General features: G+C 48.7%; 53 protein-coding genes and 4 pseudogenes (1 of these 57 only partly in view). 28 read left to right on the top strand and 29 right to left on the bottom strand.

All coding sequences use genetic code 11. The features are described from left to right. Positions 1-103: 103 nt before the first annotated feature. The 22 genes and pseudogenes from FMM72_RS00700 to FMM72_RS00805 all read right to left on the bottom strand — a co-directional run. Positions 104-433 (bottom strand): leucine-rich repeat protein, encoded by a 330-nt coding sequence (locus FMM72_RS00700; protein WP_162220260.1) that lies wholly within the window; start codon positions 431-433, stop codon positions 104-106. Continuing rightward, the gene (locus FMM72_RS00705) at positions 430-1,062 is read right to left on the bottom strand and encodes a hypothetical protein (protein ID WP_162220261.1); all 633 of its coding nucleotides are present in this window, start codon (positions 1,060-1,062) and stop codon (positions 430-432) included. Before FMM72_RS00705 ends, FMM72_RS00700 begins: the two co-directional genes overlap by 4 nt. A gap of 50 nt (positions 1,063-1,112) precedes the next feature. Beyond that, positions 1,113-2,471: a S1 RNA-binding domain-containing protein gene (locus FMM72_RS00710; RefSeq protein WP_162220262.1), complete on the bottom strand. Its 1,359-nt coding sequence runs from the start codon at positions 2,469-2,471 to the stop codon at positions 1,113-1,115. Between the two features lie 18 nt (positions 2,472-2,489). Continuing rightward, entirely contained in the window at positions 2,490-4,700 is a 2,211-nt protein-coding gene (locus tag FMM72_RS00715) for a VirD4-like conjugal transfer protein, CD1115 family (RefSeq protein WP_162220263.1), read from the bottom strand. A gap of 26 nt (positions 4,701-4,726) precedes the next feature. Further along, positions 4,727-5,572 carry a hypothetical protein gene (locus tag FMM72_RS00720; protein ID WP_162220264.1) on the bottom strand — a complete coding sequence of 282 codons (846 nt, stop codon included), beginning with the start codon at positions 5,570-5,572 and terminating at the stop codon, positions 4,727-4,729. 51 nt (positions 5,573-5,623) lie between these two features. Continuing rightward, entirely contained in the window at positions 5,624-7,063 is a 1,440-nt protein-coding gene (locus tag FMM72_RS00725; protein ID WP_162220265.1) for a hypothetical protein, read from the bottom strand. Positions 7,064-7,407: 344 nt separating this feature from the next. Beyond that, entirely contained in the window at positions 7,408-8,187 is a 780-nt protein-coding gene (locus tag FMM72_RS00730; RefSeq protein ID WP_162220266.1) for a hypothetical protein, read from the bottom strand. 29 nt (positions 8,188-8,216) lie between these two features. Next, the gene (locus tag FMM72_RS00735; protein WP_162220267.1) at positions 8,217-8,858 is read right to left on the bottom strand and encodes a DUF5697 family protein; all 642 of its coding nucleotides are present in this window, start codon (positions 8,856-8,858) and stop codon (positions 8,217-8,219) included. A 163-nt stretch (positions 8,859-9,021) separates the two neighbouring features. Further along, entirely contained in the window at positions 9,022-12,270 is a 3,249-nt protein-coding gene (locus tag FMM72_RS00740; RefSeq protein ID WP_162220268.1) for a hypothetical protein, read from the bottom strand. Between the two features lie 14 nt (positions 12,271-12,284). Beyond that, entirely contained in the window at positions 12,285-14,255 is a 1,971-nt protein-coding gene (locus FMM72_RS00745; RefSeq protein ID WP_162220269.1) for a M23 family metallopeptidase, read from the bottom strand. Between the two features lie 63 nt (positions 14,256-14,318). Then, complete coding sequence (locus FMM72_RS00750) at positions 14,319-16,427, bottom strand: hypothetical protein (RefSeq protein WP_162220270.1); 2,109 nt, start codon at positions 16,425-16,427, stop codon at positions 14,319-14,321. 81 nt (positions 16,428-16,508) lie between these two features. Then, positions 16,509-16,799 (bottom strand): hypothetical protein, encoded by a 291-nt coding sequence (locus FMM72_RS00755; RefSeq protein ID WP_162220271.1) that lies wholly within the window; start codon positions 16,797-16,799, stop codon positions 16,509-16,511. 73 nt (positions 16,800-16,872) lie between these two features. Then, on the bottom strand, positions 16,873-17,313 hold the full coding sequence (locus FMM72_RS00760) for a hypothetical protein (protein ID WP_162220272.1): 441 nt from the start codon (positions 17,311-17,313) through the stop codon (positions 16,873-16,875). Positions 17,314-17,500: 187 nt separating this feature from the next. After that, complete coding sequence (locus FMM72_RS00765) at positions 17,501-22,975, bottom strand: SpaA isopeptide-forming pilin-related protein (protein ID WP_162220273.1); 5,475 nt, start codon at positions 22,973-22,975, stop codon at positions 17,501-17,503. A 175-nt stretch (positions 22,976-23,150) separates the two neighbouring features. Further along, positions 23,151-24,284: a CAP domain-containing protein gene (locus FMM72_RS00770; protein ID WP_162220274.1), complete on the bottom strand. Its 1,134-nt coding sequence runs from the start codon at positions 24,282-24,284 to the stop codon at positions 23,151-23,153. Positions 24,285-24,387: 103 nt separating this feature from the next. After that, entirely contained in the window at positions 24,388-25,299 is a 912-nt protein-coding gene (locus tag FMM72_RS00775; protein ID WP_162220275.1) for a ParB/RepB/Spo0J family partition protein, read from the bottom strand. Then, a complete protein-coding gene (locus FMM72_RS00780) occupies positions 25,289-26,098 on the bottom strand; it encodes a ParA family protein (protein ID WP_162220276.1) in 810 nt (269 codons plus the stop codon). The genes FMM72_RS00775 and FMM72_RS00780 overlap by 11 nt, the downstream gene beginning before the upstream one ends. A gap of 12 nt (positions 26,099-26,110) precedes the next feature. Continuing rightward, positions 26,111-26,572 carry a helix-turn-helix domain-containing protein gene (locus FMM72_RS00785; protein ID WP_162220277.1) on the bottom strand — a complete coding sequence of 154 codons (462 nt, stop codon included), beginning with the start codon at positions 26,570-26,572 and terminating at the stop codon, positions 26,111-26,113. A 23-nt stretch (positions 26,573-26,595) separates the two neighbouring features. Then, positions 26,596-27,912 (bottom strand): helix-turn-helix domain-containing protein, encoded by a 1,317-nt coding sequence (locus FMM72_RS00790; protein ID WP_162220278.1) that lies wholly within the window; start codon positions 27,910-27,912, stop codon positions 26,596-26,598. 207 nt (positions 27,913-28,119) lie between these two features. Then, positions 28,120-28,854 carry a class D sortase gene (locus FMM72_RS00795; RefSeq protein ID WP_347561211.1) on the bottom strand — a complete coding sequence of 245 codons (735 nt, stop codon included), beginning with the start codon at positions 28,852-28,854 and terminating at the stop codon, positions 28,120-28,122. A 233-nt stretch (positions 28,855-29,087) separates the two neighbouring features. Then, the gene (locus tag FMM72_RS00800) at positions 29,088-30,155 is read right to left on the bottom strand and encodes a hypothetical protein (RefSeq protein WP_162220279.1); all 1,068 of its coding nucleotides are present in this window, start codon (positions 30,153-30,155) and stop codon (positions 29,088-29,090) included. Between the two features lie 561 nt (positions 30,156-30,716). Further along, positions 30,717-30,896: pseudogene (locus tag FMM72_RS00805) on the bottom strand (tyrosine-type recombinase/integrase); the annotation flags it as partial. A 432-nt stretch (positions 30,897-31,328) separates the two neighbouring features. On the opposite strand from FMM72_RS00805, the gene FMM72_RS00810 reads away from it, so the two are divergent. The 22 genes and pseudogenes from FMM72_RS00810 (at position 31,329) to FMM72_RS00910 (ending at position 47,330) form a co-directional block, all read left to right on the top strand. After that, positions 31,329-32,315, top strand: coding sequence for a DUF6017 domain-containing protein (locus FMM72_RS00810; protein WP_162220281.1), 987 nt, complete (start codon positions 31,329-31,331; stop codon positions 32,313-32,315). A 50-nt stretch (positions 32,316-32,365) separates the two neighbouring features. Further along, complete coding sequence (locus FMM72_RS00815; protein WP_162220282.1) at positions 32,366-32,824, top strand: DUF3846 domain-containing protein; 459 nt, start codon at positions 32,366-32,368, stop codon at positions 32,822-32,824. Between the two features lie 80 nt (positions 32,825-32,904). Further along, positions 32,905-33,384, top strand: coding sequence for a PcfB family protein (locus FMM72_RS00820; RefSeq protein ID WP_162220283.1), 480 nt, complete (start codon positions 32,905-32,907; stop codon positions 33,382-33,384). Beyond that, positions 33,381-35,603, top strand: a complete 2,223-nt coding sequence (locus FMM72_RS00825; RefSeq protein WP_257431966.1) for a recombinase family protein — start codon at positions 33,381-33,383, stop codon at positions 35,601-35,603. Before FMM72_RS00820 ends, FMM72_RS00825 begins: the two co-directional genes overlap by 4 nt. Positions 35,604-35,780: 177 nt before the next feature. Then, positions 35,781-36,593, top strand: coding sequence for a MerR family transcriptional regulator (locus FMM72_RS00830; RefSeq protein WP_162220284.1), 813 nt, complete (start codon positions 35,781-35,783; stop codon positions 36,591-36,593). Positions 36,594-36,693: 100 nt separating this feature from the next. Beyond that, positions 36,694-37,170, top strand: coding sequence for an SAM-dependent methyltransferase (locus FMM72_RS00835; RefSeq protein ID WP_162220285.1), 477 nt, complete (start codon positions 36,694-36,696; stop codon positions 37,168-37,170). 9 nt (positions 37,171-37,179) lie between these two features. Continuing rightward, positions 37,180-37,761, top strand: coding sequence for a GNAT family N-acetyltransferase (locus FMM72_RS00840; RefSeq protein ID WP_162220286.1), 582 nt, complete (start codon positions 37,180-37,182; stop codon positions 37,759-37,761). Positions 37,762-38,306: 545 nt separating this feature from the next. Beyond that, positions 38,307-38,735, top strand: a complete 429-nt coding sequence (locus FMM72_RS00845; protein WP_162220287.1) for an RNA polymerase sigma factor — start codon at positions 38,307-38,309, stop codon at positions 38,733-38,735. 80 nt (positions 38,736-38,815) lie between these two features. Next, positions 38,816-39,283 (top strand): RNA polymerase sigma factor, encoded by a 468-nt coding sequence (locus FMM72_RS00850; protein ID WP_162220288.1) that lies wholly within the window; start codon positions 38,816-38,818, stop codon positions 39,281-39,283. Further along, positions 39,280-39,549: a DUF3847 domain-containing protein gene (locus tag FMM72_RS00855; RefSeq protein WP_180322861.1), complete on the top strand. Its 270-nt coding sequence runs from the start codon at positions 39,280-39,282 to the stop codon at positions 39,547-39,549. Before FMM72_RS00850 ends, FMM72_RS00855 begins: the two co-directional genes overlap by 4 nt. 153 nt (positions 39,550-39,702) lie before the next feature. Continuing rightward, positions 39,703-41,178, top strand: coding sequence for a MobQ family relaxase (gene mobQ / locus FMM72_RS00860; RefSeq protein WP_162220290.1), 1,476 nt, complete (start codon positions 39,703-39,705; stop codon positions 41,176-41,178). Then, positions 41,175-41,309 (top strand): hypothetical protein, encoded by a 135-nt coding sequence (locus FMM72_RS17300; RefSeq protein ID WP_257431972.1) that lies wholly within the window; start codon positions 41,175-41,177, stop codon positions 41,307-41,309. The genes mobQ and FMM72_RS17300 overlap by 4 nt, the downstream gene beginning before the upstream one ends. Continuing rightward, positions 41,293-41,688, top strand: a complete 396-nt coding sequence (locus tag FMM72_RS00865; RefSeq protein ID WP_162220291.1) for a cysteine-rich VLP domain-containing protein — start codon at positions 41,293-41,295, stop codon at positions 41,686-41,688. Before FMM72_RS17300 ends, FMM72_RS00865 begins: the two co-directional genes overlap by 17 nt. A 114-nt stretch (positions 41,689-41,802) precedes the next feature. Next, a complete protein-coding gene (locus tag FMM72_RS00870) occupies positions 41,803-42,546 on the top strand; it encodes a phage replisome organizer N-terminal domain-containing protein (RefSeq protein WP_009901632.1) in 744 nt (247 codons plus the stop codon). After that, positions 42,543-43,382, top strand: coding sequence for an ATP-binding protein (locus FMM72_RS00875; RefSeq protein WP_162220292.1), 840 nt, complete (start codon positions 42,543-42,545; stop codon positions 43,380-43,382). The genes FMM72_RS00870 and FMM72_RS00875 overlap by 4 nt, the downstream gene beginning before the upstream one ends. A 53-nt stretch (positions 43,383-43,435) precedes the next feature. Then, positions 43,436-43,624 (top strand): transposon-encoded TnpW family protein, encoded by a 189-nt coding sequence (locus FMM72_RS00880; protein ID WP_162220293.1) that lies wholly within the window; start codon positions 43,436-43,438, stop codon positions 43,622-43,624. Positions 43,625-43,729: 105 nt separating this feature from the next. Next, positions 43,730-44,557 (top strand): annotated as a pseudogene (locus FMM72_RS00885) (VirD4-like conjugal transfer protein, CD1115 family); the annotation flags it as partial. Positions 44,558-44,623: 66 nt separating this feature from the next. Continuing rightward, positions 44,624-44,745, top strand: a pseudogene (locus FMM72_RS17465) (Maff2 family mobile element protein); the annotation flags it as partial. Positions 44,746-45,001: 256 nt separating this feature from the next. Next, complete coding sequence (locus tag FMM72_RS00895) at positions 45,002-45,907, top strand: helix-turn-helix transcriptional regulator (RefSeq protein WP_257431975.1); 906 nt, start codon at positions 45,002-45,004, stop codon at positions 45,905-45,907. Positions 45,908-45,959: 52 nt separating this feature from the next. After that, positions 45,960-46,589, top strand: a complete 630-nt coding sequence (locus FMM72_RS00900) for a GyrI-like domain-containing protein (RefSeq protein WP_162220294.1) — start codon at positions 45,960-45,962, stop codon at positions 46,587-46,589. Positions 46,590-46,754: 165 nt separating this feature from the next. Next, a complete protein-coding gene (locus FMM72_RS17560) occupies positions 46,755-46,943 on the top strand; it encodes a hypothetical protein (protein ID WP_431603332.1) in 189 nt (62 codons plus the stop codon). Positions 46,944-47,105: 162 nt separating this feature from the next. After that, positions 47,106-47,330, top strand: a complete 225-nt coding sequence (locus FMM72_RS00910) for a helix-turn-helix domain-containing protein (protein WP_162220295.1) — start codon at positions 47,106-47,108, stop codon at positions 47,328-47,330. A 10-nt stretch (positions 47,331-47,340) separates the two neighbouring features. Here the strand turns inward: FMM72_RS00910 and FMM72_RS00915 are convergent, their stop codons facing one another. Next, positions 47,341-47,700, bottom strand: coding sequence for a hypothetical protein (locus FMM72_RS00915; protein WP_162220296.1), 360 nt, complete (start codon positions 47,698-47,700; stop codon positions 47,341-47,343). A 223-nt stretch (positions 47,701-47,923) separates the two neighbouring features. Between FMM72_RS00915 and FMM72_RS00920 the strand changes: the two genes are divergently transcribed. Both FMM72_RS00920 and FMM72_RS00925 read left to right on the top strand, forming a co-directional pair. Further along, complete coding sequence (locus tag FMM72_RS00920) at positions 47,924-48,319, top strand: plasmid mobilization protein (RefSeq protein ID WP_162220297.1); 396 nt, start codon at positions 47,924-47,926, stop codon at positions 48,317-48,319. Beyond that, positions 48,291-48,894, top strand: a pseudogene (locus tag FMM72_RS00925) (relaxase/mobilization nuclease domain-containing protein); the annotation flags it as partial. The gene FMM72_RS00920 and the pseudogene FMM72_RS00925, both read left to right, overlap by 29 nt. Positions 48,895-49,740: 846 nt before the next feature. On the opposite strand, the gene FMM72_RS00930 reads toward FMM72_RS00925, so the two are convergent. Continuing rightward, positions 49,741-49,962 (bottom strand): helix-turn-helix domain-containing protein, encoded by a 222-nt coding sequence (locus FMM72_RS00930; protein WP_162220298.1) that lies wholly within the window; start codon positions 49,960-49,962, stop codon positions 49,741-49,743. A gap of 107 nt (positions 49,963-50,069) precedes the next feature. On the opposite strand from FMM72_RS00930, the gene FMM72_RS00935 reads away from it, so the two are divergent. Then, positions 50,070-50,591 carry an SLOG family protein gene (locus FMM72_RS00935; protein ID WP_162220299.1) on the top strand — a complete coding sequence of 174 codons (522 nt, stop codon included), beginning with the start codon at positions 50,070-50,072 and terminating at the stop codon, positions 50,589-50,591. A gap of 40 nt (positions 50,592-50,631) precedes the next feature. On the opposite strand, the gene FMM72_RS00940 is transcribed toward FMM72_RS00935, so the two are convergent. Further along, a complete protein-coding gene (locus FMM72_RS00940; protein ID WP_162220300.1) occupies positions 50,632-51,009 on the bottom strand; it encodes a DUF6744 family protein in 378 nt (125 codons plus the stop codon). Between the two features lie 14 nt (positions 51,010-51,023). Here FMM72_RS00940 and FMM72_RS00945 point away from each other — a divergent pair, with 14 nt between their 5' ends. Beyond that, positions 51,024-51,362 (top strand): helix-turn-helix domain-containing protein, encoded by a 339-nt coding sequence (locus tag FMM72_RS00945; protein WP_162220301.1) that lies wholly within the window; start codon positions 51,024-51,026, stop codon positions 51,360-51,362. A 367-nt stretch (positions 51,363-51,729) separates the two neighbouring features. Here the strand turns inward: FMM72_RS00945 and FMM72_RS00950 are convergent, their stop codons facing one another. Together FMM72_RS00950 and FMM72_RS00955 are read right to left on the bottom strand one after the other, a co-directional pair. Then, a complete protein-coding gene (locus FMM72_RS00950; protein WP_162220302.1) occupies positions 51,730-52,014 on the bottom strand; it encodes a hypothetical protein in 285 nt (94 codons plus the stop codon). Positions 52,015-52,321: 307 nt separating this feature from the next. After that, positions 52,322-52,600, bottom strand: a complete 279-nt coding sequence (locus FMM72_RS00955) for a hypothetical protein (protein WP_162220303.1) — start codon at positions 52,598-52,600, stop codon at positions 52,322-52,324. Between the two features lie 415 nt (positions 52,601-53,015). Here FMM72_RS00955 and FMM72_RS17565 point away from each other — a divergent pair, with 415 nt between their 5' ends. After that, a complete protein-coding gene (locus tag FMM72_RS17565; protein ID WP_303840923.1) occupies positions 53,016-53,282 on the top strand; it encodes a PIN domain-containing protein in 267 nt (88 codons plus the stop codon). Between the two features lie 619 nt (positions 53,283-53,901). Here the strand turns inward: FMM72_RS17565 and FMM72_RS00965 are convergent. Beyond that, entirely contained in the window at positions 53,902-54,606 is a 705-nt protein-coding gene (locus FMM72_RS00965; protein ID WP_162220305.1) for a hypothetical protein, read from the bottom strand. Positions 54,607-54,719: 113 nt separating this feature from the next. On the opposite strand from FMM72_RS00965, the gene FMM72_RS00970 reads away from it, so the two are divergent. Continuing rightward, positions 54,720-56,726 carry a thioredoxin domain-containing protein gene (locus FMM72_RS00970; RefSeq protein ID WP_162220306.1) on the top strand — a complete coding sequence of 669 codons (2,007 nt, stop codon included), beginning with the start codon at positions 54,720-54,722 and terminating at the stop codon, positions 56,724-56,726. 73 nt (positions 56,727-56,799) lie between these two features. Here FMM72_RS00970 and FMM72_RS00975 read toward each other — a convergent pair whose 3' ends face one another. Further along, positions 56,800-57,671, bottom strand: partial view of a glycerate kinase family protein gene (locus tag FMM72_RS00975; RefSeq protein WP_160209329.1) — the 3' portion only. It continues 262 nt past the right edge of the window; only the last 872 of its 1,134 coding nucleotides appear in the window; the start codon falls outside the window, past its right edge — the gene reads right to left on this strand; it ends in the stop codon at positions 56,800-56,802.

A 57,671-nucleotide genomic window follows, 5' to 3' on the forward strand; every position in this document is an offset into this window, starting at 1 on the left:
ATTTATTGTTATATGGTGCTAATTTCGTTAAGCTCAGAGCTTAACTTGTCTTCCTATATGGGTTCAGTTTTTACTTCACATCCTCCTTTCAAATTATCTCTATTTAGTCCTCAATGGTCTTTGTTCCGTTTGTGCATACAAGAACAATATCGGTGTCACTCGATACCCATGGAGAGCATTTTTCTATTGCCTCCCATTCTTCAAGAGTTCCCCAGAATATGATCTTTTCAAGCCGAGGATTGTCACAAAAAGCCTGCAAGCCAATTTGAGTAATACCCTTATGTAAAACAACCGCTTCCAGGGCAAAGTCTCCCGCAAATGCAAGTTCTGGGATTTCTGTAATGGAATCAGGAATAACAACTTCACGCATTGCCATTGTTGTAATAAGTGACAGCATGAACGCTAGCAAACGGATTCTGTTTTCCTTGTTCATTCATTTTGTCCCCCATTTATGGTTACATTGACACCAATTCTGTTAAGCTCGGCGCCTAATTCGTCCAAAACACAAAAGTATGCGTTGCAATCATGTACGCCTGGGCCAATATCAGCCATTAGCTTATCGCGTTCGATTTTATATCCTGGCTGAATAATCTCAGATTGGTAAATTACCTTACCATCATGTTCGATCAGGACATAGCAAGGGTAATGGTTTGCTTCACTGTTTTGGATTAGCAGCGAAGCATACCCATCCTTATCCAGCGAAACCTCTGTGTTCATAAACACCTGGAACATTCCACGCTCCACCGCATCGTTGACCATCTGCATAGCAGTGGTCTTATCCGGCAGGTCGATAACGCCATATTCTACCACTTCCTTGGATATGCCGCAGGAACGCAGCAAAAGAAGAATAATAATCACGATAGCAAATATTACGACTATCGCTTTTTCATCCTTTGATAATATGCGCTCCTTTTCCTTTTGCCCCTCTCTCTCGTTCGAAAAATCTTGTTTCTCCATCAAAACATCTCCTTTCTCTACACAGCTGCTATTGCTTTTCTCCTCCATCAATAGCGGGGGAGAGCGAATGGAGAACACCCCCATTATCTTTTTTGCTTTTATCATCGTTTCAAACTCCTTTCTGGCTTTTGAAGTTTAGGATAGGATGCTCAGGCTTATCTGGCGCTGTAATTGATATTCCGAATGATTTTGCCCTGTACAATGGGATTGCCGTTACGCCGGTTCGGTACAACCTTCACTACCCGCAGCGAAACATGATCTCCAATGTTAGGGATTCTGCGACCCATTAGGCCATTGGTGATGTAGACAAAGGCTTGCAGACCATTACTCAGGTTGAGGAAAATAACATCCCTGGAACGGGAAGTGACGCGGCCGCGGCAAATATCTCCTTCCTTCATGGTTGCTGCTGCATTCTGGAGCCGTTCTTTTTCCTGTTTGTCGTTGCGCATGGAAATGAACATCTTTGTTACATCGCCGTTTTCGTCCCTTTCCAGATCTGTAATGTAGAGCGACAGGCACATACCATTCGTCAGCACATCATTAGCGTCTGCAATATACTCAGAGCGGATATCCGCCACCCGCAGGCGGCATCTCATACCATAGACATCCACAAAGGCGAACGAAGGGTGAACCGACAATACATAGCCCCGCACCTTCCGACCGGCGTAAATGGTGAAATTGCCCTCTCTATCCTTGGCATTGAGAATATCTCTGCGGCGGATCTCATTCGCCATCTGCCGGCTGCCGCCGGCAATCCGGTTATCCTTGTCAATATCGGTGATGATATACTCGATGTGGGCGCCAACCATATTACTGATTGTGGTTGCAAGCCTGGCGGCGTGTTCAGCAGCAGTTTCATCCGCTCTGTCTTCAACAGTAATGTCCATCCGGGAGAAGGGAATCAGCACTCGCACATCTTCATACATAACCTCCACCCAGCCTTCTCTGCCGTTCCGACTGGCTTTGACTTCTTCGATATAGCCACCGACAATCTCTCGTGTGCTTCTCTTTCGAGCCATATCAGCCAGTGTTTCATCAAAGCTCCCATTTCCATCCATGATGGGGCGCCCAAATTCATCCAGCGGAGCTTCCAGGCGCTTTTTCCGCACCCGTTCCCGGCGTCTGGCCGCGTTCCTCCTCTGGCGCTCGGTTTCACTGATTGTAGCCACTCTCACATCTTGCCCATCAGCCTCCAGTTCCAACTCTGCGCAGACTTCATCATCATTGGATTCGGGAAGGGAAATTTCAAAAGTATTGTCAGGTGCCAGGGGGATTTCGGCCGCAAGGTCTGTGGCCGCTTCATCAGAAACACTGTCCTGTTCCACTTCGGTAATTTCCATTACTTCATCATCTACAGCGAAAACACTGTCCATTTCACCGGCAACTGTCCCCAGTTCATCCATGCTGTCCACTCTGTTCTCATTGTCCATCTCTGTGTCCTCCTTTGTTTCTTCAAACGGCACTGTGTTGATAACTTTCTCTGTCTGTTCAATGTCAGTCTTTCGTTTTGCCATGATAAATTCCTCCTGTTGTTATATTGACGGGGGGATTTTGCTCCCCTTTGTCATTTGAACTTTAGCTTCCATCGTGTCCTCATTCGGATTTGGCGGGGGCATAGGCGGCCTTTTGAGTGCGGGGATAGCCGACTGCACCCTTGTGTGTAGGCGCTCTGTTTCGCCCTGTTTAGGGGGTTGTGGGGGGCATGATGTTTCTTGTTCTTGAGCAGAGCGCATTTCCTGAACTCGCTGTCGCATAAAATCGGACATGCTTTCCTGCTCCACATTGTCCTTTTGTTGAAAACCTTGAGGTTCTTTTGCCGGAAGTGAAAAAGGAGCCTGTTCCAAAGGCTCCTCTTTCTGCAGCGGCTGTTTCGCTGTAATGTCTTCCTCCGTTTTCTGGCTGTTCTGGATGGGCACAGGGGTGTTCTCTGGTTCTGTTTTCGGATAGTCGAACCAAAATGGAGCATGGGGATCAAAGTCTGCCATTGCGAAGACTTCCCACTCCTTCGAGTCAGGGTCCCGTGTATAGTCAAATTTCTCGCACTCCAATATTGGCTGGTCCCGCATGACAATCAACTCCGCATAGGGATTGTCCTTAGCCATCGTCTGAATTTCGTTCAGCGTCATAACCATGCGCCGCCCAGCGCCGGAGGATTCCCGTTGATCAAGAGTAAAGTGCAAAGGGTCAAGTTTATTGTGGTTTTCCATTTTGGTATCCACCAAGACAGTGGTTTCACCAGAGCGTTCACTAAAAAACTCTGCTGTCAACGGATCTCCTCCGCCCAAAAACACAAAGTAATCGCAGTTATTGAGAATCCGGTAATGCCCTGGTTCCGGATACCGCTCGGTTAAATCGGGAATGCTCTGGAAAGCAATGCAGATATTCACATCCCTGGAACGAACCGTTGCAATCTTTTTGGGGAAGTCTGGAATCTCTCCGATGTTCGGAAATTCGTCAAGAATGATATTAACCGGAATATCGCATTTGCCGGCTACTGTCTTGGTGTCTGCGTACTTTACTAAACGGATAAAGAGCAGCGTAAAAAACAGACAGGCGATAAAGTCATAGGTCGAATGTTGATCCGGCGTAATGACAAAATAAGCACATTTCTTTTTGGCTGGGAGCTCCAAATCAATTTCGTCACTGCCAGCTATCCGCTGCATGGGCGTATCTTTGAAGATATCCAGCCGAGACAGCAATCCATACTGAATGTTGGGGCCGTTTTTTTCACCGGCTTTCAGAAAGATAGAAAAAGCGCTGGTAGCACCGTTCATTGGCATTCTCTTATCCAAATCAGAAAAGGCAGCTTTTAGTTGGTCAATGGTGTTATCCATTAGAAATTTGTAAGCCCAGGGGAAGGACAGGGGACCCGTTCCCAATTTCCAGATATAGTATTGATAGAGCATAATTGCTTTGAGTAGCCCCTTCTCGCCCTTGTCCCAAAAGTCATCCTTGGAATGTCCAGCAGCTGTACCGCCGGTATTTTCAATCATTACATGAGCCATCTGGCTAACAATCTCTGATTCCTCCCCATCTTCACAGTATCGCAGGGCGTCCATCATAAAGTTCCAGCCATGAGATTTGCTCAGGGAAGCCAGATTCAAAGCACGCACAGTATAGCCATTCTTACGCAGCCATATGGCACTTTCTCTAAACAGTTCACCCTTCGGATCTGTCACAACCATGCTCTCTCCGCGGCGTTTACTGCCAATGATCTTATTGCGAATGATGGCTCTGGATTTCATAGAACCAGATGCCCCGATGACAGCCATGTGCTTATTGTGGCGTGAATCCTTTGGCCGGCTCAGAACCACTTTATCCTTTATCCCGATTATGTCGCCCTCTGCCTCCCTACATCGTTTCTCAGGGACGCAGTTAAAATATTGGTGCATTCTCGCGCTGTCCATCAGCTCAGCGGTGCCATAGGTATCCTTGTCTGAAAACCAAAAATTTCGCTTTTCGTCATGGGACATTCCGAAGTATTGCAGACCTCGCATTTTGAAAAGCGCCCAAACCAACAGGGGAATCAAAATCAACAAAGACATCATTGCTCTTCCTGAGCGTGAAAAAAGGGTGGGTATCGCCACAAAGGGATTTAGTTTAAATCCCTTGTAGCTCTTATCCACCCCTGTAGCCAAAACGCCCAGTAAATATACCAACAATGGAAGGCCGACAGTGAACCAGCGTCTGTGATTTTGGTAGGCTGTTTTAATAGCCCTTATCCACTCCTGGATTTTATCCAAATTGTTCTCTCCTTTCTTTGACATTTTCAAAGCAGTGACAGATACCGTTCTGGTATCAGCGTTGTACCGTAATATAGCTTTTCTATACGGAACCGCTCTGTAATGGCGTCATCCCTGTTTTTAAAGAATTTGTTTACAACAAATTCTCCTCTGCCTTTGTGCCAGAATCGTACATTCCAACGATGTACCGATTTATCCCAGTACACCCCTTCGATTTTGGGAGGGTGGCTTGCTATGTAGGAACGCCGCATTTGTTCCAATTCCAAATACATCAACTCGCTATATTGGTCAATTACACTTTGCCCATAATATTTCCGTTCTGCATCGCGCCGGAGTTTCAATGCCTCCTTGGTATCTGCTGTGTATTTTCGCAGCACACAGACATTACGATCAAAGAATGTCACAAACCATCTATAGCGGGGTCCCAACCATTGGATACCATCAACGGTAGTAGTCCAGCATGTGGGAGTTTCGGACGGATAGACAGTAATAGCAGCCGCATCTTTTGCGGGAAGTGGTGTCCTGCAGCCGCAATCAGTCAAACGGCCACTCACCAAAAGGTTTAATGGCGATACCAATGTATTACCGCAGCTACACTTGCTTTTTGCCAATAAAAAAATCCCCTTTGCGGGGGACTTCTCCAAAAATATTTCCTGTGTAATCAGTAATCCAAATTGTCGTTGTAAAAAGTCATTCCCTTTCCGCAGAATTTCTCCAATACTCTCTTTACCTATTAAATCGTTGTATTTTTGAATATCTGCTTCAATGTTACGAAAACAAACTCCGTTCTGGTCGGAAGAAAGCCCCCAAGAAGTAATGGGTTTTAACCGCCCGACCACTTCCTCCTCGCGAAGTGCATTTTTACCTCTCATGTAATCACCTCTTATTTTCCATTTTGCGCGTCAGGAAAGAAAAGTGGCATGTTATAGCCGATATGGCACCTCCTCTGTGTAATGTAAAATTTCAACATATCTCTCCAACTCTTCTTGTGGGATAAAGATAATGTTCAGTTTTTCGGCATCTTCTGGATGTATCTCTTTTAAGAGACTTTTCCAAAACGGCTCCTGCCATTCCATCGTCAAAATGGTAAATGGCTTTTCAGAAAGGGGAAGTTCCCCCATAATCCAGCGCACTGTGTCCAGATGCAGCGCTGCCAGTGTTACCAGCGTACTCCCGTCCTCCAACTCTCCGTCCACTGTCATTTCTCCTATGTATTCCCTTATAATGGCCGAGGCGTTCTTAGTCTTGCAAAGGCTTCGCCAATATTCCTTCCCAAATTCTTTTAGATACATGGGCCAGTGTGGAAATACCATTAGAGCATATAGCGGGATGGCTTCTTGAATAACAGGCAGGTAATAAGTGTCAGGGATGATGCGCAAGTTGTAATTTTTACTCAATTCTTTTTCATCCCGACCCCTTCCATACCCGATTTCGCTTTGAATGGTTTGGAGAATGACACTTACCGCCGCCTGGTGGGTTTCATCGCCAAACAGAATAGCGCCTCGTATTTTCGGCTCGATAGATTCTTCAACAGGGTTCCCATGTCCATCATCGCGAACAAGGGTAAGACTTCGCTTATAAACCATTCCGGCCCAGGAATTGATATAGGAGCGCATGGTTTCTTCCCCATTTTTTCGCAATTTAATAGCGGTTCGCTCTGTGTTGTAAATCCGATATGGACCATTTCCAGAGAAAAACACACCACTCAAGCGCGAATATCTGGTTTTGTCGGCCTCTTCCTGATTTACTCCCGAATACTCCGCTTCCATCCTTGCCAATGCCTGTAATTCTGGCAAAAGGTAAACACATCCTATCGGTGTTTCTCGAAAGGGGTATGTTTTTGTGTCACGAAATTCTTGCCCGTAGTGATGGCGTATATTGCTTTCATAATAGCGGAAGGTTCCCAAATTGAATATGGAGTTTTCAACACCAACAAAACACCCCGAAGCACCGGTAGCTGGTAAAGCTGAAAAAGCTGGCCTGTCGGCCGCAAGATCAGGGAAATTACTCAATGATGAAAGAGGCGGTTTTGTTTGGGGATGGATGGAGAATCCCGCCTGCTCTGTCATGGCTCTTGTTTCCGACAGCAGCGATAACCGGTATACCTTTCGTTCGTCATATTCGTTAGGTGTGAGAATCAGGTCGGTAATCTCACGGTAGCGTTTTGGATTGTATGCCCCCAGATATTCCCGTCCTTTCTTTGTTAGGGCATAACGCAATCCAAAAATATAGGAGGGGAGTATTTCTCTATACTCCTGCAACTCTTCATCCTCGGATCGCGCTTTTCTTTTCTGTCCTTTTCCAAATCGTTCTCGTTTTTTGGTGTTTAAGTTCATGCAAGTAATATAGCCATCATCCTGCATTTTTCGCAGAACCTCATTTCTCCAATTTGCATTGTTCAACCAGAGTTTAAATGCCCTCTTACTTACCCACCGGCTTTCCCCAGCCAGTCTTAGGAAAGCTGAAAAAGCTGAGGAATCAATACTTTTTTTGCCGCCATTTCGTTTTATAAAATCACCTCCTTTGTATTATGACAGTTCGTACCTCCTGGGATGTTGAAAATCCTGAAAAAGCCGATGAACACTAAATTTTCCTTGTAATTTTGCCAGTGTTTCCAGTTTTGAAAACAACGCTCGAAAAACGGGTAAAATAACGCACATTTTCTTATTTACCCACTGGTAAAACAACGCACTTTTTAGATGCTTTTTCAAGGGGAACCGATTTGTCTTTTACATTGGCTGTCCGTATACAGAGAAAGGTCCAAAGCATTTACCACTTCAAGCATCCGTTTTACTTCGGTAATGACTATTTCTGTGAAGGAACGGTCATCGGGGACTGCCATTTGAGTATTGATGAAGGTGGCTGCACTATCATTGAAAATCTGTGTGGAGTGCAGCGCGTTGAGAACACAGGAATATTCCTGATTGTCATAGTCCCGATAAAGACTTCTGGCGCGGGCCTCCTCTCCGTAGTGATGGATAAAGAGAACAAAAGCTGGGGAAATCTTTAGCTTTCCACCCCCTCTATGTTGATACTCCTGCTCGAATTTCTCCAGAGCACACCGGATCTTGTCCGGCAAATAAACGCTCCATTTTCCTTTGAAGGGAAGCAGTTCTGGCATAACCAGCCGCAAAGTGTTTGTAAGCGCATCGTGCGAAATTTGAATGTCTTGGGATATGTCCGCCTTTTGGGGAAAAGTGACGCCTGTGCGGGCATAATTAGCTGCAGTTGTTCCATACATGGAATCCAGTATTGTTCTGCGGCGCATACAGTAAAGCTCTCCTGCATCGGATAGTTCTGTCAGTCGTTGCTCCAGTTCTTCCAAATTATCTGTGCAGCGGTAGATTTCCCAACACAATTTTGTCAGCTTTTCCTCATAGACAATCGAATGCTGAAGAAGAGCCTCCAGATGGGGAGACAGCCGATGCGGTGAAAGTTTTTGGAGGTTGCAGAGCGTTTCAGATAGGATTGTTTTGTCATTGGCCATAAGGGTTCCTCCTTATTTTTACATAATCCCTATTCTTCCATTGCGTAGATTTCATCCGCAGTATAGAAGGTGCATGTGTTTTGTTCATCCAGGGTTACAAAATAGGAGATCAATTTGGAATGAATCTGCCTGGCTGCCTGAATGTCATCTAAAACAACAATGTAACGGGTGGCTGAGAGAATAGCTTTGTCATCCTTTTCCACGATAGATGAAAAATAAGCAGCGTCTGCACGATAAAGCAGTTCCGTTCTTGCTGCTCTCAGCTGATTATTGAAATATGCTTCATTACCCGCAGCGCAATAGGCAATCTCGTAAGAACGATCCTCCAGCATCATGCAGATTTGAGAGGGAGAAAACGAAGAAGCAATGGGAAAGTGGTGCTCCACTTTTTCCAGGAAGTAAAGTAATACCCAAAGGCATTTATCCATCGCAAAGAATTGGGATTGGGCAGGTTCCATATACTGACAGGAATAATACCCATCCGTTCCTTTGTCATAGTAGGTTTTTGTCCCATGGATGCGTAAGGTGTTGAGGTAGCTCCGGGCCTTTTTGGGCGGGAAATGAACATTTTCAAAAAAGCGGTGGAGCTGTTCTTTTCTTACAAATCCATATTCGCAGATAAAATCCTCCAAATACTGATAAGTAGGGGGCTGTTTGATCAGTCCAATCACAGTATCACCTCCTTTGAAATTTTCTTGTTTTGTGTCCATTTACAATGCTTTGTGTTCGCAAGTGTTTGTGTGTGGACATATTCAATATTTTGTGGACATAACAGCATTTGAGTGAACATAAAAAGTGCCCCAACCGGAAAATGGCGGGGCACCTGATAAGGGGTCACAATTTGACTTTTTTATGACCGACAGGGATACGCTGCGGGCGTTCTCTGCGGACTGCCGATAACTGTTCTCCTGGGGTAAGGGCTTCTTTTTCTGGAACCTTTTTTTCTTGTAGCTTTTCCGTAAAGATAGATGTGAGATCTGCTGCAGAAGTTGTCAGCAAATCATGCTCCATCTTACTTGCGACAATTTTAACAGCGACGCTGTTGCCGCTGCCAACGATAAGTGCCTGGCCTCTTTCCAGTCCTTGAATAATATCAATTTCTCGCTGTTCCAGGTCAAGATTCTCCTGGATCAGTTTGAGTGCAACTGGTTCTACCTTCATAATCATTCCAAGGGTACAGGCATTGAGAATCGCCTTCCCATAAGCACCACCATCCAGGGCAAAAAAGTCCTCCAGCTCCTGGGTACATGCTACTGCCCCACCTCCAAATGCACGGATTGTTTTAAATATTTCCAGCACAAATTGTGCCGCGACGGGAGGAGCGCCCTTTCCCATAAGGTTCCAAATCTCGTCAATAAAAAGTCGCTTGTTTTTTGTGCGGTCCTCCTTAATCTTATCCCATATAAAATTTAACGCAATATACATCCCGATTGGCAGCATTTTTTTGTTCTTGCTCAAAGGCGTCAGGTCAATCACAATATAAGGATTATCAAGGGACACATTGGTTTGCTCTGAAAAATTCTTGGCAGAGCCGGTGACATATTTGCTCATAATGTTGCGAATACGATTCATTTGAGAATCATTTTCCATCTGTAAGAACAAATCTTTTAGTGTCGGCATCTGACGATACTCCCCAGGGTTAAGCGGATCGTACAAGGAATCGTTATCGTCTGTGATACCAAACTTCCGATAGGTTTCAACAATATGGCCATTGAGCAGCTGCTCTTCCTCATTGGTGATGTCAGGCGCCATGATCTCAAACAGGGTTTCCAGGGAGGATATTTTCTCCGCAAGGATACTTTCTTCAAAATCAATACCATCCAGCAAACGATTCAGCAGAACAGCTTCTTCATCCCGTTTGCGGATCTCCATAATGTTGATACAGTGCGGGGAGCCTGGTCCCATTCGGATATACTGTCCACCAATAGCCTCACAGCTTCTTTGGAACTCATGCCCCTTGATTGGCGCTATAACGAACACTTGTTTTCCAGATTCCCTTGTGCGCAGTGCCTGTGTACCCAGGTTGTAGGTCTTGCCAGCGCCTGTGGAACCCAGTATATACATATTGGCACTTTTATATTTTGCTGTATCGAACAAATCTGGCATAACAAGGGAGCCATTGGTCACATTGGTGCCAAACAGAATACCATTATCGTCCATAAGTTCATAGCTGGCAAAGGGATACAGGGCAGCAGCGCCAGAGGTTAGCATATTACGGTGGCCCAGAGCGAAGATGGAATCAGGAACCTTGCACAAGGGCAGCGTGCCGAGGAAAGCATCCTCCTGGTGGTAATTAGCTGGAATACATCGCATATCCATATCCTCAAACATCGCGGTAATTTGAGCCATACGGCTGAACAGCGTCTCTTCATCCATAGCAATTACAGTGATAATCGTGGTGATGTAAAAGAAGTCCTCACCATTAGCTAAACCATCCTTGATATACTGAGCCGATTGAGCTTTACTGCGTAGAGCGTCAAAGGAATCTGTATTGGTGTTCTTATCGTGCATTTGAGCAGCGGACAGATTGATTTGCCGCCGGGCAGCCGAACGAACTTTGTCCCTCTCCCTTCGAGAGAAGAAAATATCCACATCAATACCACCACCAGCATTGATAGCGTTGAACAACCAGGAACCCCACACATTAGAACGGTAGCCGGAGGACGGGATATACATATACCCATAATAAACCCCATCAATCACTACATACTGACTACTGGTTAGATCGATATTGATAGGGGATAAGAAATCCACTGCTTGTACCCCCCTGTTTGGATAAGCTGCTGCTTGGGCATAGGCATATTCTACTTTATCATAGTAGTTCATACCATAAGCGTTGAAACGCTCCAACTGAGAGAAGAAGATGTTATAGATAAAATCTACTTCATCCTGTTCATTCTCAAATTCATAGACCATATTGTTACAACGCTTCAGCTGCTGTTTTGCTCGTGTCACTGCATTCTCCAGAATCCGCTTACGGTCCTTGTCGGTGGTGTTTCGAGTGGACTGACTCTCGTCATATTCAAGAACCAGGAAAAACTGCCGTGACACTGCATTTTGTGTAGCGTTGGAACGAAGGGTATTGATGTAGTCCTTCATCATTGTGATGCACTTTTCATCGGTTTCATTGTGGATGCGCTCCTGCATTTTTTCAATGAATCCCTCCACATCAGCACTTTTAGCCATCGTTTTGATTTGAATATTAACAGGGCAACTCCGAATCAGGAGCGCAAACTGGTCAACGGTAAAGTTCTGTTGTTCGGCAGATAACATCGGAAAATTGATAGGAGCCACTGCAAGGATTCGGATAAATCGTCCGCCCTTTGTCACAATGCATCGGTCCTCTATGCGGTCAATAGGTAAATATTCTTGGACAGAGATATTGCGCTGGATGCCATCATCCCCGTTGGGTGCAGAGGGCATTTCCAGGACATATTTTTCCCGATACTCCGTATAGATTGCCTTAATTTGCTTTTTGCTGAGTTTCTCTCCCTCCTCCCTACGCCGCTGGATCTCCTTCTCTGCAAGGCTATCCGCATGTTCTGTTTCCTTCTTCCGCTTCGCCTCCTGTTCTTTCTTGACTTGGGCAGCATCTTCTGCTTCCGCTTTTTTTAATTCAGCCTGGTTAGAGCGAAGTTCTTTCTTTCTCTCCTTCAGCTGTGTCTTTAGTTCTTTGAGCTGCCCTTTATCCTTGGTATTGTGGATCTGCTCCTGAAGGTCGGATATTTGATTTTCCAACTCGAAAAAGGGGCTGCGCCTCTGCACAGCCTCTTCATCATCCTCAATGGTATATTCCAAAACGAGCCGATTTTTTCGGAAATTGAGGTAGGTTTTTACAAATTGGGTCAAAGACTCCCCGTTATATCCAATCAGCGCAAACGCTGCTGGAGGAATGGTCAAAATCATCATCAAAATGATTTTAATACTAAGATCACTAAAATTGGCAAAATGCCAGAACAATCCGCCAGGTATCACTGCCAGAACCACTGCCTCTACCCAGTTTCGAGCAGCGATACCAAATGCAGAAGGGCCATCAAAAACATTCGCCGGTATGTAATAAGCCCGGCTTCTGTTCTCTTCCATAAAGTTCTCCTTTCTTATGGTCTGAGATAATCGAGAAAATCAAAAAACTCAACTGGGTTGCGTACATTATCGCCAACATGCAGTTGGAAGTGAAGGTGCGGTCCTGTGGAAAGCCCAGTTGAACCAACATATCCAACCGTATCTCCGGCATTGATTCTCTCCCCCGCTCGATAGGAGCCAAAGGCGGCCATGTGCGCATACATGGTTGAAACTGGTTGGCCATTTTGTTCGCCATGATAGACCACAATATAATTTCCAAAACCATTCGGCATTTGAGCGATGAACAACACTACACCATCTGCAGCAGCAAGGATTTCTGTTCCCGTAGGGGCTGCAAAGTCAATTCCTGTATGCCAGGAATCGGCTGCAAAATCTCGTGGGCCATACGCGCTAGACAGATTGGGCTGGCTATATCCCTTTAGGGGGAATATGTGAGTATCATCAGAATCATAAGCCATGCCCTCTATTTTCTCTGACAGGCTGGCAAGAGCGTTATTGATGTTTACGCCAACCGAACCGCCCTGGACAGCATCTGTGTGATAACCACCTTCCACGAACCAGCCAAAATAAGTGTCGCTGGCCGAGCCGAAAAGCTCCGCAAGGTAATTTGCGACTTCGGCGGCACGGTCAATTTGGTCCTGGTCAAGATTCAGTTTGTTTGCGTAAAAACCAACTCCCTTGTCCTTGAGGTCGTATGTATAGGTTATTTCAATATGAACCGTCACAAACACCTCGTAGTCATCCTCTCCAATGGGGATAGTTTCGACGGTTGTTGTGTATCCACCATAACTAATGCTGTATAGGTCGTATTGGATAAAGTCGTTCCAGATACCTTCCCACTTTCGTCCTACCCAGTCAGTAAATTGGCTGTAATGGCCGCCAGTTATAAGGTCTGCGATTCCATCAAACAGGGAAGTGAACCAATTCTTTTTCTGCATGTCGATGATGCTGAGTACCAGGTTGATGTTGGAAGACGCCGCTTTAAGGTAGGTTTCATAGCTATGTAAAAACTCCACATCATGGCTGAAATCATAACCATCATATTCTCTCATAAGGTTGCGGACGGTTTCCTGATCCTCTGCATTCATGGAAACATGCGGATACGCAGCAGGGGAACCAAACAGAAGGCTGGTATCGCCTCTATTTGCTGCTGTTCCTGCAATCTGAAACAGTTCCCAGGCGTTACCTCTGGCCTTGTTCATAGCACTGGTGATGTCCTTTCCATATTCCTGTTCAATGTGGGTATAGTAGGTATTGTAAGAATCCTCTAACAGTTCACGGTCACTGACTGCCCTGCTGTTGTCATACAGAAAGGATGGCTGCATCATAAACGCAGTTAAAAACACTGCAATCACAGCCACGGTCATAAATATGAATTTGAGAATTGGAACTGCCAAGGCGCCTATAAGAGCACCTGCTGCAGTTCCCAAAGGACCAGCAGCAGAACCAGCTGTCCCTCCAATAGCGGCGCCGCTTGCTGCACCCCCAGCGGCAGCTGTACCCCCAGCAGCCGCGCCTCCTGCGCTTGCACCAGCTTCAGCGGTGCCTGCGCCAGCGGACTCAGCTGCTCCAGCCGTATTTTCAGCAGAAGGAAAGGGGGGCCGGACACCAGAAGAATTATTTTTTTCAGAATGTCCATTTATTGAAGATGTTTTCGGTTGTCCCTCTACAGAATCTTCTGGGCCTGACTTTCCCTTATCGGCTCCAAATTGCCCACTCAAGGGGTCTTTCGCCCTTTCTCCAGGGAACTTCTCTCCCTGATTAGAAGGGGCTTCTGTGGCTTTTAAAGCGCCATCAGAAGGAACCGCACCACTGAAATTTTCCGGATTACCAGAATCGGTGTTGAGGGGGAGCGTGGACTCTTTGCCTGGTAAACCTCCACTGCGGCGGGAAGGAAGTCCCTGAACGGCCTGGCCAACCGCATTAGATGCCCTATCAAGGCCGTTTTCCATGTCGTCAGATACGCTCCGCCGCTGATCGTCCATTGTCATCATCACCTTTCTAATTTCAAAATAAACAGTAGGAGTTAACCTTGAGCATCCAGAAATCTACTGTTTCATTCCGTTCCCTGCTTGCTGTCTGGTTCTTGGGACACCGGTTTGTGCATCACTTTGCATCCGCTCCAGTTTTCCTTTATCAATGGTAAGTACAGCGTGGTCAACAGGATTGCTATTGCCAATAAACTGCTGAAGACTCTGTGTTGCCTGCTGCATCTGAACAGGATCGCTCTGGTTAACGGAGGCTCCCATTTCTCCATAAGTCTTTGTGTGTCCAAAAGGTTTGGTATCCAGTTGATTTTCACTGATAGTTTTAGGTACAACATAGAAACCACTTTCACCTGTACCGTCACCAATTCGACCTACAGAGGCTCTGGGGTTAAATGCGGTTACTCCTGGGGCTCCAGATTCAACAGCCTTTCGCTGAGACTCCACTACATTGTCATGCACCAGTTCAAAAGCGGTCGAGTTGCCATCTGCGTCGGTGTAAACGCCGGAGGCGATACCACCCTCTACACTATCGTAAGTGACAGAAGAACCATCTCTGAAATTCTGGCCAGAGATGAAGGAAGTGCCATCTTCCGCCTCAGTAAAGTTGAAGCCTTTGAGGTTATCGTTGCCAAAGGCTGTAACACCGTTCATGGCTGCTGCCGCTTCAGCGCCCTTATAGGATGCAATCGGCCGGCTTTGCCCCTTCTCGTCTACAAATCGCTCTGCTCCGGTCGCTGCCGCCCGTACAGCATTGGCTGTCATGGTATCCTGGTAGATCATGCCCATCGCCTTACCGCTGCCATGGTTTTTATCGGCCATTTCACTTTGCCTTCCAGCGGAGGCCATAACACCGCCATCGGTGTAGTCCATCTTTGCGGCGACACCTCGAATACCATTGGTTCCACCGATGCCGTTTTCAGCATGGGGATTGCTTTTGTGGGTCAGCGCGTCATTGATTTCCTTCTGGCCATTCAGAACTTGAGCAGAAGGTGTGCTTTCCTGTCGCAGCAAGTCGCCAGAGCGTAGCGGTGTATCGGCTCCTGCCCGTCGGCCAGGCTCACCAGGATTAACCTTAGAACCATCATTGCGCCGGTTTGTTGCCTCTCCTGCAACTGAGGATACCCCTGTAGCTGTATGGGCTGCCCCACCAGTCACACCGGATGCAAAACTGGATACAGCTGCTTTCATTCCTGCTGCTGTTCCCATTCCGCCGGCTGCCGCACCAGCTGCCGCCGCACCTCTGATGGCACCTCCGACCGATTGCAGCGAGCGAGCGCTTGATACCATACGACTAAGGCCGCCCATTGCGCCCTGCATGAGGTTTGCCCCTGTGTGGGCCGTGTTCAACCCAAGGATACGAATTAAGGTATCCGCTCTGGATGCAAAGTCCAGAAATGCAAAACCGAAGAATAGCATGGTTAATGTTGGGATGAATACTCCATCAGCTTGTATACCAGCGATATTTTGTGTGAACACCTGACAGTAGCTAAGGAACATTTTTGCGCTCCATGTGTTGATTAAGATTAGCAAAGAATGTCCCCAAAATGCGCGCATCCAAGTGCCTGCAATATTGCTCGTAGATTTAAAGGCCGCCGTTGAAAGGAAAGCTGGTCCTATAAGACAGATAAAACAATAAACAATGTACCGTTCTACCATCTCTATCAGCAATTTAATAAATTTCCATCCGAGGATGATCACGCAGATGATATATACAACCAGCAATAGCCCTGACATCCCCGTTAAGCTGGAAATCAGGCCGCTCAGCATATTGGAGGCAAATCCCTCCATGTCAAAGCCGCTGCCCAAAGACTGGTTGTTCATGTCCTCCTGCACGATTCGGAAAAATCCTGTAAAGATGTCCAGAATATCAGCCAGATTTACTACTGCAATCCAAGTAAATACCACCTTGCCAACTACATGTAGAGGGTTTTCATATTCAACACCGAAAGGTGCAGCAATTCCTTTTACAAACTGCCAAGCAAGCCCTGCCATTAGAATAAAAAGTCCGCAAGCAGTAAAGGTATCCATGGCATTTCTTGCAAATGGAAAAACTGCAAGGAAGGTGGACATATCATAGCCAATAGATTCCAGCATTCCAGAAACGGCGGCGTCAATCAAATTGATAGCAAAGCCAAGAACAAAACTGACAATGCCCATCATAATTCCCATAAAACCTATCTCCTCCTTTCTCCAGAATTAGGGGAGGGTTGCATTTTTAACACCCCCTCCCTATTCGGTGATTTTATAATGTTAAATTTTACCGCTGTGTCCCTTCTTGTGAGAGCTTGTGTAATCGGAACCAAGAGTATAAGAACCCAAAAACTCAGCACGAATACTGGGAATCAGAAAGATGGTGCCAAGCACAGCAAACAGGCAGCACTTCATGCCAAAGTGTAGCGGTGTGCGGCCGAGGAACGCGGCGATCACCCCTTCTTTCGGGAGAATATCCCCTAATCCTGCGGAAAAAGCGACAGCACCAATAACGGTTGCCGCTACAGCGATAACAGCCACTGTCAGAATTGTCTTTTTCATATTTTTCATAAAATAAAACTCCTTTCAAAATTAAAAGCACCCTTGGGAGGAAGGGTGCCGCTTTTACCGTAATGTGTATATTTTATTCTCCTCCAGTAGTGCTACCGGTTCCAAACACTTCCATGATTGTAGCCAGAATGACGGGAAGAAGCTGGAAGAAGATGAAAGCAAGGATAACTGCTTTAAGGGCATTCACCATCATCGCAGTTTCTTTTGCGCCGAATGAAGCAGCAAACATAAGGCCAAGGAGACAAACGACAAGAGCAAAGGTAGCCACTGTCAGTACAAGGTCCTGAGCATCATTAAGCAAGGTCGTGAAGGCACTACTGAGACGGGTGAAGAGCGGTGTGGCCGCAAACACCACACTCATGTTCATAACTGTGGCAACCAAAGCAGCTGTTCCCGTAATACCAACGGCGGTTTTGCCGGAAACAGGCTGAATTGCAGCGTCTATCAGAATATTCATATCCCTGCGAGCATCCGCAAGATACTGCTTCACATGAGCAGCAGAAAAAGTCTTCATGTATTTTCCTCCTTTTAAGTTAGATCGTAAAATGCAGTGAGGGTGCGTCTTCGGCGTCCTCCCATACGGAAGATCACATCCCTATGCAGAGCCACATCATAGAAGATGGCTCTGCATAGGGACACGATTGTGTCCCTAAAAAAGAAGCCGATAGGAATTTCCCATCGGCTTTTTGGTTGATATTCGGTTAATCTTCGAGATATCTCAGATATTCTGGATACTTTTCAAAGAAGTTGGGGCCACCGGTTTGTGGCAATTTAGGCCGTCCCGGACCAAATTTATAGCCCTTATAAATTACAGTGATCCAGCTGTCACGAGCATAAACCCATTCTCTGCCATATCTGCCACCTACATCAGTTTTGTTCACAAAACGATGGCCTTGGGACAGACGGTTGTTGACCTTGACCTTGATAAAGGGGTCCTTCACACTGGTAAAGCCTTCTTCGACTGTGCCAAATTCTAACTTGAAGTTGGTGACATACTCGTTGGAGGCAAGACCCAAAGCGGAGGGTGTCATATCAATGGTGTATTCAACCTTAGTAGACAGGTTCCGCTCGATTCGCTTCCAGCCATGAAGGTTTGTCTTGATCCAAACATCATAAGTCCCGCGCTCATTCCATGTTCCTGTGTTGAGGGACAGGATACGAACAGCATCTGTCGGCAGTTCATCATGCCAATAAAACTCGTCCAGCTTGCAGTTCGACTGGTTGGTGATGTTCGAGAAGGTATAACGGAATGTTTCACCAGACATGGTTTCCGCAACGCCACGCTTTTCCACGCTTACATCCGGCTCAATAGGAGTGTTCTCTACCTTCAGGCGGATCATATCCCCATGAACCTTGATTTCAGCGTAGATGGGCTTACCATCTGTAAAATAATACTTCGGCGCTTCTACCTCCTTGATGACATATCTGCCCAAAGGCAGGTCATCCGAGGTTGCGATACCACGATGGTCTGTTTCAATTTTATCAACGAGGTTAAGATTTTCGTCATAAATCTCGAATATAGCATCTTCCAGTCCATCTCCGGCCTTATCACCAGTGACGCTGTTCTTGCCGCTGCTGACCTTGATGATTTGAATGTTGCCAACCTGAAGCTGGTTCTTCACTACGATCTCGGTAGTTTCACCAGCCTTGACCTTGATGGTGCGGATGGTATCATCGAGGACATAGCCTTCCGGCGCCTTGACCTCCTTCAGTTTATAAGTCCCGCTCTGGAGACTGCTGCCGAAAACAATCAGCCCATCCTGGTTTGTTGTATACTCACCAAGCAGGTTGTTTCTGCTGTCATACAAATTGAAGGTTGCATTATACAGCGGTTTATTGGTATCTGCGTCAACCTTGAGGATTCGCAAAGAGCCGAGGGAAGTGTTTTTCCACTCGACAGTGGTTGTTTTACCGCCAACAAGTTCTACCTGTCGCACCGTATTGTCCAGAACATACCCGGTAGGAGCTTTCTGCTCCTGGATATAAATGGTTCCGCTGGGCAGACCGTTAATGTAGATTTCACCCAAAGCGGAGGTGGTATAGGTGCCGATTTCAAGCCTGTTTTTGTCGAAGAGTTTGAAAACGGCGCCCTCCAGCGGTTTGCGAGTTTCGGAATCAATCTTTAACAGCCGCAAATCGCTATAGGGTGTGTTAAACACTTCAACTGTGTTCAGCTTGCCGCCTTCAACCTCGACATTGACCGGCGTGGAATCCAGGATGTAGCCAGGGGCGGCCTGGGTTTCAGTGATGATATAATGGCCGGGGGTCAAGTCTGGGATGAAGAATGTGCCGTTTTCGCTGGTGGTATAAGAACCAAGGTCCTTTTTTCCGCCATTTTCGAGCAGGGTCACATTAAAACGGGCACCACCAATCGGCAAGCCAGTAATTTCATCCTTTTTGATCAGCTGAAGTCCGGGTTTTGCTGTGTTGTAAAGCTCGATCTGTGTCAGTTCGCCAGGCTTCAGAGTTACTGTGTGGGGAGTAACATCCAACACATAACCATCAGGGGCACGCAGCTCTGTAATGATTACCACTCCATCTTCTAGTCCATCCTCAGCACCAAGGCTGATAAGGCCGTTAATGTCAGTAGTATACTCTCCTATCAGTTCTCCGGACGCTTTGGTGATTTTATAGCGAGCACCAACTAGCGGACTCTGTGTGCTGGCGTCCAGTTTCAAAATTTGGAGTCCAGGTCGGGCATAGTTGACAAATTCCACCTGTGCCGGCTTTCCGGATTTAATCTCCACATTTACAGGGGTAGAAGAAAGGATGTAACCATCTGGAGCCTTGATCTCCTCCACCACATACCAGCCGGGTTCAGCGTAAGGAATAATGGCATAGCCAGTCCGCCCGGATGTTACCTCACCAACCATTGCGCCATTCATGGTAGTAACCTTGAATTTTGCCCCGGCCAGCGGATTGCCTTCACCATCTACCTTCTGGATGTAAATAGGCGATTTGGGGGTGTTGGTAAATTCCAATTCATAAGGCTGCCCATATTCGATTGTTACTTCGCGGGTGGCGGTGTCGATATTATAGCCATCCGGTGCCTGCACCTCGGTAATCAGATAGCGTCCAGGCTTGATGTTCTCCAGATAAATAATGCCATCTGCATCGGTCGTGTAATTGCCAATGAGTTTAATGCCTTCATCTGTTTTCTGCTCAATTTTATATCGTGCCCCGGGTAACGAAGTACCTGTCACAATATCAATTTTGTGGATGGTCAAAGAGGGGCAAGCCTCGTTGAAAATTTCGACGATGGTAGTCTTCCCCTGTTCGAGCAGTACCTGATGCGGGGTAGGATCAAGCAGATAGCCCTCTGGTGCTTTCGTTTCCGTCAGGGTATACCAACCTTCCTTCAGGTCAGTAATCAGAGCAGTACCATCTGCTTTTGTGGTAACATCACGATAGTCTGCGCCATTATTCCAGGAAATACGGAAGGTAGCGCCAGCCAGAAGAGCGCCAGACTGCTTGTCTTTTTTGACGATCTCAATTCCAGGCTTTTCGAAGTTTTCCACAACGATGGTATGTGTCCGGCACTCTCGAAGTACGATTTCCTGCCGATAGCCCGAATTGACATAGCCAGGGGCGGCCTGAGTTTCTTCCACGATATAGGTGGTGTTGATTTCCAGGTTTTCCAGCAGTGCCTTGCCATCCTCTCCCGTTTCGATGTCCCAGTAATGGTTCGTGCGGGTATCGGTAATGCGGAATATAGCACCTTCCAGCTTAATGCTGGCATCCAGCCCATCCACCTTGGTGATCTCAATGGAGGGCTTCTTCTTATTAACGAAGGTGACAGTGTACTCCTTGTTATCATCGGTTGCATAAATCCGAATCTGCTGGATGGGATTCTCGTCCATTAGGTAGCCTTCCGGCGCCTTGATCTCTTCAATAACATAGGTGTCATCGGTGAGATTGCCGCGGTAGATTACGCCATTGGAATCTGTTACCTCCCGCAGCAGCACTTCGCCGGAACCTCGGCGCAGCTCAAAGGTTGCGCCAGGCAGCGGATTACCGTCCTGGTCTACCTTTTTGATGAACAATCCATCTTTGCGGTAGTTGCGGACTTCTTTGCGAACCACCTGGCCGGACTGAAGAACCGCAGTTTGAATTTCATCGTTCAGGTTATAACCAAACGGGGGCTGTGTTTCCTGAATGGCGTATGTGCCAGCAGGCAAAAACTCGAACCGCGCTTCGCCGTTTTTGTCAGTGACCAGAGTTAGGTCAATATCCTTGGCTCCGGCATCAACGCCGCCCAGATCCTGACCCCATAGATGGATAGTAGCGCCTTCCAGTGGCTGACCGGTATTTGCGTCACGCTTGGTAACAATAATATCGCCAGTTTCCCGCGTGTTGACGAAAGTGACGGTAATATCCCTGTCGCCAGCGATAAAGTCAGCATACTCCTCAACCTGCGGTTCACTCTTGCTGGTAGCGGTAGAGGTGTTTTTTGTGATGTTGCCATCTTCATCTACAGAAGAAACTGTGGTAGTGGTAATAGTGATGGTCCATGTCGTTACATGGGTTACACGAGTATAAGTCGGGCTGACTGTGACTGTCTTCGGGGTAGGGTCCAGTTCATAATGAAGCGGGGCCTTGACCTCTGTAATCGTGATGGTCGCCGGATCATGGTTGTCTTTGGGGTGGTTATAAGTAAACAGCCTGGCTCCATTGTCGATTTCCCAGCCCTCAGTCCGCTGTGTTGTGCCATCGGTGAACGCAACCTCGATGTTGACCAAAGCACCGTCAAGGCTGTTCCCGTCCTGGTCTTCCTTGCGGATCGTGACCTGGCCAATGGCGTCCGAGTATTCGTACTCCTTGGACTGGTGAACTTCGGTTTCTGTTTCAGTTTCGGTAGTCTCACCACTGCCACCCCCGCCGCCACCGGAGGACTTCTCGTTGCGGAACTCAACAGTAGCCGGGTTTGTAGGCTTATTAACCTCAGTGACAGTAACAGTTTGGGAAGCTGGGTCCGACAGTTTATATCCTGCAGGCGGGGCTGTCTCAGTTACAGTATAACTTCCGACATCTGTAATCCCGACAAGGATTTCACCCTGAGCATTTGTTTTAAGCCCAGTCCTTTTAAACCCATTAGGCCCTTCAACGCTAAAGGTAGCGTCAGAAAGCACCTTACTTCCATCCTCATTTTTCTTGATAATTTTCAAGGCATATTCTTCTGTTACCCCTTTATCGGTGGAATACACAAAGATATTTTGAGTATGAACAGAATCTTTGTTGTTATAAACCCAGTATCTAATGCCGCTAATATCTATACTTGGATCAACCAAATTTTGATTGGCTCCAGATGTGCCCCACGCACCTACAAAGGTATTCGTTAGGACTGCCCAGATTTCAGCTTGGGCAGCAATATAGTCGGGTTTATTTTTACTGGACGCCTCATAGCTGGCCAAAATTCTTTTGATCCGGTCATCGTTGCCTTCAGCGCCTTGCTCGTAGTTGCCGCCTGGCTCATGTCCATTGAACTCGGCGCAAAATGCGTCCGAACCCTGCCAGCTGATTCTGTGCAAGTCTGCAAAGAAGTAACCAGTTCCAGGGTTCCCGAGCCAAATAGCATGTGTACCATCCGAAACACTTGGGTCGCCCCACATATACTTTGTGAAGGTAACTCCAGTTTCTCTTGTAGAAAATGTCCTGGGCATTGCCATAGTTGCTTCTGCATACGCATTGAAGTTCGCTGCCCAAGGAAACTCCTGCCCGCCTTCTATAGTGTCTGCAGGAGGGGTGGCAACACCAGTCTCACTGTCATCGGCATTCTCCAGTTCCTCAGCATCTACAACGCTATCCTCCGGGTCATCTTCGGATTCAGAAGAATCCGTATCTTCATCATCTGGAATATCGGGAGTTTCCTCACTTTCTTCGTTACCTTCTGATGGAACCGATGGGGTATTTTCATCTGAAGCAGGTGGCTGTGTTTCTGTGTTTTCTTCGGATTCCTCTGGGGTAGTGATAATAACATCATTGTCCCCGCCACTGATATTATCCCATCCAGAGCCAGTAGAACCAGAGACAGGATCATCAATGATCGTTGCCGTACTTGGAAAACCAGAATCCAGCGAGTCGGTAGCGAAAGCGGTAATTGGAACAGAACTAATCGTCATCAGAACTGCCAACAACGCCGCAAGGGACCTACCCGCCTTTTTTGACTTTTTTCGCATCTGTTTCTCTCCTCTCATTTAATTTTGAAATAAAAAAGAGCCCCTGCCGAAGCAGAGGCTTTTTTCTGATTTATATAATTTTCAATGGGGGGTGCGCGACAACGCTGCATCTCATTACCTCCTTTGAATACAAAAAAGGCACCCCCATAGAGGTGCCTTTCCAACAAATGCTGAATTAACCTTCAGCATCCCACAGAACAAATTCCTGTGTCCAATAGATTGTACCATTTTTTTCGTAACATCCCACTCCAAAACGGCTTCCATAACTGGAGTAATCACTTAGCAGAGTCGCCTTGTGTCCAGGAGAGTTCATCCAATCATTCACTACTTCTTTTGCGCTTTTTTGTCCATAGGCTATATTTTCTATAAATTCGAGCCCATTCATGGATTTATTCTGATTATTAGGGCGGGTATGAGAATAGCTTACAGCAAGCTCTTCTGCTCTAATTTGAGCATATTCCATCGCAGTGCTATCTTCTACCAAAGCCTCTAATCCAGCCTTTTCTCTCTCAATGTTAGTGAGCCTAATTACTTCATCCCGAAATTCATCAATGTCAAATTCATTGGAAGAAGGAACAGAAGAAGCTGTAGAAGAAGAACCAGCAGATTCATGCTCGTTACTTCCATCCAGGCCACGATACACATTGTACTGCTTAGTAAACCATGCCAGCTGTTCATCTGCTTCCATATCCATCAGTTGATTATCCCAAATGATCTGATTCAGCTGGTTTTCGGGAATTGTCCCCAATTCCTTCTGGCTGGACGAATAGAACATGTAGACCATCTGGCCGTTGTAGGTGGTGCCGACTGTCGAAGCGGCGGGGGTTGTGCTGTCGAACACATTCACAGTGTACTTTGCCAGCGGCCCCTTTCCGGTGCTGGATACCTTTGTTGCCGGGGGCAAACTGGAAGCAACAGGAGGAGTGTTTTCTACCGGAGCCTGGTTATTGGCAGGTGTCGGATTGGTATTGTTTACTGTAGGAGCAGGCTTATCGTTTGCTGGTGCATTTTCCTGGGAGGTGGCCCCGTCACCGGTGGCTGCGCTCTCATTGGCAGAAGCAGCGCTGCTGGTATTAACATCTTCTTCCGCATCATCTTCGGAAGGCTGCTCCTCTTCTGCCTTCTCCCTCTCAGCCTTCAGTTCATCCAACTCCTTCTGAAGCTGATCCCTCTCAGCCTGAAGGGAATCGTATTCTTCCTGGGTGATGGAGGAAGACAGGTCATTTTCAACGGGTTCGGCAGGGGTACATCCGGTTGCCGACAGCATCATTGCAAGGGACAGGAGGGCGATCATCATTTTCTTATTCATACGAAACTTCCTTTCAAAACTATCAGATACTCAATCGGTCATGTAGGCTTTATTCTCGACCGCTTACATAACAACTATAGTGAGAGTTTTTGAAAAAAGCAACTCAAATTGTTTTTTGCTCCGCACTCCACTGTTCCAGTAAGGACATAATGACATCCTCTATCTGCTGTTGTGTGTAGGCAGGAGGGAAGTATTTTCTGATCTGTTCCCCTTTGAAGGTGACTTTTTCGGTCACAGGCTTGGCTTCCGACAAAACTGCGTGAATGACAGCCCTTGATAATGTTCCCGCTTTGCTATATGGCTTCAATTTTGCAAGGTTTCCCGGAGCCGGAATAATTTTCAACTCTGCTATAACTGCCAATAGGTCCCTTTGCTCCTGCTCTGTCAAAGATGATAGATAGTCGGCGGCAGCTTTGACGGAGATTTTTTCGGCATCCACTAAATCAAGTAATTCAGGAACTAATTTCGTCAGCGATATGTACCTGGCAACAGCTGCTCCCGATGCCTCTCCAGCATCTTTCGCTATCTGTTCTCTTGTTCCCAACTTCTGCTCCATTGGAGCAGAAGTTAAATCGTTGCGTTTCCCTTGATGTTTAAGAGCCTCTAACTTCAGCTTATATGCCCATGCTTTTTCACTAGGCAAAATATTTTCCCGCTGGATATTGGAGTCTACCATGATGATGGTCGCTTCGTCATCATCCATTTTTCGGATAATGACCGGCATGGTGGTCTTTCCCGCAAGCTCGCTGCCCCGTTTACGGCGGTGGCCGGCAATGATCTCATATCCACCCTCTGAGCGGGGACGAACAATGCCAGGTATTAGAACACCATATTTTGCAATACTCTCAGCAGTCTCCAACATTTTTGCATCGTCGCGGACTTGAAAGGGGTGATTGCTGAAAGGGAATAGTTCATCCAGCGGGATTTCCTGTACTTCCTCCAATTTAGCAGACTGCTCGGTTTCAAACAAATCGTCAAAGCTCTGCATTTGAATTTTTCTTGCACTACTTCTCATGGTCCAAGACCTCCTGGGTGAATGCGGTGTAGGCAGCCGAAACCTTACCAGAGGGATCATGGTGGTAGATACTCCGGCCTTCAGCGCTGGTTTCTGCGGCTCTGATAGATGTCGGAATTATCGTTTCAAAGATTTTGATATTATCACCATAGGTGGAATGAAGCAGTTCTAAAATTTCGCGTGAATAATTTGTACGCATGTCCGCCATCGTAATCAGGATACCGGAAATTTTAAGATTCGGATTGATTTGGCGTTTGACTTTTGAGATTGTGCGCATCAGCTGCTCCAGTCCTTTTATTGACAGGTAATGTGCCTGCATCGGAATCAGGATACTATCTGCGGCCGCCATAGCGTTGATAGTAAGCATTCCCAGGGAAGGGCAGCAGTCCAGCAGAATATAGTCATACTGATCTTCAACTGCTCTTAGATATTCCCGCAATACGGTTTCTCGGCTCATGGTATTCACCAAAGTGACCTCCATCCCCGACAATTCGATATTGGCCGGAAGCAGATCAACACCTTCCTCATGGCGCAGAATCCCTTCTTTGGGCGTTATAGGTTCGTCGTTGATAATATGACCCATAATCGTCGCAAGCGTCACATCTATTTGGTCTGGCAGTTGGTAGCCTAGGCTGGAAGTTAGGGAGCCTTGAGCGTCTACATCTACCATCAGCACACGATTGCCTGCCCTGGCAAGTCCAATCCCAAGGTTAATAGTAGTGGTTGTTTTACCGACACCCCCTTTTTGATTGCATATTGCAATTATTTTTGCATTTGTGATTTGCTCACCTTTTTCCATGTTGCAACCTCCTCAAGAAATACTTAGCGATTCTTTCCTTGTTGAAAGGCCCATCAGGTAGTCTATTGAACAACTGTAATGATTCGCCAGCACAACTAATGATTTCGTATCGGGCATAATTCGTCCGTTTCTCCATCCATAGACGGTGCTTACTGACTTTTCTACCAGAGGCACAATATCTTCAATATTTTCATCCTGTTCGAGCATCAACCGAGCAAAGCGAACAGCAAAGCTATCCGTTGGCAGGTCCTCCAAAATCGTTTCTTCCTCCAAAGGGAGATCCATACCAAGCAGATAATCGCAAGAAATTTTTAACATTCTGGCAAGCCGCTCAATTTCATGGCAATTCGGAACTGTTATCCCATCCTCCAGTTTTTTATATTTTTTTGGGGAAACATTAGCGAGCAGACAGAGCTGGTTTTGGGTATACCCAGATTTTTCACGCTGCTCAATCAATCTTTCTTTTCTAAACATCAAAATTCACTCTTCTCCATTTTTTAATTCATGTTAGCCCATAGATTCATAATAATTTTCTTAGTGTAAGCGGGTAAGCTACGAATCTCAGAGCGCCTATCTGCAATTTTGAAAACCATCTCACACAGTTCATCCATATCTGGCGAAGCGCTCCTGATTGCAGTTAAAAGGTCAGCACGATTGTATGAAACTCCATTGTATTTTACAAAAACCGATTTACCATTCAACAGCAATTCAATCTGATGTGCCAGCTCATTGATGATCTCTCTACAAATTGCAAGGTATGCAGCTTCCTCCTCCGGAGATTTAAAATGCCCAAACATACCCTTGAAGGAAACCCATGCTTCGCTTTCTCTCGCCAGGAAGTCATAATCAATCAACTGTCGGCTTTCCTGTTTTGAAGTGAGGAGATTTCCATGACCATCCTCCGCACTTGTGCGGCTGTTGGTTATTTCTCTATCATCTATATCTTCGATAGAAGATATAGATTGTTTATTATGTAGATTGTTATTGTTAATAGCATGTCGCAATTTACCGTGTACGGTTTTTTGCGACATCGTACCGTGTCCTGATTTTTGCGACATCGCTCTTTTACCGTGTCCTAATTCTTGCGACATCGCTGTTGAAAAGTCTGTGGAACCAGGATTTTCAACCGTGTCCTGATTTTTGCGACATGGCTCCTTTTTTCGGCTTGATGATGCGCTTTTCCGAATTTCATCTGGATCAATTCGAGGGTCGATTCCCAATACTTCATTTAAAATATAAGTTGATGTTGCAAATTGCCCTTTTCGGTCCGTATTCTGGATGGGCGTAATGTACCCCAATTCTACTAAGGCAGTATAACTGGGATAATATTTAGCTTTGCTGATATCCAACTCGTATAGCAGTGTAGAGCGCTTTGGATAGGCACTGTTTCCAGAGCCTGCATAGGAACAAAGATATGCATAGATCGCTTTAGCTGTCACAGTGAGACGGTCATCCAACATTGCAAATTTGGGGATGGTTCCATATCCTTGTGATTTGATTTCCACAGTTTTTCCATCTTTCCTTTTTACCGTTGTCAAAATTTCATAGACATTTCCGGTAGCTGTACGGTGACGGACAATATATTTAGCTTCGATCAGGCAGTTAAGATATTTCGTAAAGGTGTTTTTGGCGAGATGTAGGTCGCGCATAATCTTTTCTCTGCTTGGGAAAATTGTTGAGCCAGCTCCTGCATAAGAACAGAAATATGCATAGATCGCTTTAGCTGTAAGGGGAATAGTTGGATCTCTCATAACGATTTTATAAATTTTGCCATAGCCTTTTTCGTCTATACCAACGATTTTTAATCCGTCCATATTGCTCCTCCTTCCTTTTGAATATTTTTGCTAAACAAAAAAGCCCGGCAAAATCAAATTGTTCCTGCCAAGCTATCACTTACAATTTTTATGAACTTTTTCAGGGAAACGAGGGGGTTGAACCCTCTGCGCTGCTCAGAAGCAGCGTTGGATACCGTCCGTAATTTCCCATAAAAGCCGGGCCTTATACAGCCCGGCGTGGTCACGCTAAATGACTTCAACTGCCTGAACACACAGGCGCTTAGAAAGGTCATGGTTAACACAGGTAATCAGAGTAATGCGGTTATCCTCAGTTCGCTCTAAATAACTCCAGTCGGTTTCATCTATTTCCACAAGTTCTGTTACCTCATAGGTTCTCGTACCAAGAGCAGTTGTCAAAGTAATCTTATCACCGACAGTTAGAGTATGGATTTTCCCAAAGTAGGTATTAACTCCCTGATTATGCCCTGCCAGCCCAATATTTCCATCCCAGCAGCTTGTTTCCTTGAAATGAGCAACCCCATTGACCATTGCTTCCATCTCATCATCCGTTTCATATACAGATACGGTCAGCCCAATCTTTGGGATTGCAAGCTGACCAAGACTGCCATCCTTCATTTGTACTGCTTCAGGCAGTGTAAAATCATCTGCACAGAAATCAAAATCTTCATCTTCACGCATCTGTTCAGGGGTAAGTTCGCTGCGCACAGCAGATGATGCCGGGTTTTCTGTATTGCTCGAAGGTTTAGCTTTTCCACTCCCAACAACAACTTCACCGTCTTCGGCGGTTATAAACTCTGCTGAATCAAAATCCACTTCATTCTGAAGCTCTTCCTGAGTGATTGAAGGGGTTAGTGCAACAGAGGAATTTTTTTCGGAATTATTCTCATTTGCACTCGACGAACAAGCGGTCAACCCCAATGCCAGCATTATAATGATTGCGGTATGCATAGGCTTTTTCACATCGTATTCTCCTTTCAGAAAGAGAAAAAGGAAGAGAAAAAAGAGAGGGGAAGATCAGGAAGTGGGGATGGCCTAACAGCGAAAGCGCGCTGCGGTTTGCAACGGACGAACCAGGCTATTCTCGTTGGGACTGCGTGGGCCGCATCGAAAACCATTCCCGTCCTCCTTCTTTCTCGTTTCCTCCCTCTCCTTTTCCCTTCTCATTCCTTTCCTTGATGGCTTTTTCTTGACTTTTAGGGAATTTCTACCGGTGGCGGCGGATTTTCATTTCCATTTCTCCGATTCCAGGTTAGGATTGCAGGAATTGTAATAATCCCACGCATTACCATTACTGCTCCTGCGCCCGCTAAAGTAAGAAGTCCCAGTATAATTGCAATCCCTGTCCACGGCACGGTACTCTCACCCTTATAGATGATAGAGCAAATGGTATCACCCTCGGTTACACGGGTCACTGTGCCTGTGTAGTAGGCTGTGTTGTTGTATCCATTGATCTTTGTGCCATATCCAGTGCCGGTATAAGTAGCATAGGCTGTATACATTCCAGGAATAATATCATCTGCACGCTGGACTCCGTTTTGAAGTTTCCAATCGGCATTGGCCAGTGTCAGCCCACCCATCTTTTTATCCAGGTAAGCATAATCGTTATTATCGAGATTATGCACCTCCACAGTTCGTGTAATGGGATACGAATAAGTTTTCTTTTCGGCGGCTGTAGATACAATGCTATCGTAGTCCAATAGCAACTGGCCTGAAAATCCACCTTCGTTATACTCCATTATAGGCTCTAAGGCTGCTTGAATTGTAGCGGGATCATCGTCCTCAGTTGTGAAAACAATGGGTTCTGCAATGGTTTTTTGAGTGATGACTTCTTCTGCCTTATCCATCAAAATATCTTGTTTCGAGTACCGATAGTTGTTCTCTTCAAAATCGGCCTCTACAAGAGTAGCTGGATCTACGCCGGCCGGCACTCGAAAAGATTTGATGATAACCGGGGAATCATTGTGTTTCTCATATTTGATCTCAAAAGGATAGAGTCCAACCTTTGAAACAGTAGTTCCGTCATCCTCCGGTTCTTCATCTCTTTCTGGTTCTGCCTCAACAGGCTCCGAAGAATTAAACCCAATCACACCATCCGAGACAGACACAGACAGGCTTTCATTACCATCTGCTTCATCCTCAAGGATTGTGATAGGGGTGGGGCTGTTAGAAGCAGTTTCCTGGCCTTGATAGGCACTTGCTTGTATGGAAATCGAGGATATAACCAAAATTCCACACAAGAGATAGAGTGTGCGCTTCTTCAAAATTTTTACCTCCCTTACTTAAAGTTTAGATGAAAAGGGCTAAATTCCCTTCCAGGCAATCTGCATATTGATCACATCCTTTCTATAAATACAACATAGGTTTTTGCTTATATATGGTAAACAAAAAAAGGCAGGGCCTAAAGCCCTGCCTTTTGAATACCCCGTTTCAGGTGGAAAATCTGCGGAACGATGCGCTTAAAAAGCACCACATTTTTTAAAAGTGACAAATAATTCGTTATGAAATAACCCTCAAAAATTATGGGAAATGCATCAACTAAAGTGCGCTAAATGCTCTATTTGATGTAAAAAACGACCAATTTTTGTAACTCATAACCCGAAGGTCAGAGGTTCAAATCCTCTCCCCGCAACCAAAAACCCGCATGGCAAACCGCTTTGCGGGTTTTCTCTTGCCATTTTACCGTCACAATTTTGTTGCAGTGGGGATTTTTTCGCTCGTTAGGAAGAAGCGCAACAAAAGTGAATCATTTCAAAGTGGTTTTCACCGGAATTTGGACTGTTGCAGTTTTGTTGCAGTCCAAATTTTTTGTGGAAAAAGTTTTGCTACCAGAGAATGTCCTGGCTCTGTTCCTCCACCCCCGGCAGAAAATCGCTCATCCGGTCGATGGCCTTTCTCTTTTCATCGTCCAGCACATGGGAGTACTGCTCGGTGGTGACAATGGAGGCATGACCCATGAGGTTCTGGATGATGCGGATGGGGACATTCTGTTCCATCAGCCTGGTGGCAAAGGTGTGCCCTTACGGTATAATAAGGACAAATCGGAAACCCCCTTATTACCAAGGTTGCTCAAGTGTTAAAAAGCGCGCATAAGACACTAAATACAGAACAAAACAACGTGTACATCGCTATATATTGTTGTTTTCTGAAAACAGAGAAATTCATGAGCAATCTATCTCAAAGAGGAATTTCGGATTTGCCACCATTCTTTTTCCAATAAAATACGCCCTTTGGTGGGGGCAGGCAGGGAGGTGATAACGAACCATTTCACATAAAGGACAAACGGGCAACAACCCGGTAATACCGATTTTCATTCATATCAGCCGCGCAGTAACTGACGGATGTTCAGCTACTGCGCGGCTTTTTTGTTATATATGGCTTTGCCCCGACGACACAGATCGCCGGGGCTTTTTTCATTTAGACAGGAGGCTTTGAAAATGCCGGAAACTTTGAATCTGAATTACTACTACGGGAATGAAGCCGAACAGTACAGCTTCTACCGCATCCCGAAAATCCATTTGACCGACCGCCGCTACAAGGGCGTATCGCTGGAAGCAAAGGTGCTGTACGGCCTGCTGCTTGACCGCATGGGGCTGTCTGCCCGCAATGGCTGGCTGGACGACAACGGGCGCGTGTTCCTCTACTTCACGCAGGAAGAAGCCATAACCATGCTGGGCTGCGGCAAGGACAAAGTGACGAAGCTGTTCCGCGAATTGGAGGGCATCGGCCTTGTGGAACGGAAAAAGCAGGGCCAGGGACACCCCGCCCGGATTTACGTTAAGAACTTCATTCTGGAGCCGGAACCCTCCGCGCCGGTGCAGACTGCGGAAAACCAGCAGTCAAGACCGCTTGGCAGTGCCGCAGTCAAGACTGCTGAAAAACCGCAGTCTGCACCCCAGAAAACCAGCGGTCAAGAGTGCGGAATTTCCGCCCCTAATAATACTGATATAAATAAAACTGAAAAAAGCGATACTGATCTATCCATCGCACCCCCTACCCCCTCAGCACGTTCTTTCCCTGCTGGTAAACGCGCTCCGCGCAGGATGGGATTGGATGAGATGGAAAGCTACCGCGAACTGATTTTAGAAAATATTGACTATGACATTCTTCTGGAACGGAACCCCTACGACAAGGACTTGCTGGACGGCTACGTGGAGTTAATGCTTGAAATCTGCTGCTCCACACGGGAATCTGTCCGTATCTGCGGGCAGGAAGTACCCACCGAGGTTGTCAAGGGCCGGTTCCTGAAGCTGAACAGTGAACATATCGGCTATGTCATGGACAGCCTGAGAAGCAACACCGCCAAAATTGGCAACATCAAAGCGTACACGCTGGCAGCGCTCTACAACGCCCCCGTCACAATGGGGCAATATTACACTTCGCTTGTCAGCCACGATATGGCGCACGGGCTGCTGGACGGTTAAGCTGTCCGGCGCTTTGCAATAAATCAATCAAACCAAAGGAGGACTTTTGCATGGAATATGAAATCAACATTCTGGTGGTGGAACCGGGCAGACCGCCCAGACCGGCGCGGGTGGACTACTCGCTGGAAACCTTTTCACAGCTTGTCGGCGGCGAGCTGGCAATGGGCTGTTTCCTGCCCCATCAGGTCATGCTGCTCTACAACGAAGACGCTAACCGTCAGGGACTGCCGCCCAACCGCTGCAATCCCTTTGTGAACGAGTGCATCAGCGGTACATTCCTGCTGTGCGGGCTTTCAGACGGGGAGGGCTTCTGCTCCCTTTCCCCTGCCCAGCAAGCCGAGTTTCAGAGCCTTTTTGCCAGCCCCAGCGAGTTTATGATGCTGGGGACAGACCATATCTGCACCTCATCTACCGAGTTTTCAGAAGCTGCCGGCAGGCTTTGGGGCGGCATGGCAAGCGGCGAGTCCGTGGTGCTGACCAAGTGGGGCGGAAAGGAGGCCGGCGCATGAAATACCTGCTCCGCCGCCTGCTGGTTCCGCCTTAGCGCACACCAGTTTAGTCCCAGCCTGCAAAGAGAGGAGGTTTTACCATGCAGGATGAAGTACGCGAAAAATCGGTGGCTCTTACCATCAAGGTCGGCAAAATAGGCGGCAGGCTGACCGCCGGCCTGCTGAAATGGGCCATACGGAAGTATCTGGCGCAGACCCAGAACCCCCAAATCCACCACGGCAAGCAGACCGTAAAGCAGCTTGTAAGCCAGGGCGCAGGTGTGCAGAACATCGAGATTACGGACAAGAATATCAAGTCCTTTGAGCGCGTGGCGAGGAAATACGGGGTGGACTTTGCGCTGAAAAAAGACCCGTCGCAGGGAAAATACCTTGTCTTTTTCAAGGCACGGGACGCGGACGCGCTGAACGCCGCTTTTGCCGAGTATGCCGGGAAAAGCCTGAACCGCTCCGCGCAGAAAAAGCCGTCGCTGTTAGGCCAGCTTTCCCACTTCAAGGAGATTGCAAAGAACCTGACGCGGGATACCGCCAAAAACCGGGAGAAAGGGGGCGTTGAACTGTGAAACTGGATGTAAAGAAAATCCTGCGCCCCAACCTGCCTTATGTGTTCATTTTCTGGTTTTTCAACCGTGTGGCGGAGGGCTACCGGCTGGCAGAGGGCGCGGATATGGTGACAAAAGCAATGGGCGCGGTATCCGGCCTTGGTACGCTGATTTCCAAAAACCCGCTGCCCAGCTTCTATCCACGCGACCTGCTGTTTGGTGCTGCCGGCGCGGCCATTTTCCGCGCTGTGGTCTATTTCAAGGCAAAAAATGCCAAGAAATACCGCCACGGGGTTGAGTACGGTTCCGCGCGTTGGGGAACCGCCGACGATATACGCCCTTTCATCAATCCAAAATTTGACCAGAACATTCTCCTGACGCAGACAGAGCGTGTCATGGTGGGGCGCAACAAAATCCCCAAGTACAACATCAACAAAAACGTGCTGGTAATCGGCGGTTCCGGCTCCGGCAAGACCCGCTTCCACATCAAGCCCAACCTCATGCAGATGAACGCATCCTATATTTGCACTGACCCAAAAGGCACGGTCGTTCTCAAATGTGGCAAGATGCTCCAGCGCGGCGGGTATGAGATAAAAATACTCAATACGATTGACTTCAAACAGTCGATGAAGTACAACCCATTCCGCTATATCTACTGCGAGAATGATATTTTGAAGCTGGTCAACTGCATCATGGAGAATACCAAGGGCGACGACGATTTTACCCCGTTCCGCAATATCATGAATGAGTTTTACGCTCGTGACACCAGCCGAAAAATCAAGTCCGTTTTCAAGTCTAAGGGCATGGCGGGCAAGCACATGACCGGGCAAGTCCCCTATGGCTATCTATGGGCCGACGATAAGCGGGAACAGTGGGTAATCGACGACGAGGCCGCCGCCGTTGTCCGGCAAATCTTTAGCTTGACAATGGAGGGCTTCGGCCCCTATCAAATCTCCCAACTGCTCAAACGGCAGAAAATCGAAATCCCCGCCGTTCACCTTGCCCGGCACGGCGAGGGCGTGAACAAAACCAAGACTTTCAAAGACCCTTGCGGTTGGGGTTCCTCCACCATCGTCCATATTCTGAAAAAGCGCGAATACTTAGGCCATACGGTGAACTTCAAGACGCGCAAGCACTTTAAGGACAAGAAAAGCCATTATGTGGACGAAAGCGAATGGACGATTTTTGAGAACACCCACGAGGCCATCATCGACCAAGAAACCTTTGACAACGTGCAGCGAATCCGGGCCAACGTCCGACGCTACCCGGACGGCTACGGAGAAATCCACCCCTTAACCGGCCTTATGTATTGCGCCGATTGCGGAGGCAAGATGTACGTTCACCGCTCCTACAACGGCGAAAGAATCCCGCAATACACTTGCGCCGAGTATGGTAAATACCCCATCGGGACGCGCTGCAAGACACAGCACCGAATCAACGCCAGCGTGGTATTAACTTTGATTGCCGATATGTTAAAGGCTATCGCGGACTATTCCAAGAACGACCGGGCCGAGTTTATCAAGACCGTTCAGGAGGCGCAGGCGTCGCAGCAGGCCACCGACATTACCAAGAAAAGGCGGCGGCTTGCGGTGGCGCAGAAACGGGCCGGAGAGCTTGAAAAGCTGATGTGCAAAATCTACGAGGACAACGCTTTAGGCCGTCTGCCAGACGCGAGATACGCCGCCCTTGACGCGCAATACGCCAAGGAGCAGGACGAGCTTTCCAGCGAGATTGACGGGCTGGAAAAGGCAATCAGCGGCTTTGAGCAGAGCAAGAAATCGGCTGAAAAGTTTATCGCGCTTGTGGAGAAATACGAGAACTTCAACACTATGACAACCACCATGTTAAACGAGTTTGTCGAGAAAATCCTTGTGCATGAACGCGTCCGAAAAGGCAGCATAGAAACCACGCAGGAAGTTGAAATCTACTTCAACTTTGTTGGCCGCTATGTGCCGCCCCACTTCGGGGAAGTCAATCTCACCCCGGAGGAACAGGAGGCGCTACGCAAGAAAAAGGAACGCAAGGACAGGCTGCACCAGAATTATCTGCGGCGCAAGGCTAGCGGCAAGCAAAAGGAGTATGAGGACAGAATCAAGACCGAGAAGCGCCGGAAAATGGAGGCCAAGAAAGCGGCCCTCCGTGCCGAGGATATGGCAAAGGGTGTATTCTATATCGCGGGCGGCGTACCGCCGCAGGAGCCGCAGAAAGGCACGTTACCAGCCCGTAATGCCGTGGGCTGATGTGGCAACACGAAGAAACGAGGGCCAAGCCGCTCTCGCTTCTTCTACTTTGCCATGACTTATTTTACACGTTTCATTGTATTGATAACAATAGAGCATATTATTAGCTTTCAGAAATGTAAAATCGGCTTGAAGTGTACAAAACTTCAAGTATAATGATATACAGGTGGTGATAAGATGTTTAAAATAGGTGAGTTTTCAAAGCTAACGCAAGTATCTATTCGTATGCTTCGATATTATGATGAATTGGGGCTGCTAAAAGCAGCAGAAGTTGATAAATGGACGGGACACCGAATGTATTCAGTCACTCAAATACCCCGTCTAAACAGAATACTGTATTTGCGTGACAGCGGTTTTAATGTTTCTGAAATTGCTCTTGCGCTTGAAATGGACGATTGCTTACTCCTTAAAACGCTTGAACAAAAGCAATTAGAAATCGAGCAGACGATACAAAACGAACAGGAAAAAATACGGAAAATTGCGATTGCTAAAAACGAAATACAAGGAAACAACAGAGAACTTCATTACAACATTTCCATTAAAGCGATACCAGAATACCAAGTGCTATCCTTACGCAGAATTGTTCCTACATACTACTCCGAGGGGGATTTATGGAATGAACTTTCTGCTTTTGCTAAAGAACAGAAAATAGAAATATCCAATCATACTTTTTCTGTTTATCACGACACAGAATATAAGGAACAAAATGTGGATATTGAACTGTGCGTTTCTGTAAATAAGCTATGCAAAGAAATTGCCCCGTTTTGCTTTCGTATTATCGAGCCTGTACCCATTATGGCTTGTACAATGGTATATGGTGATTTTTCAAATATCAAGGGAGCGTATATTGCTTTTGCAAAATGGCTACAAAAAAATAGCAATTATCGAATGTCAAGCCCCATGCGGCAAATTGTGCATAGAGGGGCGTGGAATGAAAGAAATCCAGCAAAGTATCTGACCGAAATTCAAATACCTTTGGAATTTCGATAGTAATGTCCTGCAAAAAAGCAGGACATTTTTAATTTCCATCTTGTATCTCACATGATGTGAGGTATTATACTGAACTCACAAAAAAACAGGGAGGTACAATATGAATTGCTATCAATTAAAGCCCATTGGAAAGGTAAAGAATGATGACAACGGGGCATTTATCGAATTAGAGCCGGAATATATTTCCGGACTGCAAGCATTGGACGGATTTAGCCATATCAATGTAATGTGGTGGTTTAGTGATTGTGATAATCAATCAGACAGAAATATATTACAAACCGAACAGCCCTATAAAAATGCGCCGTCCGTAATGGGTGTTTTCGCCACAAGGTCACCCGCCCGTCCGAACCCTATCGCTTTGACAACATCAGAAATTATCAGCATTGATTTAGAAAAGGGAATTATTCGAGTTACTTTTATTGACGCGGATGACAATACTCCCGTACTGGATATTAAGCCTTATACGCCGAGTTTTGACAGAGTAGAAACGCCCGGTGTTCCTGTATGGTGCAGCGAATGGCCGAGAAGCACAGAGGCGTCCGGCTGCTTTAATTGGGAACAAATATTTAATTTCTAAAGGAGATTTATGAAACTACAAGATTATGTTCAGAATAAACCGATACTTGAAACAGACAGGCTTCTAATACGTCCTTTGCAATATGATGATGTTGCCGATTTGAAAGAATGGCTTGGCGACAATTCATTGTATCAATATTGGGGGAAACGTCCCGGAAAAAGCGACTTAAACCCCGAATTGATATTTCAAAAAAAGGAGCGACCTACAAAGAGTTTTCATTGGGGTATTGTCCATAAAAAGGACGACAAGGTAATTGGTGAAATGTGGGTATATCTCATTGGAAATGACCGTATGGCAAAAGTGGCGTTCCGGCTTTCCCCAATCTATCAAGGAAATGGTCTTATGGCAGAAGCCTTAACAGAAGTAGTGATTTTCTGTTTTGAAAAAACAGAATTACAACGTCTATGGTCTGATGTTCACGTTCTAAATATCGCGTCATATAAAACACTTGAAAAAGTAGGTTTTAAGCGGGAGGGGCATATTCGGGACGGAAAAATGGTAAACACATATTGTGATTATTATTTGTATGGTATGACGAAAACGGATTTTATTGACATAACTGATAAAAAGCTACTGCCCAACGGTAAATAAAAAACCGTTGTTCCGGCGGCTGGATAAGTGTGCGCCCGAACAAAATAGAGTAGCCCCAAGCGGCGGTTTTGAAATCGAGTAATTTCAAGGCCGTCGCTTTGTGTTTACGGAGGGCGTGATTGTTGCGCCTTTCTTTCAATCTTAACGGCGGCATGGAGGGCCGCCCATGAACAAATACCCCTTTTGCCCTACCCCTTAATTGGGGGACAAGTCACAACAAAATAGCGGAAACGTCCAGCAGGGCGCAAGTGAAAAACCAATCACTTGCGCCCTGTTTTTATGCGACAAGACCAGAGCTATTCCGTTGTGGTTCGTCTGCGATTGCAGCCGAACGCCGGGGATATTTGCAGAGATTCCGCGCCGTCCTTTTTACCGGCCCGCCAGTTTATAAAAAGTTAGGAAAATCCGGCGCGGGAGGGCCGGAAACTTCCCTTTTCCAGCCGGTCAGGTTCGGGCCAACTTGCCCCGACGTTCGGCCCCGCTGCCGCTCCCGGCCGCCCCCGTTTCGATTCGCGCAAACCCAAATCGAAACGGAGGAAAGGCAGATGGAAGTCACCATCAAAATAAACGGACAAGCCCTGTCCGTGGAGGTTAGTGTCGAGGTTTACGAGTGCCTAGACCGGGCCAAACACAAAAGCGAAAATCTTTCGCATGAGAAGCGCCGCCATTGGGACATACGGGAGTTTGACGAGTACATAGTCGTCGCCGAGGGCCGCACGCCCCATCAGGAAACGCTGGAGGAATATGTCTGCCGGAGGGAAACGCTGGACGAGCTGCTTTCCGTTCTGGAGAGCTGCACCGAGGCACAGCGCCGCCGGTTCCTGCTCTATGCGCTGGACGGATTCACCTATGAACAGATTGCCCGGTTGGACGGTTGCTCAAAATATGCCCTGCGGGATTCCGTGGAGGCGGCCAGAAAAAAGTTTCAAGATTTTTTCAAATACAGACCCCACGAAACGCCGTTTTCGGGCTAACCAAGTGAGGGACATTCGCCCCATCACCGAGAGGGACAGGCTTCACCGCCTGCCCCTCTTGCATTTTAGGAGGTTAGCCCATGACAGTAATCAATCTGAAACGCTACTACTATCCCCTTGTCAAGACGGACGTATTTGTGGAAGTGCCGGACGAGATAGCCGATGCCCTGCTCCATTTGCGCCGCGAGGAAAACAACCGTAAAAGCAAGATGTTCTACCACAAGGCGTATTTCTCCCTTGATTGCGAGGACGGTATCGAGAATGACGCTATCGGTTGGGCGCAGCCGTCCCCGGAGGACTACATGATACAGGCCGAGGACGAGGCGGCGCAAGAGCTATTGTTGGAGCATTTGTGGGAGGCCATCGGCCAGCTTACCCCCACGCAGGCCCGCCGCCTGCATATGCGCTATATGCTGGAAATGAAATACCGGGAGATTGCCGAGGCCGAGGGAATCAGCCCAACGCAGGCCAGCGATTCCGTGCGCCGGGCCGTGAAGAAGCTGCAAAAGTATTTCAAAAAAAGGAAATGGACGAGGGAGGGACTATGAACCCGCTGGAAGAAAAACGAAAGGTTGAAACAGAGCTGCACCAGCTCCAAAACCGCCAAAAGATTCTACTCAACAAGAAAGCCAACGCCGAGCGCAAGGCCCGGACGCACCGCCTCATTGAGCGCGGGGCCATTCTGGAAAGCGTCTTTCCCGCCGTGGCCGCCATGACCGGCGAGGAAGTGGGGGCGTTCCTGCTTGTCCTCTCCCGTCTGCCGGGAGCCGGAGAAGTCGCCGCAAAATCAGCGAAAACCGGGGACGCGGGATAGCTCCCTTGGGACAAGGGCGCACTTATGCACCGTTGCCGGTGTGTGCGCCCTGCCGGGGGCGTTGCGGCCTTTGGCCGCGATGGGGAGCTACTCGCCCCAAACCCCCAGTGAGCCACACGGGACGGAACACCCGCGTTGCGGCTATTCCGTCCCATGCGGCCTGATTATCCCCCACCCGAAAGGAGGCGGGCGACCATAGCCATCTATCACTGTACCATCAAGATTATCAAGCGCAGCGAGGGCCGTTCAGCCGTCGCCGCAGCCGCCTACCGAAGCGGCCAGAAGCTAACCAACGAGTGGGACGGCCAGACCCACGACTATACCCGCAAGGGCGGTGTTATCCATTCGGAAATCCTGCTACCGACCCACGCACCCCCGGCGTTTCATGACCGTTCCACCCTCTGGAACAGCGTGGAGGAAATCGAAAAATCCGGCAAGGCGCAGCTTGCACGGGAAATTGAAATCGCCCTGCCCGCCGAGCTTGACCGGGAGGCCCAGCTTGCCCTTGTTCGGGCCTACGTTCGGGATAACTTTGTCGCCGCTGGAATGTGCGCCGACTTTGCGCTCCACGACAAGGGTGACGGCAACCCACACGCCCACATCATGCTCACCATGCGACCGTTAGAGCAATCCAGCGAATGGGGCGCGAAGTGCCGCAAGGAATACGACCTAGACCCACGGGGCCAGCGAATCCCGGACGGCAAAGGCGGCTGGAAGAACCACCGCGCCGACACCACCGACTGGAACGAAAAGGACAAGGCCGAACAGTGGCGGGCGGCATGGGCCGAGTACGCCAACCGAGCTTTAGAGCAGACGGGCAGGCCGGAACGAATCGACCACCGCAGCTACAAGCGGCAGGGCGTGGAGCAGTTACCCACCGTTCACATGGGAGTAGCCGCTACCCGTATGGAGCGGCGCGGGATTGCCACCGACAAGGGCAGCGTCAACCGGCAGATCGCCGCCGACAACAAACTCTTGAAAGAGATTAAAGCCCGTATAACGCGCCTCTACAACTGGACGAAAGAAAAGGCCGAGGGGCCGCAGGGCAAGGAAAGCGTCATGGCGCAGCTATGGCAGGCCCGGCAGGAAATGAGCCAACCGGCGACCCGGTACGGCAAAGTGAAAGCCCTCAAAGAAAGCGCCGCCCTATTCAATTTCCTACAACAGAACGGCATTATCTCCATGCAACAGCTCTATGAAAAAGTGTCGGCCATGAATGGCGCTTACTATGACTTACGGGGCGACATACGCACCACCGAGCGCCGACTAGCCACCCTTACGGAACGGCTGGAAATGTGGGTGCAGTACGAGCAGCACAAGGGAACCCGCCGCCAGCTTGACGGCATGAAGCCCGGCAAGCGTGAAAAGTTTGCGGAGCGCCACGGCGCGGAGCTTACCCTATACGAGAGCGCCGCCCGTTTCCTAGACGGCCTAAAGGCCACCGGCGAGGCCGTCACGCCCAAACAGTGGCGGGCCGAGGCCGACACTCTCACCGCGAAAAAGGACGTGCTATATCAGGAAATGCGGGCCATGCGCGAGGAAGTCAAGGCCGTGGAACAGCTACGCAAGGCCGCCGAACAGCTTGCTAAAACCGAACAATCCAAGCACAAGGAGGAACTCGACCGATGAAAGAAACGATTTTGAATATCACCATCACCATGACTATTCGGCTATCCCTGCCTCCGACACCGTCCGCGCCCGCAGCGGCGGCCATGCAGCCGGAGGAACAGGAGCGGCCCGCCGATGAACAGGCAGCGTGAAGTAATCCCCATCATGGACTACCGCCAGTATCGACGGGCGCGGCGGCTCGTGCATGAGTGCTGCAACTACGACGGCGGGAACTGCCTTGCACTGGACGACGGCGACGAGTGCGTTTGCGTCCAGGGCATTTCCTACTCCCTGTTGTGCCGTTGGTTTCGGGCCGCCGTCCTGCCGCTGGATAGGGAGCTTGAAACGGCCCTGCTTCACCGACGCGACGGGAAACGCTGTACCATATGCGGGGCGCTTTTCGTCCCCGGCTCCAACCGGGCCAAATATTGCCCTGAGTGCGCCGGACGCATGAAGCGAATAGGAGCCGCCCAGCGCAAGCGGAAACAACGGCTGAAATGTCACGCTTTAGGCATTGAAAAAGGCCCGTAAACAGCGGCTTTCCGGGCGCTTGTCAAAGGGGGCGTGATACATTTTACCTTAGCCCCCGGAAAACGGCTTCTAAAGGCATACAGACCCCATCAGAACCCAAAGGAGGGACACCCCATGTCCGACAATCGGAAATACTACTACCTGAAACTGAAAGAGAGCTATTTTGACGAGGATTCCATCGTCCTGCTGGAAAGTATGCAGGACGGCGTTCTCTACTCCAACATTCTGCTGAAGCTGTATCTGAAATCGCTGAAGCACGGCGGCAGGCTTCAGCTTGACGAGAATATCCCCTATACGGCGCAGATGATAGCCACCATCACCCGCCAGCAAATCGGAACCGTGGAACGCGCCCTGCAAATCTTCTTGAAGCTGGGCCTTGTGGAACTGTTGGACGGCGGCGCGTACTACATGAGCAACATTGAGCTGCTAATCGGCCAATCTTCCACCGAGGGGGAGCGCAAGCGGGCCGCGAGGCAGAAAAACCGGGCGCTTTTACCGTCGCGGACAAATGGCGGACATTTGTCCGACGTTCGTCCACCAGAGATAGAGATAGAGTTAGAGATAGAGAAAGAGATAGAGAGAGAGTTAAAAAAGGGACAGCCCGCCCGCACCTATGGCAGATACCAGAATGTGCTTTTGACAGAGGCCGAGCTTGCCGACCTACAAGCGGAGTTTCCCACCGTCTGGGAGAAGTACGTCGAAAAGCTGTCCGCTTACATGGAATCCACCGGCAGGAAGTACAAGAGCCATGCCGCCACAATCCGGCGCTGGGCCAGCGAGGACAGCCAAAAGGCCGCCAGCGGAACCAAGGGCGGCGGCCTGCCCGACTACACCTACAAGGAGGGCGAGAGCTTATGAGGGACGAGCTGGAAAGAATGATGGACGGTATCGCGGCGGCAGCAACGCCAGCGCCGGAGGACTACACCGACCCGGCAACCGGCCTGTTATTTTGCGGCAAGTGCCACACGGCCAAACAATGCCGCGTGACGCTTTTCGAGAGGGAACGGCTTATGCCCTGCCTCTGCCAATGCGAACAGGAGCGCCGGGAGGCAGCGGAGACCGCCCGCCGGGAGCAGGAACGCCTTGACCGAATCAGCAGGCTGAAAGCAACGGCCCTACAAGACCGGGCGCTATTGGCCTATACCTTCGCCGGGGACGACGGCCAGAATCCGGCTATGAAGTACGCCCGGCGCTATGTGGAACATTGGGCCGCCATGAAAGAACGCGGACAGGGGCTTTTGCTTTGGGGAGGCGTTGGCACTGGAAAGACCTTTGCCGCCGCCTGTATCGCCCACGTACTCACCGAGCATGCCGTCCCCGTGCTTATGACAAACTTCTCAAAGATACTCAACAGCCTATCAGGAATGTTCAGCGAGGACAGAAACAAGTATCTTGCCAGCTTTCACCATTTCAGCCTGTTAATCATCGACGATTTAGGGATAGAGCGCAATTCAGAATACGCGCTGGAACAGGTTTACAACGTCGTTGACAGCCGATATTTAAGCCGCCTGCCGTTCATCATCACGACAAATCTACCGCTTGCCGAGCTGCAAGCCCCCAAGGATTTAGCACACGCCCGAATCTATGACCGCGTTCTGGAACGCTGCACCCCGATATGCTTCAACGGGCCGAATTACCGCAAGGGCAACGCCGCCGCCAATAAGGACGAGGCCACCCGGCTTCTCAACGACTAACCACCACCCACGGCCCGCCCCTACCGGCGAAGCCGTCACCGAAAGGAGCGCCTATGAACAACGAACAGACCAGCACCACCGCCGCCAACACCACGCCCATCACGCAGGAGGACGCGCCCACCCTTGTCAAGAAAATCGGCAAAACCACCTACAAGGTGCGTGTTCATTTCAGCACCACCAGCACCGAAACCATGAGCGACAAAATCAAGCGTATATTGCGCAATGAGATTCAACAGATGTGAGCCGCAGACGGACGCAGGGACGGGCCGGGGAACAGCACCCCGGCCCATCTTGTCGAATCCGTAAATATTTTGTGAACTTGATTAAAAAGACCTTGACATTTCGTTTCGGGCAAGACAGCTAAGAGCATACTTATTAGCTGCGGCACAAGAATGGCTCCTTTTGACATCCGGGAGGTGCGGGAACTGATGGAGGGCGACGAACTGGAACTTGAAAAGATTGGCGACCGCAAGACGGCGCTGTTCTGTATCGTGTCCGATACGGATATGACATTCAATTTCATTTCTGCAATGGTTTATACGCAGATGGTCAACGTCTTGTGCGATAAGGCGCTGGAAAACGGCGGCGTACTGAAAACCCATGTTACCTGCCTGCTGGACGAGTTTGCCAACCAGAAAATCCCCAACTTCCAGCACCTTATCAGTGTTATCCGAAGCCGCGAGATTTCGGCGCATATCGTGGTGCAGACGCAGAGCCAGTTAAAAGCAGTCTACAAAGACCATGCGGAAACCATCATCGGCAACTGCTCCTGCGTCCTGTTTCTGGGCGGTAAGGAGCGCAGCACCCTGAAAGAGATTTCGGAAACGCTGGGAAAGGAAACCATCGACCTTTTCAATACCTCCGACACGCGGGGAAGCCAGCGCAGCATGGGGGTAAATTACCAGAAACTCGGAAAAGAACTTATATCAACCGATGAATTAGCGGTGATGGACGGCGGCAAGTGCATCTTGCAGGTGCAGGGCGTAAGACCGTTCTTCAGCGACAAATTTGACAGTACCAAGCATCCACAATATAAATACCTGCTGGATTCCAGCAAGAAGAACGCTTTTGATATTGCAAAATATCTTAGCCGGAGATTGACCGTCCGACCGGACGACGTTTTTGAAAGCTGTGAACTCGAAGCGCCGCCCGCGTCTGATGCGCCCGCCGATTGACTGATTTAACCGGCGGGCTTTTTTGTCCCTATCAACCCATCACAACAAATTTAAGGAGGAAAATGTATGGAATTTTTTGCAAGCACTATTGAAACTTTGAAGGTACTGGTTATTGCGCTGGTCTCGGCGTGTGGGGAATCGTCAATCTTTTGGAGGGGTACGGTTCCGACAACCCTGGCGTGAATGCTCATGTACGGTAAAGAAGCAAGCAACCGAAAACAAGAGATAGACCGCCAGCACCACACTATTCCGAACCAAAGAAGCCAAAGACCAAAAGATAAGCATTGTGGAAATGTGCATAACAGGCTATGGAATAATGGATAACTCTATAAGACAGCCTGTTATACACATTACCACCAATGCCGACTGCTACGAAATCCCTCTCTTCATTTTTTAACATGACATTTAATTGACAGGTTTATGTATTATAATATACGGGAGGTGATGAAAATGCAGGAAAGCAGATTATTTAGAATTGTGTACTATCTTTTACAGAACGGAAAGGCAACCGCCCCCGAACTTGCTCAAAAATTTGAAGTATCAATCAGAACCATTTACAGAGATATTGACTCCATAAGCAGTGCGGGAATCCCTATTTATGCAACACAGGGAAAAGGGGGAGGTATTTCTATCCGAAACGATTATACGCTGGATAAATCTTTGTTTTCTGAACAAGAACAGGAACAAATGCTAACAGCACTGCAAGGAATGGTTGCGACCACAGAAGAAAACTCTAATGAATTGCTCACAAAGTTAAGCGGTTTATTTCAGATAAAATCTACAAATTGGATTGAAGTTGATTTTTCAGACTGGGCGCATCGTACCCCACAGCAAGATACATTTAATATCATCAAAGAATCCATTTTCCAAAAGAGAGTTATTTCCTTTTGCTATTTTAGTGGAAAAGGAAATAAGGAGAAAAGAAATGTAAGACCTATTCGGTTAGTATTCAAGAGCAAAAGCTGGTATTTATATTCTTTTTGCCTATTAAGAAATGATTACCGCTTTTTCAAGTTGACGAGAATAAAAGAGCTTGAAATGCTGTCTGAAACTTTTACGCAAGACTTTACACCGGCTAAAATCGAAAAACAAATACAAGTTGAAAATACGGTTGCTGTCAAGTTGAAATTTGACAGGCAAGCAGCCTTTCGTGTTTATGATGAATTTACAGATAACATAACAGAAGATTCACAGGGAAATTTATATGTCCAAATAGATTTACCCGACAATGAGGTTCTGTATTCTTATGTGATGTCTTTTTCGGATAGCGTTGAGATAATAGAACCACAGTCTATACGGGAGCAGATGAAAAAAAGATTACAGAAAATGCAGGAAAAATATAGAACATGACATTAGGTGTCGGGTTATGTTTGATACACTGTTTCCATAAGGAGGTGCTGATATGAAATTTGAATGGAGAAAGCACGAAAAAGCTCTGTATGGAGCAAAAAGTATACCTGCTTTGGTAGATATACCCACACAAAATTTTATTATGATTAAGGGAAGCGGAAATCCTAACGACACGGATTTTTCAGATAAGGTAGGTGCTCTCTTTTCATTAGCGTATGCTATTAAAATGGGTTATAAATCTACTGCAACTAAAAATATTTTATCAAATGAAATCCACGACTTTACAGTTTATCCTTTAGAGGGTATCTGGAAACAGAAAAACGTTGATACGGAATCTGCTGCGGGTAAACTCATAAAAGAAAATTTGGAATACACCATTATGATACGTCAGCCGGACTTTATCACAGCGGAAATGGTATGTGCTGCATTGGAAAGGGTTAAAATTAAAAAGCCAAACCGACTGTATGAAGAAATTGTTTTTGATACGATACATGACGGAAAATGTGTTGAAATTCTGCATATTGGCTCATATGACAATGAACCATTCTCTTTTGAGCAAATGGATAGATTTGCAAAAGAAAATGGCTTGCAACGGATAACAGATTATCACAGAGAAATCTATTTGACTAATAGAACAAAAGAGGATAAGCTCAAAACAATTTTGAGGTATAAGGTAAATTAGTAAACAGTAAATCCGTTGAGCCAATAAGACTATAAGGCCATACTTGACAGTAGTTTTGGGGTTTGCAATCAAGGGGCGGCGACTTAAAATGTTGTTGCCCCTCTGAATTAAAATTGCAACTCTCAACCATGTACTGCCCTATGTGAGAGAAAGGGGGAATCATTTATGCCTTACACAGAAGCATACAAGGAGCATATCGAATACACATTTAACGCTTTTTGCAGAGTTGTCATTCGTTACGCTGCTATCAACGCATGGCGTGACAGGGATAAGCGGCGGCAAAGGGAAATATCTTTTGAATACCTCACCGAAGAAAAATTTTATCCATCTGTACATCAGACACCTATTTCATAGACCCTTACAAGCAATACCCGATTACGATATGCGGTCAGAGGGTTATCCTTACGAACGGGGAGCAGGAAATCGGGGAATTATACGGACGCTGCCGGAGTACAGCATGACATCACATACACAGTGCCTTGCAAATGCTGCATGAGGAAATGGAGGTGCTTTTCCGTGAGGAATCCTAAACTTGTGCCGTATGAAACCATTATCCAAGCAACCAGCGGAGAGCCGGAAGCCGTGGACGAGGTTTTACGGCATTATGGCAAACGAATCCGGTTTGCTTCCCTTGAAAACGGACAGGTCAACAGGGACACCGAGGACAACATCAAACGGCGGCTTATCGCTGCCCTGTTACAGTTCCGCTTTGATGAACAGCCATACAAAAAAACTGAATAACCGCCGCCCATCACAGCGGCACACCAAGACAGGAAATCAAGAAAAAGATTTCCTGTTTTTTTGCGCTCATTTTTGGCATTTTCAAAAATTGCCAGTATTGCGCCGCGCAAAGGGGGATTAGAAAAAATCTTCTCTCCCGTTTGGCAAATCCGCAAGCTGTCCGTGAAGGGCGGGCAAAGAGAAAATTTGTCTTGTTTGTTTGGCAGTTTTCAATTTTCGGTGGTGTGGGAAATGAAAGGAAAATGAAGAAATTTCCCCAAATCTCCGTCATTTTTGCTTTGCGTGGTGTTGTAGGTATTAGGGGGAGAAATGTTTCCGCAGCTTTGGCAGAATCTCCGCCCCTTCCGTCGAGGGTATCAGAAAATTCCATGAGAAATTTTCGCCGGAACGCAACAAACCAGCCCAGGAAAGCTGGATAGTAAGTGAAGATACCACACAGCGCAGTTTCTTAGAGCAAGATTCTACCACAGTACCAAATTTCGCTAATCGCTCATTTTGTCCTGCGGGAATCTTGTTGGGGTTGCCACCCCAAGCCCGCCTTTTGCGGCCCCAGCCGCTTGAAAAAATCCACCCACGAAAGGAGGTTCACAGCCATGAAGAAATATAACACGCCCCACCGCCGCCGGGTAATCAAGACACGCTTGAGCGAGGAAGAATATGCAGAGTTTTCCGAGCGTGTCACCCTCTGCAAAATGAGCCAAGCCGAGTTTATCCGGCAAGCCCTTATCAAGTCAAGCATACGTCCGGTTATCACCGTTTCCCCGGTCAATGATGAATTGCTGTTTGTCGTTGGGAAACTCACAGCCGAGTATGGGAAAATCGGCGGCAACTTGAACCAGATTGCCCGCTGCCTGAATGAGTACGGCGCACCTTATAACGCCCTCTCCCAAGAAGTGCGAGCCGCCACCGCCGAGCTTGCCGCCTTGAAGTTTGAAGTCTTGCAGAAAGTAGGTGAAGCCGTTGGCAACATTCAAACATATCAGCTCTAAAAATGCCGACTATGGAGCTGCCGAGCATTACCTAACTTTTGAGCATGACGAGTTTACCATGAAGCCCACTCTTGATAAAAATGGGCGGCTTCTCCCCCGTGATGATTACCGCATATCTTCCCTTAATTGTGGTGATGAGGATTTCGCCATAGCGTGTATGCGTTCCAATCTGAAATACGGCAAGAACCAGAAGCGGGAGGACGTAAAGAGCCACCATTACATTATCAGTTTTGACCCCCGTGACGCACCCGACAACGGCTTGACGGTTGACCGGGCGCAAGCGTTGGGCGAGCAGTTCTGTAAAGAGCATTTCCCCGGACACCAAGCCCTTGTATGCACCCACCCGGACGGGCATAACCACAGCGGCAACATTCATGTGCATATCATAATCAATTCTTTGCGGATTGCGGAAGTACCCTTGCTGCCCTACATGGAAAGACCAGCGGACACAAGGGAGGGCTGCAAGCACCGCTGTACGGACGCAGCTATGGAGTATTTCAAAGCGGAAGTCATGGAGATGTGCCACCGGGAAAACCTCTATCAGATTGATTTGTTGAACGGGAGCAAGAACCATGCCTTTGTCTGCGAGCATACAGAGGTGGATCAGTCCGCTGCCTGCCACGGTCTGCGGATTGCCGAAAAGGACTTGGAAACAATGCTCTATGAGATTATTTCCAGGCAGGCGCAGGTGATTTTGAACGTGGAGAACATTTCAAATGCCAGCCTGCTGGACGCGAAGATTGCAAAGCAGACAGAGTACGGCCAGCGCGTGGAAAGCTGCCTTGACCGGAAACGGGTACTATATGAGCAGGTCTTACTGAAAGAAATCAGCATGGAGGAATACAAGGCACAGAAAGCCGGTGTTGATACGGAACTGGAACGTCTGCGGAAAGTCCACAACGCGCTCACCGCTGAAATCTCCCAGGCGAAAATGGATGCCAAAGCAAAAAACGCCAGACTGGAACTGGCGCAGGAAATTTCAGCCGCCAGCGGATTGAGTACCTCCCTGGCTGACGCACTGATTGAACGTGTGGATATTTACCCCGGAAATCAGGTTGATATTGTCTGGAAGATGAAAGACTTTTGTATGGAGGGAATGGGATGAGGGCAAAAAAGACTTGGTTATACTGCCGTGTTGCCCACAGTGGGTCGGACAGCGTGGAGATACTGGCAGCACAGCAACGCAGGCTGGAAGCCTATGCAAAGGCGCATGACCTTAGCATGACAACATATTCTTTCAGCCCCATTGGCAGCCCTCCTTATACCGCAGGCGGATGATATCTCTACCAGCTGTTCTGACCGCCCCATGGCAGCGGCCAAAACAGCTTCCAGAGATGGGGCAGGCTTTATAGCCGTAGCCCCATCAACTGCTGATAGGTGTGAATACTACATAGTAAAAAGCCATCTTGAGTCGTGTAACCTCAAGACGGCTTTCGCTCTATATCGTCTGGAATGTATTCCGCAATATCTTCTAATTTGCAGGATAGAAGGGTGCACAATTTATTCAGCGTTTTGGTTTCCATATTGTCATTGGCCCGAAGCCGCCGGATGGTTTTGCTGTCAAGGCCGCATTTTTCCCGCAACTGGTAAGTAGAAACTTTTCGCTCTGCCATGACTTGCCATAACCGGTCAAATACGATCATTTTACCATCCCCTTTGGTTGACAACCAATAGTATGGGGGTTATAATCCTCTTTATTAAGGGGATATAATCCCCATATCAAAAAAATTGTAAGGGGAGTGGTCAATGGATGAGTGGGAAGTTTTGCGCCTTTACCGGTCACAGGCCGTCTAAGTTCCCATGGAAGTATAACGAAACGGATAGCCGATGTGTAGCGCTGAAAACAATATTGGACCGTGAAATAGAAAAGCTGATCCATGCGGGTGTGACCGATTTTTTCTCCGGTATGGCGGAAGGGGTGGACCAATGGGCCGCCGCCACTGTTCTTGCCCAGCGCGTCAAAAACCCGGCGCTAAGCCTACACTGTATCCTGCCATGGAATGGGCAGGAGAAAGGGTGGGGCCAATCGGCACAGAAGCGCTATCAAGGGATATTGCGGCAAGCGGATACCGTGACATATGTCGCGCAGGAATATCAAGAAGATTGCCTGCGAAAGCGCAATCACTACCTGGTGGATGTTACTTCTATCCTTCTTGCAGTTTATGGTGGAGAGTGGCGGGGAGGTACGGCAGCTACGATACAGTATGCCAAAAGAATGGGGCGGGAGATTCGAATCATCGACCCTTCCACTTTGGATGTTTACCCGTTTTAGGCGATCGAAGGCCGACACGCTGTTTCCGGTTGGAAGTGCTTCACCTGTTCCTGGTAAAACTCCACCTCCCGGCGCATGGCGATATGGGCAGGACCTCCATATAGACGAGGAAAAGGCCGGTCAGCCCTTCCACCTCTTTGCAGGTGGCGCAGCGTTTGTAGAGGCCAAAGAGTTTCTCCGTCTTTTGACAGTAGTCCCCGGGGTCCACCAGGCTGTCCACAGCCAGGTTGTCATACCCCATCTGGTTGGTCTGCCGGTCCATCCAGAGGTTGGCCAGCTTGACATACTGGTTGGTGGTTTCTCCCAATTCCTCTTTCACCAGTTCCCGGCTGATAATCTGGGGGGATTTCTCGTTGTCCCGGCAGTAGATTTTAAAGATGCGGCTGTTCTGTGCTCTCCATTGATATATTATAAGCATTAGGTGTTACTGCAATGAAAGAAAAAAAGCCCCAAAATATAAACATGGGCCAACGTTTCCGAGATACAAGAGAATCTAAAAAGTGGACTCGAGAACAATTGGCGGAGTATATGGACTTATCTGTTCAGTTTATTACAGATTTTGAGCTGGGTAACTCGGGAATCCGCCTTGATCGTTTTGCCGCCCTTTGCCAGCTCTTGAATGTTAATGCTCACACTGCTTTATTTGGTGATGTTGAGAAACTTCCCCTATTATGCAATCTGGAAACTATGTTGGCTAATCGTGATGAGAAGGATGTCCAGCGTGTAGTTGCTATGCTCGAGGCCATTGTTATTGCGTACTTCTACAAGTAGGACAGATACTATTTATTATTAGAATAGCCCTTGTGCTATTATGTAATGGTTTTGTTCTGTGATTTTTCTGTGATAGACCTGGACCCTCTTTTTTCCAGAGAATATAGATTAAAGCCAGAAATACTCCAAGTACAAAAAACCTCCCACGCCAGACGGTGTGGGAGGTTTTTTTAGTCACCGCTCCGACTTCTATTCTCTATTGATCCCATTTCTCTGGCGCCAAGCCAAGGAAAAAATGGGCTATCTCCAGAAAATATTGTCTGCCTTTGCCAAGTGCTTAATTATGAATATTCTCTATTTTTATGATGGGTAGAGCATTAGAGGGAATCCTCGATAGAAAGTTTTCCTTCCCGGCTATTATACTCCTTCAAGCGGCAGGACAGCTCCTGACCAGGGTGATATTCGTTTCGCAGGTCGGCGATAGCGGTCCAACTAAGGTCCCGCTGAGAGAGTAAAACATCATATCCGCTGCACCCCGCGGGAAAGCTGGAAGCGGTTTAAGAGGAAAGCAGGCCACCTTTGCCTCCAAAGATAACGCCATATATTTTGATTCGGTAAAGAGCCAGCGGGGCATTTGCAGATGGTAGAAGGAAACGATGTCGCCTTGTTTCATCAGTGGGAAACCTGGGTGGATCATGTTCTCTGCCTTCATGGAAATCGACCATCCTTTCTGTTTTGATACTAATCACCGACTAAAAGTCGGTGATACGCACGCTCCGCGTGCTGGCGTTGCTTCGCACCGCCCCGTCTCATTCCTTTTTGGTGGCTGGCGTTGCTCCTGTCGTGGTGGTACTGGCGGCGATGAACTTTTCCGTTGGGTTGTCCGCCGCTCCTTCATTTCCCAGACTTTTTCTTCCTCCAGCCTGCGCCATTCGGGGATATAATCGGTGATCCGCACCGGCTGAAGCTTCTCAAAGTCGGGCAGCTCCTCCGGAGTGATTTTGTAAAGCTGCAAGGGTTTATGCCCCCGGAACAGGACAATTTCCTGAGAGTTGTCCATCCAGGGCGATTTTCAGATAACTGGAAAAATAGAAGATGATATTCTGCTGTTCAATGGATGATTTCAGATAAAAGTTCACTGGCATGATCTCCAGAATCTTCACATACCGGTCGTCCTTGGTAATGACGACTTTGTTCTGCACATCCAGCACCGGCAGCCAACCCTGGGTACTGTTGCGGTACTGGGCGGCGTGGGCCTGCTTGATCTGCTTACCGAAGATGATTTCTTTCAGTCCCATTACACAGACCTCCCGCGCTTTTTGCTCTCCGGGGGCGTCCCCCGGAAGGTGATGATTTTCCTTCCCCGTTTCCATCTCCACCAGGCAATCAGGAACCGGGAGAGGCTGTCATCCCCCAGGCCGATGAGGGCAAAACCCGCTGAGGGGACCACCAAGGCCATGGTGATCACGATGTTTGTCGTGAGGGCGAAAGGCAGTAGCCGGAAACAGAAAAACAGGGTGGGCACAGCGAGGATGGCCGCCTCCACCATGTTTCGGATGGGGAACAGAATGTTTACATCACCCGGAATGGGAAGGTCGTTGCTCGGCTTACTTCACCTTTTCAAGACAAACTGGATATTGTAGATTCCCTCTACGGCAGTATTCCTGGAACGATAACACTGGAAGAAGCCAGGAATGAAAGGCTTAGTAAAATATGAAAGTCTCAATTGATACCTGTATCGCCATTGATTTTCTTCAAAAACGCGAGCCTTTCGCAGGGGATGCGCTCCGCATTTTCCGGGCGGCAGCCAGTGAACTGTTCGCAGGATATATCACCGCAAAATCGGCCACCGATATTTACTATATCGATCACAGGGGTACGCACAATAAAGCGGCATCCTGCAAAAAACTTCGTTCTCTGCTTACAATTGTGGGATTGGCGGACCGTGCGGCCATAGAGGTTCCAGGCATTGTCCTCTGATCTTCCCGACTCCAAGCGGATTTCCTCGTAGTATCTGCCCAGCCGGCCGGAGTTGGGGGGTAACCGCCTTGTAGACGCTGCCAGAACGGGGGGACTGCCCCGAAGCGATCTCCCAGATGATGGCCTAGGCCGCAAAGACGCAAAGTACGGGTCGCTGTTGGAATAGCCGCCGCTGGCTGCGGAAATGGCTTCGGTATCCAGCCCCAGGATGGGGATAGGTTCTGAGGCGTCATCCCCTTGGGGCGTATTCTTGGTGACATACTGCCGCACCCCCTCCGGGGCATCCTCTGCATAAGCAATGCTGCCCATACTGAAAATCAGAATAGCAGCGGCCAGGATCGACAATGTTCGTTTCATCTTCGGCCCTCACTTTCTTACTGACCTGACGACGATGGCGGACGCCCCTGCAAGGAGTGCGGCGATAAGGGCCGCCCATTTTGCTTTGCGAAATTTTTTCATCCTTTTCCTCCTGTTCAAATTGATAGAGGAATCGCAAAAAAGGGGCCTCATCTCCCGGCGGTTTAAAGTTCTCCCGCAAGGCAGCCCGCCAGGATAGCGATGTTCAGTTCCTCTGGCGCCCCGGAAAATTCCGCCACCCCGATCTGGTAGAGCCGAGGCTTTAGGCTGGCGCAGCTGGGGGCCAGCCAGGGATTTTTTCTTTCATGTTGACAGCCTCCTTCATTGCATTTTGGGCAAAGAAAAGTGCCTGGCCCGAAGGACAAGCACTTTTGATTTTGGAAATGCGATGGGGTATTGAAATCAGCTCTGTTCCTGCCGGCTGGAAAAATAGAGTTCCAGCGCGGCGGCGATGGTGCTTTCTATCTCCTTTGCCGATTCCCCCTTTCGAAAATATTTCTTCAAAACGGCAGACTTTATCTTGACCGCCGTTCTCTTTGGCGTTTTGGACGGGAGCGGCTGGGTATCTGCTGGCAGGTAGGCGATGGGGACAGCTACATAGACGGGGGAGCTTTGCGTCGTTCACCAGTTCCAAAAGTTCGGGACACAGGTGGGGCAGGTGAATCAAGCGGTGCCATTCTGTGGGATTTAGGCCATAATGCTCTGCCAATGTTTCTCTGCTATATTTCATTTGTTCAACTTTGAACAAATCCTCGGAAACCGACTGTTCATCAGCGTTTACAGCACTTTCAAGCTGTGTTATGAGATCAACCTTTTGCAGTTGTTTCCGGGTTTCTTTGAGCCCTTCCAGCTCCATTTTGAAGGCAAAGGTTTTCTCGCTGGGGAGCAGTTCATCCAGGCCCCGCTGACGGTTGGAATGGGTGATGATGAGCTTGGCCTCGCCATCGCTGATCCCTTGCCGGACCACTGCCGGAATCTGCTTGTTCCCGGCAGCCCATGGGTATATTTTCGCTGTTTTGTGCTACGCTAAACCGATGGAACATGATACAATTGGCTCATAAAAATCGGAGGTTTGCTGTGATGCATCAAAACAGGCTGATTCACGAAAAATCCCCTTACCTTCTTCAGCACGCGCATAATCCGGTCGATTGGTACCCATGGGGCGAGCAGGCGTTTGCCGCCGCCCGCCGCACCGACCGCCCGGTATTTCTTTCAATCGGTTATTCCACCTGTCACTGGTGCCATGTGATGGAGCGCGAATCCTTTGAGAACGCACAGGCTGCCGACGTGCTGAACAGCGGCTTTATCGCCATCAAGGTGGACCGCGAGGAACGCCCCGATATCGACGCGGTTTACATGTCGGTATGTCAGGCGATGACCGGTTCGGGCGGATGGCCGCTGACTATTCTGATGACGCCGGAGCAAAAGCCGTTCTGGGCGGGGACGTATCTTCCCAAAGACAGCCGTTACGGACAGCCCGGCCTGATCGATCTGTTAAAGCGCGTGTCGCTGCTTTGGAGGACAGAGCGCGAACAGCTTTTGCAGGCGGGCGACGAAATCGCGGCCTATATCGCGCAGCATGGAACAGGCGGGGCGCAGGCGCCACAGCCCGCGCTGCTGCACACGGCGGCCGGTCAGCTCCGCGCCGCCTTCGATTCGACTGACGGCGGCTTTGGGGGTGCGCCGAAATTCCCCTCGCCGCACAACCTGCTCTTTCTCATGGACTACGCCCGGCGGGAGAAAGCCGGGGACGCGCGTTCCATGGCGGAAAAGACGCTGACGCAGATGGCGCGCGGCGGCCTGTTCGACCAGATCGGCGGCGGCTTCTCACGCTACTCCACCGACCGGCAGTGGCTTGCGCCGCATTTTGAAAAAATGCTTTATGACAACGCCCTGCTTGCCTATGCATATCTGGAGGCGTTTTCTCAGGACGGACGGCCGTTTTGGGAAACAATCGCGCGCCGCACGCTCGATTATGTCCTGCGGGAGCTGGCAAGCCCCGACGGCGCGTTTTACTGCGGCCAGGACGCGGACAGCGGCGGCGAGGAGGGGGCGTATTACCTTCTCACGCCTCAATTGGTTGAGCAGGCGCTCGGCGCACAGGACGCGGCGCGCTTTTGCCGCTGGTACGGCGTCACAGCGCAGGGCAATTTTGAGGGCAAAAGCATTGCAAACCTGTTGGAAAATACAGCGTATGAGCAGGAGCCGGAGGGCTTTGACAAACTGCGTGAAAAGCTTCTCGACTTCCGGCGCCACCGCGCGGCGCTGCATCGCGACGACAAGGTGCTGACCGCCTGGAACGCGCTGATGATCGCCGCGCTTTCCAAGGCGTACAGGACGCTTGGCGACGTGCGGTATTTAGACGCAGCAAAACGCGCAGCGGCTTTCCTGCGCGCCAATCTCACCGGTTCGGACGGGCGGCTGTGGCTGCGTTGGCGCGAGGGCGAAGCGGCCAATGCGGGACAGCTTGACGACTATGCCTTTTACGCCTGGGCACTTTTGGAGCTGTACGCCGCCGATTTTGACGCCGTTCATCTTAAAGAGGCGGTTTCACTGATGCAGACGCTGCAAGCGCATTTTTGGGACGAGAGCGGCGGCGGCTTTTTCCTCACAGCCGACGACTCGGAGCGTCTGATCGCCCGGCCCAAAGAGGTCTACGACGGCGCGATGCCCTCCGGCAACGCGGCGGCGGGCCTTGTCCTGACAAGGCTGTGGAAGCTGACAGGCGATCCCATCTGGCAGACGCGCGCCGACGGGCAGCTCGCTTTTCTGGCTGCCAGAACACAGGCGTATCCCGCAGGGCATTGCTTCTCGCTGCTCGCCATGGGCGAGGCGCTTTATCCTTCCCGCGAGCTGGTCTGCACGACCGCCGGCGCAGTCCCAGATGGCCTACTTGCGCTCGCAGAGCGCCGCCGGCTGTATACGCTTGTTAAAACGCCGTCGAACGCCGCCCTTTTGGAACAGCTCGCGCCCTTTACAGCCTCCTATCCCATCCCGGAGGACGGCGCGCTGTTTTACCTCTGTCAAAACGGCGCGTGCGCGGCTCCGGCCGGCAGCCTGCAAGAGCTTGGCCGCCTGCTTGAATAGGGACAGGGGACAAACAGCCGGCTGCCGGACCTTAAAAGGTCCGGCAGCCGGCTGTTTTATGTTTTATGATGTTTCACAGGCCCATCCGGACAAAAAAACGTATCAGATTATCCATGGTGAGCGCCAGGTCGTTTTTTGCACGCACACGCGCCTGCTGATAGGGAACCGCCACGCGGTTGGTGCTGAAAATCGCCGACACACCCGCTTCATACGCGGCGTCGATATTGTCGCCGATATCGCCCACGACCGCGATCAGCGGAACGCCCGCCTTTTTGGTGCGGCGCGCGACGCCGATCACCACCTTGCCGAGCAGCGACTGGAAGTCGATCTTCCCCTCGCCGGAAAAGACCATGTCCGCGCCGTCTAAAAGCGCGTCGAAACCGACCGTGTCGAGCACCGTTTCGATGCCCATCTGAAGCTGCGCGCCGAAATAGGCAACCATGCCGCCGCCCATGCCGCCAGCCGCGCCCGCGCCATGCAGCAAAAGGATATCGCGTCCAAGGTCCTTTTTCACAATCCCGGCCATATGGGCAAGACCTGCGTCAAGCAGCTCGACCATCGCCGGATCAGCGCCCTTCTGCGGACCGAATACATGCGCCGCGCCAAGCTCCCCGCACAGAGGATTGTCGATGTCGCACATAGCTACAATCTCCACATCGGCAAGCTCTTTGGGCATACCGGACAGATCAATGGAGGCGATGCGTGAAAGCGTTGCTCCAACCGGGACAAACGCCTCGCCGTCTGCATCCCTGAACACTGCTCCCATCGCGGCGGCTGCGCCGCAGCCACCGTCGTTTGTCGCGCTGCCGCCCAGGCCCATGATGATTTTTTTGCATCCGCGCTCAAGTGCAAGCCGCATGAGCTGTCCCACGCCATAGGTGGTTGTCTGCTCGGCACTGCGCCGTTCGCCCACCAGCGGCAGCCCCGCCGCAGCCGCCATCTCGA

This window comes from Anaerotruncus colihominis (assembly GCF_010206195.1).
Classification (GTDB): domain Bacteria; phylum Bacillota; class Clostridia; order Oscillospirales; family Ruminococcaceae; genus Anaerotruncus; species Anaerotruncus colihominis_A.

Bases quoted from the DNA above. Each gene is read 5' to 3' on its own strand.
- FMM72_RS00700 (WP_162220260.1), bottom strand. From the start codon at position 433: ATGAACAAGGAAAACAGAATCCGTTTGCTAGCGTTCATGCTGTCACTT.
- FMM72_RS00705 (WP_162220261.1), bottom strand. From the start codon at position 1,062: ATGATAAAAGCAAAAAAGATAATGGGGGTGTTCTCCATTCGCTCTCCC.
- FMM72_RS00710 (WP_162220262.1), bottom strand. From the start codon at position 2,471: ATGGCAAAACGAAAGACTGACATTGAACAGACAGAGAAAGTTATCAAC.
- FMM72_RS00720 (WP_162220264.1), bottom strand. From the start codon at position 5,572: ATGAGAGGTAAAAATGCACTTCGCGAGGAGGAAGTGGTCGGGCGGTTA.
- FMM72_RS00725 (WP_162220265.1), bottom strand. From the start codon at position 7,063: ATGCAGGATGATGGCTATATTACTTGCATGAACTTAAACACCAAAAAA.
- FMM72_RS00730 (WP_162220266.1), bottom strand. From the start codon at position 8,187: ATGGCCAATGACAAAACAATCCTATCTGAAACGCTCTGCAACCTCCAA.
- FMM72_RS00740 (WP_162220268.1), bottom strand. From the start codon at position 12,270: ATGGAAGAGAACAGAAGCCGGGCTTATTACATACCGGCGAATGTTTTT.
- FMM72_RS00745 (WP_162220269.1), bottom strand. From the start codon at position 14,255: ATGGACGATCAGCGGCGGAGCGTATCTGACGACATGGAAAACGGCCTT.
- FMM72_RS00750 (WP_162220270.1), bottom strand. From the start codon at position 16,427: ATGGGAATTATGATGGGCATTGTCAGTTTTGTTCTTGGCTTTGCTATC.
- FMM72_RS00755 (WP_162220271.1), bottom strand. From the start codon at position 16,799: ATGAAAAATATGAAAAAGACAATTCTGACAGTGGCTGTTATCGCTGTA.
- FMM72_RS00760 (WP_162220272.1), bottom strand. From the start codon at position 17,313: ATGAAGACTTTTTCTGCTGCTCATGTGAAGCAGTATCTTGCGGATGCT.
- FMM72_RS00765 (WP_162220273.1), bottom strand. From the start codon at position 22,975: ATGCGAAAAAAGTCAAAAAAGGCGGGTAGGTCCCTTGCGGCGTTGTTG.
- FMM72_RS00770 (WP_162220274.1), bottom strand. From the start codon at position 24,284: ATGAATAAGAAAATGATGATCGCCCTCCTGTCCCTTGCAATGATGCTG.
- FMM72_RS00775 (WP_162220275.1), bottom strand. From the start codon at position 25,299: ATGAGAAGTAGTGCAAGAAAAATTCAAATGCAGAGCTTTGACGATTTG.
- FMM72_RS00780 (WP_162220276.1), bottom strand. From the start codon at position 26,098: ATGGAAAAAGGTGAGCAAATCACAAATGCAAAAATAATTGCAATATGC.
- FMM72_RS00785 (WP_162220277.1), bottom strand. From the start codon at position 26,572: ATGTTTAGAAAAGAAAGATTGATTGAGCAGCGTGAAAAATCTGGGTAT.
- FMM72_RS00790 (WP_162220278.1), bottom strand. From the start codon at position 27,912: ATGGACGGATTAAAAATCGTTGGTATAGACGAAAAAGGCTATGGCAAA.
- FMM72_RS00810 (WP_162220281.1), top strand. From the start codon at position 31,329: ATGCCGGAAACTTTGAATCTGAATTACTACTACGGGAATGAAGCCGAA.
- FMM72_RS00815 (WP_162220282.1), top strand. From the start codon at position 32,366: ATGGAATATGAAATCAACATTCTGGTGGTGGAACCGGGCAGACCGCCC.
- FMM72_RS00820 (WP_162220283.1), top strand. From the start codon at position 32,905: ATGCAGGATGAAGTACGCGAAAAATCGGTGGCTCTTACCATCAAGGTC.
- FMM72_RS00830 (WP_162220284.1), top strand. From the start codon at position 35,781: ATGTTTAAAATAGGTGAGTTTTCAAAGCTAACGCAAGTATCTATTCGT.
- FMM72_RS00835 (WP_162220285.1), top strand. From the start codon at position 36,694: ATGAATTGCTATCAATTAAAGCCCATTGGAAAGGTAAAGAATGATGAC.
- FMM72_RS00840 (WP_162220286.1), top strand. From the start codon at position 37,180: ATGAAACTACAAGATTATGTTCAGAATAAACCGATACTTGAAACAGAC.
- FMM72_RS00845 (WP_162220287.1), top strand. From the start codon at position 38,307: ATGGAAGTCACCATCAAAATAAACGGACAAGCCCTGTCCGTGGAGGTT.
- FMM72_RS00850 (WP_162220288.1), top strand. From the start codon at position 38,816: ATGACAGTAATCAATCTGAAACGCTACTACTATCCCCTTGTCAAGACG.
- FMM72_RS00855 (WP_180322861.1), top strand. From the start codon at position 39,280: ATGAACCCGCTGGAAGAAAAACGAAAGGTTGAAACAGAGCTGCACCAG.
- mobQ (WP_162220290.1), top strand. From the start codon at position 39,703: ATGCGGCCTGATTATCCCCCACCCGAAAGGAGGCGGGCGACCATAGCC.
- FMM72_RS17300 (WP_257431972.1), top strand. From the start codon at position 41,175: ATGAAAGAAACGATTTTGAATATCACCATCACCATGACTATTCGGCTA.
- FMM72_RS00865 (WP_162220291.1), top strand. From the start codon at position 41,293: ATGAACAGGCAGCGTGAAGTAATCCCCATCATGGACTACCGCCAGTAT.
- FMM72_RS00870 (WP_009901632.1), top strand. From the start codon at position 41,803: ATGTCCGACAATCGGAAATACTACTACCTGAAACTGAAAGAGAGCTAT.
- FMM72_RS00875 (WP_162220292.1), top strand. From the start codon at position 42,543: ATGAGGGACGAGCTGGAAAGAATGATGGACGGTATCGCGGCGGCAGCA.
- FMM72_RS00880 (WP_162220293.1), top strand. From the start codon at position 43,436: ATGAACAACGAACAGACCAGCACCACCGCCGCCAACACCACGCCCATC.
- FMM72_RS00895 (WP_257431975.1), top strand. From the start codon at position 45,002: ATGAAAATGCAGGAAAGCAGATTATTTAGAATTGTGTACTATCTTTTA.
- FMM72_RS00900 (WP_162220294.1), top strand. From the start codon at position 45,960: ATGAAATTTGAATGGAGAAAGCACGAAAAAGCTCTGTATGGAGCAAAA.
- FMM72_RS17560 (WP_431603332.1), top strand. From the start codon at position 46,755: ATGCCTTACACAGAAGCATACAAGGAGCATATCGAATACACATTTAAC.
- FMM72_RS00915 (WP_162220296.1), bottom strand. From the start codon at position 47,700: ATGGAATTTTCTGATACCCTCGACGGAAGGGGCGGAGATTCTGCCAAA.
- FMM72_RS00920 (WP_162220297.1), top strand. From the start codon at position 47,924: ATGAAGAAATATAACACGCCCCACCGCCGCCGGGTAATCAAGACACGC.
- FMM72_RS00930 (WP_162220298.1), bottom strand. From the start codon at position 49,962: ATGATCGTATTTGACCGGTTATGGCAAGTCATGGCAGAGCGAAAAGTT.
- FMM72_RS00935 (WP_162220299.1), top strand. From the start codon at position 50,070: ATGAGTGGGAAGTTTTGCGCCTTTACCGGTCACAGGCCGTCTAAGTTC.
- FMM72_RS00940 (WP_162220300.1), bottom strand. From the start codon at position 51,009: ATGCTTATAATATATCAATGGAGAGCACAGAACAGCCGCATCTTTAAA.
- FMM72_RS00945 (WP_162220301.1), top strand. From the start codon at position 51,024: ATGAAAGAAAAAAAGCCCCAAAATATAAACATGGGCCAACGTTTCCGA.
- FMM72_RS00950 (WP_162220302.1), bottom strand. From the start codon at position 52,014: ATGAAGGCAGAGAACATGATCCACCCAGGTTTCCCACTGATGAAACAA.
- FMM72_RS00955 (WP_162220303.1), bottom strand. From the start codon at position 52,600: ATGGGACTGAAAGAAATCATCTTCGGTAAGCAGATCAAGCAGGCCCAC.
- FMM72_RS17565 (WP_303840923.1), top strand. From the start codon at position 53,016: ATGAAAGTCTCAATTGATACCTGTATCGCCATTGATTTTCTTCAAAAA.
- FMM72_RS00970 (WP_162220306.1), top strand. From the start codon at position 54,720: ATGCATCAAAACAGGCTGATTCACGAAAAATCCCCTTACCTTCTTCAG.